57 protein-coding genes (2 of these 57 only partly in view) are annotated in these 55,272 nt (G+C 68.3%); 32 read left to right on the top strand and 25 right to left on the bottom strand.

What is annotated here, in order from left to right; genetic code table 11:
• Positions 1 to 276, bottom strand: partial view of a DMT family transporter gene (locus tag FDA38_RS31640; protein WP_137257750.1) — the 5' portion only. It extends 630 nt beyond the left edge of the window; the window shows 276 of its 906 coding nt (coding positions 1-276); the start codon lies at positions 274 to 276; its stop codon lies off the left edge, out of view.
• 78 nt (positions 277 to 354) lie between these two features.
• Between FDA38_RS31640 and FDA38_RS31635 the strand changes: the two genes are divergently transcribed.
• Positions 355 to 1,269, top strand: a complete 915-nt coding sequence (locus FDA38_RS31635) for a LysR family transcriptional regulator (protein WP_137257749.1) — start codon at positions 355 to 357, stop codon at positions 1,267 to 1,269.
• Here the strand turns inward: FDA38_RS31635 and FDA38_RS31630 are convergent.
• Positions 1,244 to 2,035, bottom strand: coding sequence for a hydroxypyruvate isomerase family protein (locus FDA38_RS31630; protein ID WP_137257748.1), 792 nt, complete (start codon positions 2,033 to 2,035; stop codon positions 1,244 to 1,246). The two genes, FDA38_RS31635 and FDA38_RS31630, sit on opposite strands and share 26 nt — an antisense overlap.
• Positions 2,036 to 2,094: 59 nt before the next feature.
• Here FDA38_RS31630 and FDA38_RS31625 point away from each other — a divergent pair, with 59 nt between their 5' ends.
• The 4 genes from FDA38_RS31625 to FDA38_RS31610 are packed head-to-tail and all read left to right on the top strand — an operon-like array spanning position 2,095 to position 6,557.
• Positions 2,095 to 4,113 (top strand): alpha-amylase family protein, encoded by a 2,019-nt coding sequence (locus FDA38_RS31625; protein ID WP_137257747.1) that lies wholly within the window; start codon positions 2,095 to 2,097, stop codon positions 4,111 to 4,113.
• Entirely contained in the window at positions 4,110 to 4,958 is an 849-nt protein-coding gene (locus FDA38_RS31620) for a 2-hydroxy-3-oxopropionate reductase (RefSeq protein ID WP_137257746.1), read from the top strand. The genes FDA38_RS31625 and FDA38_RS31620 overlap by 4 nt, the downstream gene beginning before the upstream one ends.
• Positions 4,959 to 4,970: 12 nt before the next feature.
• Positions 4,971 to 5,885: a D-2-hydroxyacid dehydrogenase gene (locus tag FDA38_RS31615; protein WP_137257745.1), complete on the top strand. Its 915-nt coding sequence runs from the start codon at positions 4,971 to 4,973 to the stop codon at positions 5,883 to 5,885.
• Positions 5,886 to 5,894: 9 nt separating this feature from the next.
• A complete protein-coding gene (locus tag FDA38_RS31610) occupies positions 5,895 to 6,557 on the top strand; it encodes a GntR family transcriptional regulator (RefSeq protein WP_137257744.1) in 663 nt (220 codons plus the stop codon).
• Here the strand turns inward: FDA38_RS31610 and FDA38_RS31605 are convergent.
• Positions 6,542 to 7,093, bottom strand: a complete 552-nt coding sequence (locus FDA38_RS31605) for a dihydrofolate reductase family protein (RefSeq protein WP_137257743.1) — start codon at positions 7,091 to 7,093, stop codon at positions 6,542 to 6,544. The genes FDA38_RS31610 and FDA38_RS31605 overlap by 16 nt on opposite strands.
• 266 nt (positions 7,094 to 7,359) lie before the next feature.
• Here FDA38_RS31605 and FDA38_RS31600 point away from each other — a divergent pair, with 266 nt between their 5' ends.
• Positions 7,360 to 8,724 carry an FAD-binding oxidoreductase gene (locus FDA38_RS31600; RefSeq protein ID WP_137257742.1) on the top strand — a complete coding sequence of 455 codons (1,365 nt, stop codon included), beginning with the start codon at positions 7,360 to 7,362 and terminating at the stop codon, positions 8,722 to 8,724.
• 48 nt (positions 8,725 to 8,772) lie between these two features.
• Here the strand turns inward: FDA38_RS31600 and FDA38_RS31595 are convergent, their stop codons facing one another.
• From FDA38_RS31595 to FDA38_RS31580, 4 genes are all read right to left on the bottom strand, one after another.
• Positions 8,773 to 9,327 (bottom strand): hypothetical protein, encoded by a 555-nt coding sequence (locus FDA38_RS31595; protein WP_137257741.1) that lies wholly within the window; start codon positions 9,325 to 9,327, stop codon positions 8,773 to 8,775.
• Positions 9,324 to 9,896 carry a hypothetical protein gene (locus FDA38_RS31590; RefSeq protein WP_137257740.1) on the bottom strand — a complete coding sequence of 191 codons (573 nt, stop codon included), beginning with the start codon at positions 9,894 to 9,896 and terminating at the stop codon, positions 9,324 to 9,326. Before FDA38_RS31590 ends, FDA38_RS31595 begins: the two co-directional genes overlap by 4 nt.
• 192 nt (positions 9,897 to 10,088) lie before the next feature.
• Entirely contained in the window at positions 10,089 to 10,628 is a 540-nt protein-coding gene (locus FDA38_RS31585) for a dihydrofolate reductase family protein (protein ID WP_137257739.1), read from the bottom strand.
• Between the two features lie 13 nt (positions 10,629 to 10,641).
• Positions 10,642 to 11,205 (bottom strand): NADPH-dependent FMN reductase, encoded by a 564-nt coding sequence (locus FDA38_RS31580; protein WP_137257738.1) that lies wholly within the window; start codon positions 11,203 to 11,205, stop codon positions 10,642 to 10,644.
• Between the two features lie 92 nt (positions 11,206 to 11,297).
• On the opposite strand from FDA38_RS31580, the gene FDA38_RS31575 reads away from it, so the two are divergent.
• The gene (locus tag FDA38_RS31575; RefSeq protein WP_137257737.1) at positions 11,298 to 14,321 is read left to right on the top strand and encodes a BTAD domain-containing putative transcriptional regulator; all 3,024 of its coding nucleotides are present in this window, start codon (positions 11,298 to 11,300) and stop codon (positions 14,319 to 14,321) included.
• Positions 14,322 to 14,397: 76 nt separating this feature from the next.
• Positions 14,398 to 15,927 (top strand): LLM class flavin-dependent oxidoreductase, encoded by a 1,530-nt coding sequence (locus FDA38_RS31570; protein ID WP_137257736.1) that lies wholly within the window; start codon positions 14,398 to 14,400, stop codon positions 15,925 to 15,927.
• Here the strand turns inward: FDA38_RS31570 and FDA38_RS31565 are convergent, their stop codons facing one another.
• Positions 15,928 to 16,554: a DUF6308 family protein gene (locus FDA38_RS31565; protein WP_137257735.1), complete on the bottom strand. Its 627-nt coding sequence runs from the start codon at positions 16,552 to 16,554 to the stop codon at positions 15,928 to 15,930.
• A 228-nt stretch (positions 16,555 to 16,782) separates the two neighbouring features.
• Between FDA38_RS31565 and FDA38_RS31560 the strand changes: the two genes are divergently transcribed.
• From FDA38_RS31560 to FDA38_RS31550, 3 genes are all read left to right on the top strand, one after another.
• The gene (locus tag FDA38_RS31560) at positions 16,783 to 17,394 is read left to right on the top strand and encodes a DUF4291 domain-containing protein (protein ID WP_137257734.1); all 612 of its coding nucleotides are present in this window, start codon (positions 16,783 to 16,785) and stop codon (positions 17,392 to 17,394) included.
• A 189-nt stretch (positions 17,395 to 17,583) separates the two neighbouring features.
• The gene (locus FDA38_RS31555) at positions 17,584 to 18,153 is read left to right on the top strand and encodes a LysE family transporter (protein WP_137257733.1); all 570 of its coding nucleotides are present in this window, start codon (positions 17,584 to 17,586) and stop codon (positions 18,151 to 18,153) included.
• 5 nt (positions 18,154 to 18,158) lie between these two features.
• A complete protein-coding gene (locus FDA38_RS31550) occupies positions 18,159 to 18,947 on the top strand; it encodes an alpha/beta fold hydrolase (protein ID WP_137257922.1) in 789 nt (262 codons plus the stop codon).
• Here the strand turns inward: FDA38_RS31550 and FDA38_RS31545 are convergent.
• Entirely contained in the window at positions 18,944 to 22,507 is a 3,564-nt protein-coding gene (locus FDA38_RS31545; RefSeq protein ID WP_137257732.1) for a UvrD-helicase domain-containing protein, read from the bottom strand. The genes FDA38_RS31550 and FDA38_RS31545 overlap by 4 nt on opposite strands.
• Positions 22,500 to 25,574 carry a PD-(D/E)XK nuclease family protein gene (locus tag FDA38_RS31540; protein ID WP_170989935.1) on the bottom strand — a complete coding sequence of 1,025 codons (3,075 nt, stop codon included), beginning with the start codon at positions 25,572 to 25,574 and terminating at the stop codon, positions 22,500 to 22,502. The genes FDA38_RS31545 and FDA38_RS31540 overlap by 8 nt, the downstream gene beginning before the upstream one ends.
• A 114-nt stretch (positions 25,575 to 25,688) precedes the next feature.
• Between FDA38_RS31540 and FDA38_RS31535 the strand changes: the two genes are divergently transcribed.
• From FDA38_RS31535 to FDA38_RS31495, 9 genes are all read left to right on the top strand, one after another.
• Entirely contained in the window at positions 25,689 to 25,898 is a 210-nt protein-coding gene (locus FDA38_RS31535; protein WP_137257730.1) for a hypothetical protein, read from the top strand.
• A gap of 7 nt (positions 25,899 to 25,905) precedes the next feature.
• Positions 25,906 to 26,301: a VOC family protein gene (locus tag FDA38_RS31530; RefSeq protein WP_137257729.1), complete on the top strand. Its 396-nt coding sequence runs from the start codon at positions 25,906 to 25,908 to the stop codon at positions 26,299 to 26,301.
• A 144-nt stretch (positions 26,302 to 26,445) separates the two neighbouring features.
• A complete protein-coding gene (locus FDA38_RS31525) occupies positions 26,446 to 29,190 on the top strand; it encodes an FtsK/SpoIIIE domain-containing protein (protein WP_137257728.1) in 2,745 nt (914 codons plus the stop codon).
• Positions 29,187 to 29,864: a hypothetical protein gene (locus FDA38_RS31520; protein ID WP_137257727.1), complete on the top strand. Its 678-nt coding sequence runs from the start codon at positions 29,187 to 29,189 to the stop codon at positions 29,862 to 29,864. Before FDA38_RS31525 ends, FDA38_RS31520 begins: the two co-directional genes overlap by 4 nt.
• Before the next feature lie 18 nt (positions 29,865 to 29,882).
• Complete coding sequence (locus tag FDA38_RS31515; protein WP_130388988.1) at positions 29,883 to 30,143, top strand: hypothetical protein; 261 nt, start codon at positions 29,883 to 29,885, stop codon at positions 30,141 to 30,143.
• A 5-nt stretch (positions 30,144 to 30,148) separates the two neighbouring features.
• Complete coding sequence (locus FDA38_RS31510; RefSeq protein ID WP_137257726.1) at positions 30,149 to 31,396, top strand: hypothetical protein; 1,248 nt, start codon at positions 30,149 to 30,151, stop codon at positions 31,394 to 31,396.
• Positions 31,396 to 31,857 (top strand): hypothetical protein, encoded by a 462-nt coding sequence (locus tag FDA38_RS31505; protein ID WP_137257725.1) that lies wholly within the window; start codon positions 31,396 to 31,398, stop codon positions 31,855 to 31,857. Before FDA38_RS31510 ends, FDA38_RS31505 begins: the two co-directional genes overlap by 1 nt.
• Positions 31,858 to 32,031: 174 nt before the next feature.
• Entirely contained in the window at positions 32,032 to 32,277 is a 246-nt protein-coding gene (locus FDA38_RS31500; RefSeq protein ID WP_137257724.1) for a hypothetical protein, read from the top strand.
• Positions 32,274 to 32,708 (top strand): hypothetical protein, encoded by a 435-nt coding sequence (locus FDA38_RS31495; protein WP_233715034.1) that lies wholly within the window; start codon positions 32,274 to 32,276, stop codon positions 32,706 to 32,708. The genes FDA38_RS31500 and FDA38_RS31495 overlap by 4 nt, the downstream gene beginning before the upstream one ends.
• Positions 32,709 to 32,897: 189 nt before the next feature.
• Here FDA38_RS31495 and FDA38_RS31490 read toward each other — a convergent pair whose 3' ends face one another.
• A complete protein-coding gene (locus FDA38_RS31490) occupies positions 32,898 to 33,209 on the bottom strand; it encodes a hypothetical protein (RefSeq protein WP_137257723.1) in 312 nt (103 codons plus the stop codon).
• A 180-nt stretch (positions 33,210 to 33,389) separates the two neighbouring features.
• On the opposite strand from FDA38_RS31490, the gene FDA38_RS31485 reads away from it, so the two are divergent.
• Positions 33,390 to 34,379, top strand: coding sequence for a Rossmann-fold NAD(P)-binding domain-containing protein (locus FDA38_RS31485; RefSeq protein ID WP_137257722.1), 990 nt, complete (start codon positions 33,390 to 33,392; stop codon positions 34,377 to 34,379).
• Between the two features lie 11 nt (positions 34,380 to 34,390).
• Positions 34,391 to 34,882: a metallophosphoesterase family protein gene (locus FDA38_RS31480; protein ID WP_137257721.1), complete on the top strand. Its 492-nt coding sequence runs from the start codon at positions 34,391 to 34,393 to the stop codon at positions 34,880 to 34,882.
• A gap of 90 nt (positions 34,883 to 34,972) precedes the next feature.
• Here the strand turns inward: FDA38_RS31480 and FDA38_RS42425 are convergent, their stop codons facing one another.
• A complete protein-coding gene (locus FDA38_RS42425; RefSeq protein WP_165546543.1) occupies positions 34,973 to 35,128 on the bottom strand; it encodes a hypothetical protein in 156 nt (51 codons plus the stop codon).
• Positions 35,129 to 35,146: 18 nt separating this feature from the next.
• On the opposite strand from FDA38_RS42425, the gene FDA38_RS31475 reads away from it, so the two are divergent.
• Positions 35,147 to 35,782, top strand: coding sequence for a hypothetical protein (locus FDA38_RS31475; RefSeq protein WP_137257720.1), 636 nt, complete (start codon positions 35,147 to 35,149; stop codon positions 35,780 to 35,782).
• Positions 35,783 to 35,851: 69 nt separating this feature from the next.
• On the top strand, positions 35,852 to 37,105 hold the full coding sequence (locus tag FDA38_RS31470) for an exonuclease domain-containing protein (protein WP_137257719.1): 1,254 nt from the start codon (positions 35,852 to 35,854) through the stop codon (positions 37,103 to 37,105).
• A 3-nt stretch (positions 37,106 to 37,108) separates the two neighbouring features.
• On the opposite strand, the gene FDA38_RS31465 is transcribed toward FDA38_RS31470, so the two are convergent.
• From FDA38_RS31465 to FDA38_RS31450, 4 genes are all read right to left on the bottom strand, one after another.
• Positions 37,109 to 37,633 (bottom strand): orotate phosphoribosyltransferase, encoded by a 525-nt coding sequence (locus FDA38_RS31465; protein ID WP_137257718.1) that lies wholly within the window; start codon positions 37,631 to 37,633, stop codon positions 37,109 to 37,111.
• Positions 37,634 to 37,654: 21 nt separating this feature from the next.
• The gene (locus FDA38_RS31460; RefSeq protein ID WP_137257717.1) at positions 37,655 to 37,918 is read right to left on the bottom strand and encodes a hypothetical protein; all 264 of its coding nucleotides are present in this window, start codon (positions 37,916 to 37,918) and stop codon (positions 37,655 to 37,657) included.
• A 65-nt stretch (positions 37,919 to 37,983) separates the two neighbouring features.
• The gene (locus FDA38_RS31455; protein WP_137257716.1) at positions 37,984 to 38,472 is read right to left on the bottom strand and encodes an FBP domain-containing protein; all 489 of its coding nucleotides are present in this window, start codon (positions 38,470 to 38,472) and stop codon (positions 37,984 to 37,986) included.
• A gap of 87 nt (positions 38,473 to 38,559) precedes the next feature.
• The gene (locus FDA38_RS31450) at positions 38,560 to 38,949 is read right to left on the bottom strand and encodes an SRPBCC family protein (RefSeq protein ID WP_137257715.1); all 390 of its coding nucleotides are present in this window, start codon (positions 38,947 to 38,949) and stop codon (positions 38,560 to 38,562) included.
• 147 nt (positions 38,950 to 39,096) lie between these two features.
• Between FDA38_RS31450 and FDA38_RS31445 the strand changes: the two genes are divergently transcribed.
• Complete coding sequence (locus FDA38_RS31445; protein WP_137257714.1) at positions 39,097 to 39,648, top strand: YceI family protein; 552 nt, start codon at positions 39,097 to 39,099, stop codon at positions 39,646 to 39,648.
• Positions 39,649 to 39,692: 44 nt separating this feature from the next.
• On the opposite strand, the gene FDA38_RS31440 is transcribed toward FDA38_RS31445, so the two are convergent.
• Both FDA38_RS31440 and FDA38_RS31435 read right to left on the bottom strand, forming a co-directional pair.
• Positions 39,693 to 40,178, bottom strand: coding sequence for a hypothetical protein (locus FDA38_RS31440; RefSeq protein ID WP_233715033.1), 486 nt, complete (start codon positions 40,176 to 40,178; stop codon positions 39,693 to 39,695).
• 100 nt (positions 40,179 to 40,278) lie between these two features.
• Positions 40,279 to 40,821 carry a hypothetical protein gene (locus tag FDA38_RS31435; RefSeq protein ID WP_137257713.1) on the bottom strand — a complete coding sequence of 181 codons (543 nt, stop codon included), beginning with the start codon at positions 40,819 to 40,821 and terminating at the stop codon, positions 40,279 to 40,281.
• A gap of 239 nt (positions 40,822 to 41,060) precedes the next feature.
• Between FDA38_RS31435 and FDA38_RS31430 the strand changes: the two genes are divergently transcribed.
• From FDA38_RS31430 to FDA38_RS31415, 4 genes are read left to right on the top strand one after another with little or no spacing between them, the layout of a single operon-like run.
• Positions 41,061 to 41,663: a class I SAM-dependent rRNA methyltransferase gene (locus FDA38_RS31430; protein WP_137257712.1), complete on the top strand. Its 603-nt coding sequence runs from the start codon at positions 41,061 to 41,063 to the stop codon at positions 41,661 to 41,663.
• Positions 41,664 to 41,676: 13 nt separating this feature from the next.
• A complete protein-coding gene (locus FDA38_RS31425; RefSeq protein ID WP_137257711.1) occupies positions 41,677 to 42,873 on the top strand; it encodes a sensor histidine kinase in 1,197 nt (398 codons plus the stop codon).
• A complete protein-coding gene (locus tag FDA38_RS31420) occupies positions 42,848 to 43,513 on the top strand; it encodes a response regulator (protein ID WP_137257710.1) in 666 nt (221 codons plus the stop codon). The genes FDA38_RS31425 and FDA38_RS31420 overlap by 26 nt, the downstream gene beginning before the upstream one ends.
• Before the next feature lie 4 nt (positions 43,514 to 43,517).
• The gene (locus tag FDA38_RS31415; protein WP_137257709.1) at positions 43,518 to 43,874 is read left to right on the top strand and encodes an MmcQ/YjbR family DNA-binding protein; all 357 of its coding nucleotides are present in this window, start codon (positions 43,518 to 43,520) and stop codon (positions 43,872 to 43,874) included.
• Here the strand turns inward: FDA38_RS31415 and FDA38_RS31410 are convergent.
• Positions 43,871 to 44,536: a maleylpyruvate isomerase N-terminal domain-containing protein gene (locus FDA38_RS31410; RefSeq protein WP_137257708.1), complete on the bottom strand. Its 666-nt coding sequence runs from the start codon at positions 44,534 to 44,536 to the stop codon at positions 43,871 to 43,873. The genes FDA38_RS31415 and FDA38_RS31410 overlap by 4 nt on opposite strands.
• Before the next feature lie 31 nt (positions 44,537 to 44,567).
• Here FDA38_RS31410 and FDA38_RS31405 point away from each other — a divergent pair, with 31 nt between their 5' ends.
• Positions 44,568 to 46,013 carry a fused MFS/spermidine synthase gene (locus FDA38_RS31405; RefSeq protein WP_137257707.1) on the top strand — a complete coding sequence of 482 codons (1,446 nt, stop codon included), beginning with the start codon at positions 44,568 to 44,570 and terminating at the stop codon, positions 46,011 to 46,013.
• A gap of 23 nt (positions 46,014 to 46,036) precedes the next feature.
• Entirely contained in the window at positions 46,037 to 47,659 is a 1,623-nt protein-coding gene (pgm, locus tag FDA38_RS31400) for a phosphoglucomutase (alpha-D-glucose-1,6-bisphosphate-dependent) (protein WP_137257706.1), read from the top strand.
• On the opposite strand, the gene FDA38_RS31395 is transcribed toward pgm, so the two are convergent.
• Positions 47,656 to 48,030, bottom strand: coding sequence for a DUF3037 domain-containing protein (locus FDA38_RS31395; RefSeq protein ID WP_137257705.1), 375 nt, complete (start codon positions 48,028 to 48,030; stop codon positions 47,656 to 47,658). The two genes, pgm and FDA38_RS31395, sit on opposite strands and share 4 nt — an antisense overlap.
• On the bottom strand, positions 48,030 to 48,767 hold the full coding sequence (locus tag FDA38_RS31390) for a HipA family kinase (protein WP_137257704.1): 738 nt from the start codon (positions 48,765 to 48,767) through the stop codon (positions 48,030 to 48,032). The genes FDA38_RS31395 and FDA38_RS31390 overlap by 1 nt, the downstream gene beginning before the upstream one ends.
• 34 nt (positions 48,768 to 48,801) lie before the next feature.
• On the opposite strand from FDA38_RS31390, the gene FDA38_RS31385 reads away from it, so the two are divergent.
• Positions 48,802 to 49,884, top strand: a complete 1,083-nt coding sequence (locus FDA38_RS31385; RefSeq protein ID WP_137257703.1) for a carboxylate-amine ligase — start codon at positions 48,802 to 48,804, stop codon at positions 49,882 to 49,884.
• On the opposite strand, the gene FDA38_RS31380 is transcribed toward FDA38_RS31385, so the two are convergent.
• From FDA38_RS31380 to FDA38_RS31365, 4 genes are all read right to left on the bottom strand, one after another.
• Positions 49,841 to 51,616: a glycerophosphodiester phosphodiesterase family protein gene (locus tag FDA38_RS31380; RefSeq protein WP_137257702.1), complete on the bottom strand. Its 1,776-nt coding sequence runs from the start codon at positions 51,614 to 51,616 to the stop codon at positions 49,841 to 49,843. The genes FDA38_RS31385 and FDA38_RS31380 overlap by 44 nt on opposite strands.
• 124 nt (positions 51,617 to 51,740) lie before the next feature.
• Complete coding sequence (locus FDA38_RS31375) at positions 51,741 to 54,398, bottom strand: ABC transporter permease (protein WP_137257701.1); 2,658 nt, start codon at positions 54,396 to 54,398, stop codon at positions 51,741 to 51,743.
• The gene (locus FDA38_RS31370; protein WP_137257700.1) at positions 54,395 to 55,144 is read right to left on the bottom strand and encodes an ABC transporter ATP-binding protein; all 750 of its coding nucleotides are present in this window, start codon (positions 55,142 to 55,144) and stop codon (positions 54,395 to 54,397) included. The genes FDA38_RS31375 and FDA38_RS31370 overlap by 4 nt, the downstream gene beginning before the upstream one ends.
• Before the next feature lie 124 nt (positions 55,145 to 55,268).
• Positions 55,269 to 55,272: the final stretch of a helix-turn-helix transcriptional regulator gene (locus FDA38_RS31365; protein WP_202877913.1), read on the bottom strand. 971 nt of this gene lie beyond the right edge of the window; the window shows 4 of its 975 coding nt (coding positions 972-975); its start codon lies off the right edge, out of view; it ends in the stop codon at positions 55,269 to 55,271.

Raw genomic sequence — 55,272 nt, 5'->3', positions numbered from 1 at the left:
CAGCGACGCGTCCATCCGGGCGAGCGCAGAGAAGTAGAGCCCGGACTGGGCGGCGTAGCCGAACACACCCATGCCCAACCCGGTCAGCACAGCCCGTCGCGGCAGATTGCGCAGTGAACCGCGAGCGAGCGCAACGATCAGCAACAGCCCGCCGGCGAGGCCGAAACGGACGAGCAACAGCGCATCGACCGAAACGCCCGCGTCGTACGCGAGCTTGCCGAACACGGCCATGACTCCGAAGGCGGCGGCGGAAAGAAGGCAGAAAAGGCGTCCCACGACATCGATGGTCGGACGAGTGGACCGTTCACGTCCATCGCGGCTTCACGGACAGCATTGTGAAGCTAAGCTGAACGAATGATGGATCTGCATCGGCTGCGCCTGTTGCGCGAGGTCCACGGCCGCGGCACGGTCCACGGCGCGGCCCGCGCGCTCGGGTACTCGCCCAGCGCGATCTCCCAGCAATTGGCCGTCCTGGAGCGCGAGGCCGGTACGCCGTTACTCGAACGCGTCGGCCGCAACGTCAGGCTCACCGCCGCGGGCCAGGTCCTGGTCCGGCACGCGACCACGCTCCTCGACGGCGTCGAGGCGGCCGAGGCGGAGCTGGCCGCAGTCGCCGCGGGTCGAGTCGCCGGCGTGGTCCGGATCGGGGCGTTCCAGTCCGCGTTCATCCGCGTCGTCGCGCCGGCCATTCGCAGCCTCGCGGAGGCACACCCCGACATCCGCGTCGAGGCCGCCGAGCTCGAGGTCGAGCAGGCCGCGCCCGCGCTTCGTCTGCAGCAGTTGGACGTGATGGTCGGCGACGAGTACGACGGCCAGCCGCGCGCCGTACACACGGATCTCCTGCGCGAACATCTGCTTCGCGAACACATCCGCGTCGTACTGCCGGAGGACCATCCGTCGGCCGCGGCCGATCGGGTCCCGATCGCTGACCTCGCCGACCTGCCTTGGGCGGCGTGCCAACTAGGGACCGGGCATCGCGAGATGCACGTCCGCGTGTGCCGCGAGCTCGGTGGGTTCGAGCCCGATCTCCGCTACAGCTCCGACGACTTCCTGATCCTGCTCGAACTCGTCCGTACGACGGGCGCCGGCGCGTTGCTGCCGGATCTGGTGATCGGCCAGGGTGCGCCCGGTGTCGCCGTACGACTGCCGGCCGAAGGAGCTGTCGGACGAGCCGTCTTCCTGCTGACCCGTCGTACCAGAACCCCTGCGGTAGCAGCGGTTGCGGATGCGCTGACCGAGGCGGCTAGTCGAGCCACGCCAGACTGGTGAGGGTGTCCGTCGTCGGCTTGTACTCGCAGGCCGCGACGCCCTGATAGCCGGCCGCCTTCAACGCGTCGAGCGTCGCCGCGATCGGCAGCGACCCGGAGCCGGGCTCGCCGCGGCCAGGGCTGTCGGCGAGTTGGACGTGCGCGACCGGGACCGAAGCCGCGGTCGCAAGGAGGTCGACGCCGTTGCTGCCGAGGTGGAACGTGTCGAACAGCAGCGACAGATTGTCGGCGTCCACGCCACGAATGACCGCCAGCACGTCGTCGGCGGTGAGCAGCGGATAGCGACCGTTCAATCCCTCGGTCAGCGGCTCGATCAACACCGTCCCGCCCAGCGCGCCGACACCCGCGGCCGCGGAGCGGATCGCGTCCAATGCCGTCTTGGCCTGCTCGTCCGGCAACCAGCGATCATCGAGCTGCCCGTAGAGCAGGTTGAACAACCGGCATCCGGTCCTTTCGGCGATCCCGACCATCGCCGAAACGTTGGCCGCGAGCTCCTCCTGCCGATCCGGGTGCGACGCGACCCCACGCTCGCCGCCCGCGATGTCCCCGCCGTAGAAGTTCAACGCACCCAACGTCACCCCGGCGCCTCGCACCGTCCGCACGAAGTCGTCGATCTCGGCCGCCGACGGATCCGGTACGGCGAACGGCCACCACGACTCCACGACCCGGAATCCGGCCTGTGCGGCCGCCGCGAATCGCTCCGGATACGGCAGCTCGGTGAACAGCATCGACACGTTCGCGCTCAGCTCGTGGCCGCGATACTCCATCGTGCGAGGCTAACACCAGCTCTTGCCAGGCGTGCATTCTTGTCTAACAATCTTCTCTCATGGACAACTGGGCTCGGACCGCCACCCGCTGGGCTCAGATCACCCTGGCCGAGGACGATCCCGCACACTTCGACGCGGCCTTCTGGCTGCAGCTGATGCGCGACAGCAAGTCGAACGCGACCTGCATCAGCGCCGGCGGGTACGTCGCCTACTACCCGACGCAGCTCGAGTACCACTACCGCAGCAAGTTCCTCGCCGACACCGACCCCTTCGGCACGCTCGTCGAGGGCGCCCGCAGTCTCGGTATGACCGTCATGGCCCGGGTCGACCCGCACGCGATCCACGCCGACGCGGCCGAGGCGCACCCCGAATGGCTGGCCCGCGACCGCGGCGGCAACCCGATCGAGCACTGGGCGTACCCGGGCGTCTGGCTGACGTGCGCGTTCACGCCGCACCACCGAGAGTTCCTCACCGAGGTGATCCGCGAGATCGTCCGCGAGTACGACGTGGATGCGGTCTTCGCGAACCGGTGGGAGGGGTACGGCGGGATCTCGTACAGCGAGGGCGCCCGCAAGTCGTTCCGCGACGAGTGCGGTCTGGAGTTGCCGCTCGAGGAGCACGGCGACGGCTGGCCGGAGTACGTCAGTTGGCGGCATCGGCGACTGGGTGAACTGGTCGGGATCTGGGATCAAGCGGTCCGGGATCTCCGGCCGCACGCGCGGTTCGTGCCGAACCTGGGCGCACTCGCGGCGCGCGATCTCGCCGGTGACCTGGCCGAGCCAGTGTCGCCGTTGTTCATCGTCGACAAACAAGGCCGGCACGGGATCGAGGCGCCATGGGGTGCGGGCCGGGCCGGCAAGCGGAATCGTGGGGTGTATCCGGATCGGCCGGTGCAGCTGATCACCTCGGTCGGGCCGGAGCACCAGTACCGCTGGAAGGACTCGGTCGCGCCGGTCGAGGAGACGAAGACGTGGATCGTCGACGGGTTCGCGCAGGGTGCGCTGCCGTGGTTCACGAAGTTCAACGCGACCATCCAGGACGATCGCTGGGTCGAGCCGGTTGTCGAGGCTTTCAACCTGCACGCGACGGTCGAGCCGGTCCTGCGTGATCTGCGGATCACCGCTGAGATCGCGTTGCTCGACAGCGGCGGCAACGATCACGAGGACGGGTTCTACCAGGCGCTGGTCGAGGCGCGGCTCCCGTTCGAGTTCGTCTCCGACAAGGTCATGTCGCTGGAACGCCTGCGCGCGTTCAAGGTCGTCGTACTCGCGAACGCCGAGCGGTTGAGCGACGAGCAGTGCGCGGTACTGCGTTCGTACGTCGAGGGCGGCGGGTCGCTGGTCGCGGCGTACCAGAGCTCGCTGTACGACGAGAACGGGTCCAAGCGGACCGACTTCGGGCTGGGGGACGTGCTCGGGATCGGCCTGGCGGAGCCGAGTCGCCGCGTGCAGAACAACTACATCGCGCTGATGGATGCGCATCCGTTGAACGCAGGCTTCGACGGTGCGACGCGAATCATTGGCGGGACCCACATCATCGGGGTGGCAAGCGAGGAGGCGGCGCCGTTCCGGTTCATCCCGGACTTCCCGGATCTGCCGATGGAGGAGGTCTATCAGCGGGAGGCTCCGGACAAGCCCGCGGTGGTTTGCACGGAGAACGCTGCCGGTGGCCGGACGGTGTATTTCCCGTTCAATATCGGCGCGATCTTCTGGGAGGCGCTGCAATCCGATCATGGGCTGCTGATCGCGAATGCCGTCTCCTGGGCACTCGGGAAGACGCCGGACGTGACCGTACAAGGCGCGGGGTTGGTGGATATCGCCGTCTACACAGGTGCTTCCGGTACGGCGGTTGCCTTGGTCAACCTTTCGAACCCGATGGCGATGCGCGGACCGATCCGGGAGACGTTGCCGTTACCGCCGCAGTCCGTGTCGATCGCCGTACCCACGGATCGGGTGAAGGTACGGCTGCTCGTCGCCGGGGTCGACGTCGTACCGAACGTGGTCGACGGACGGGTGGAGATCGTGATCCCGACGGCGGGACTGCTCGAAGTCGTGCACGTTGATTGGAGTGAGGCATGAGGATCGGGTTCGTCGGCCTTGGCGTGATGGGTCGTCCGATGGTCGACAATTTGATTGCTGCGGGCCACGAGCTGTCGGTCTACCGCGGCCGGACCGAGGTCGACGCGTACGTGTGCAGTTCGGCGAAGGAGGTGGCCGAGCGGTCCGAGGTCGTGATCCTGATGGTGCCGGACACGCCCGACGTCGAGTCGGTTCTGTTCGCGCCGGCCGGGGTGGCCGAGGGACTGCAGGCGGGTTCGCTGGTGATCGACATGAGCTCGATCTCGCCGACCGCGACGATCGGGTTCGCCGAGCTGATCGAGAAGCTCGGCTGCGAGTACCTCGACGCGCCGGTGTCCGGTGGCGAGCTCGGCGCGCGGAGCGGGACGCTGACGATCATGGTCGGCGGACGGCCCGAGGTGTTCGAACGGGCGCAGCCGCTCTTCGACGTGCTCGGGCAGAACATCACGCTGATCGGCGGCCCTGGTGCGGGGCAGACCGCGAAGGTCGCGAACCAGATCATCGTCGGGCTGACCATCGAAGCGGTGGCCGAGGGGTTGCTGTTCGCGGAGCGGGCGGGGGCGGATCCGGCGGTGGTCCGGCAGGCGCTGATGGGTGGGTTCGCTAGTTCGCGGATCCTCGAGGTGCACGGCGAGCGGATGATCGCGGAGACCTTCGAGCCCGGCTTCCGGATCCGCCTGCACCGTAAGGATCTCGGGCTCGCGATCCAGGCCGCGGCGGAGCTCGATCTTGCCCTGCCCAACACCGCGGCCACGCAGCAGTTGATGAGCGCGGCGATCGCGGACGGGGACGGGGAACTGGACCACTCGGCGCTCTATCGGACATTGCGCCGGGACAAGATCTGAGGATATGAGCTGATGATTGTTGTCGTTGGCAAAGAATCACCGGCGTACGTCGAAGCGGCCGGGGGCACGCGGATCCGGTTCGTCGACTCGCTCGACGACGCCGCGGACGTCTTCGGCGAGATGGAGGCGGTGGTCGCGCATGTGTCGCCGGACGTGCTGGCGAAGGCGCCGAAGCTGCGCTGGGTGCACAGCCCGTCGGCCGGCGTGGACTCCGACCTGACGCCGCAGATGCGTGCGTCGTCGGTCGTCCTGACGTCGAGCGCCGGGAACGGCGGGATCCCGCTGGCCGAGCACTCGATGTTGCTGATGCTCATGCTGAGCCGCGACGTACCGCGGTGGATGCGGGCGCAGGCCGAGCACCGCTGGGACCACTACCGGCACGCCGAGCTCGTCGGGCGCACGGTCGGCATCTACGGTCTCGGCAACTCGGGCCTCGACCTTGCGCAGAAGGCGAAGGCGTTCCACATGCGGACGCTCGGCGTACGGCGTCGCCCGGACCAGCCGTCGCCGTACGTCGATGAGCTGTGCGACCTCGATCAGTTGCTGGCCGAATCCGACTTCGTGGTCGTGACCGTACCGCGGACGCCGACGACCGCCGGGGTGTTCGACCGGGACGCGTTCGCGCGGATGAAGTCGTCGGCGTACTTCATCTGCATCTCGCGCGGCGGGATCGCGGACGACGACGCGTTGCTGGAGGCGTTGCGGACGGGGCAGATCGCCGGTGCCGGTCTGGATGCGCACGGCGTGGAGCCGTTGCCGCCGGAGAGCCCGTTCTGGTCGCTGCCGAACGTCATCGTCACGCCGCACAACGGCGCCACCAGCGACGGCAATCTTCGCCGCTCGCGGGAGATCGTTGCCGAGAACATCCGCCGGTTCGTCGCGGGCGAGCCGTTGCACAACATCGTTGACAAGGTTGCGGGTTACTAAGGTGGTCTGATGGTTCATCTCGAGCTCGGGCCGTCCTCGCTGACCGACGCACTCTACGAGTCGATCCGCAAGCGCATCGTGAACGGCGAGATCCCGCAGGGGGAGAAGCTCACCGAGGTCCGGCTGGCCACGGAGTACAACGTGGCCAGGCCGACCGCCAAGGCTGCGCTCGAGCGGCTCACGGCGCTCGGGCTGCTGCGGCGGACGGCGCACAAGACCGCGGTCGTCCCGGTGCTCGACGAGGCCGAGATCCGGGATCTGTTCTTCAGCCGGATCACGATCGAGAAGGCGGCAGTGTCCGCGCTCGCCGCGACCGGTGAGGTGCCGGCCGACGCGGCGCGGGCCCAGGTCGCGATCGAGTACGCCGCGCGCGACCGCCTGTTCGAGAACCAGGTCGACGCGGACATCATGTTCCATACGGCCCTGGTTGCCGCGGTCGGAAGTCGACGGCTCATGCGCATGCACGAGCTGATCATCGGCGAGGTGCAGCTTTCGATGGGCCAGTACAAGGCCCACCGGAAGGTCGAGCCGTCGACGGTCGCCTCCGAGCATGCCGCCGTACTGGAAGCCATCGCGGCCGGCGACGCGGCCGCGGCCGCCGGCCACCTGGCACACCACCTCGAGCAAGCTGAAGCTCGTCTTCTCAGCACGCTGCCTCAGACGAGGTCGTGACGAAGCAACACAGTCCGGTTGTCGAACGATCGAGTGTCCGCCAGGCGGCGACTGCGGCGCTCGGTCGGCTGGTAGACGGGCTTGCCGCCGCCGAGGATCACCGGGTGCACGATCACGTGGTACTCGTCGAGCAACCCGAGCTCGGTCAGCGCGGCGGCGACGCTCGCGCTGCCGGTGAGCAGGATGTCCTTGCCCGGCTCCTCCTTGATCGCGCGGATCTCCTCGGCCTTCCGGACGATCCGGGTGTCCCAGTCGGCGCTCTCCAGGGTCGTCGAGAGCACGACCTTCGGAGTACTGCGCCAGACCGGTGCGAACTGGATCGCGTGCTCGTCCGGGTTCATCGACTCGGCGTTCGGCCAGTACGACGACATCATGGTCCAGACCGTCCGCCCGTACAGGAACAGGTCGGCGCGCTCGGTCAGGCTCATCGAGTAGTCGCCCAGCTCCGGCCCGAGCTCGGCCCAGTCGAACTCGCCGTTCGGGCCTTCGATGAAGCCGTCGAGCGACTGGTGCACGTAGTACATGATCTTCCGCATGATGTCCTCCGGGTGTTGGTTTACCTCCTGGTCGGAACCGGCTGCTCGGCTTTGACAATGGGATTGACGAAACCGATCCGGCTTGGGAAGGTCGTGGGTGAACGGGCGGGGTCTGGGGGAGGGCCGGGTGCCCGTCGGGGGTTCAGTCGCTCTCTGGGGAGAGAATTTTCGCGCTGCTCCCGGCGGTGATGACCGGTCTGCGCGGTGGCGTATGTGTGGTGCATACGCGCGCCGATCTGCGACAGGCGACAGTTCGGGGAGCGGACATGAGTGCGATAGAGGACCTGCGGGAAAACACCAGAGGACAGGTCTTCACAGCAGGTGACGACGGGTACGACGCGGCGCGCCGCGTCAACAACTGGATGCATGACAAGCGGCCGCAGGTGATCGTCCGGTGTGAGAACGCCGGCGACGTGATGACGGCCATCGACTACGCCCGTACCGAGAATCTGGAACTTTCGGTGCGCGGCGGCGGACACAGCGTGCCGGGGTTCGGCACGGTCGATGACGGTGTCGTCATCGACCTGAGCGGGATGCGCAACGTACGCGTCGATCCGGTGAACCGGACCGCGCGAGCCGGCGGGGGTGCGACGTGGGGCGACTTCAACGCGGCGACGCACGCGTTCGGGCTGGCGACGACAGGCGGCATCATCTCGACCACCGGCGTCGGCGGACTGACGCTCGGCGGCGGGATCGGGTACCTGGCCCGCGGGCTCGGGTTGTCCTGCGACAACCTGATCTCGGCCGACGTGGTGACCGCGGACGGGAAGTTCCTGATCGCGAGCGAGAAGGAGAACGACGACCTGTTCTGGGCGCTGCGGGGTGGTGGCGGCAACTTCGGTGTCGTGACCGCGCTCGAGTTCCGGTTGGCGCCGGTGTCGATGATCTATGGCGGCCCGATGTTCTTCGAGATGTCCGATGCGGCCGCCGTACTCACGGGGTTCCGGGAGCTGATCAAGGACGCGCCGGAGCAGTTGGGCGGGTTCCCGGCGTTCCAGATCGCGCCGCCGCTGCCGTTCATCCCGGAGAACCGGCACGGTGAGCCGTTCGCCGCGATCGTCGGCTGCTGGGCCGGCGACCTCGAGGAGGGCGAATCGCAGATCTCGAAGTTCCGCGAGTTCGCGCCGGTGATGGCCGAGCATGTCGGACCGATGCCGTACCCGGCACTGAACGGTGCGTTCGACGCGCTGGTGCCGCCCGGCCTGCAGCACTACTGGAAGGCGAACTTCGTCACCGAGCTGACCGACGAGGCGATCCAGGCGCACCTGCGGCACGCGCCCGGTCTCCCCGCGGTGAACTCGACCGTGCACATCTACCCGATCAACGGCGCCTGCCACCGGGTCACACCGGACGGGACCGCGTTCGCCTATCGCGACGCGAACTTCGCCACGGTGATCGCCGGCATGTGGCCGGACCCGGCGCAGAACGAGGCCGGGATCGAATGGGTGCGCTCGTACTACGACGACGTGGCGCCGCACTCCGAGGCCGGCGGGTACATCAACTTCATGGCCGAGGACGACCAGGGGCGGATCCGGGAGAACTACCGGCAGAACTACGACCGGCTGGTCGAGGTCAAGCGCAAGTACGACCCGGCCAACGTGTTCCATCTCAACCAGAACATCGCGCCCTAGGCAACTGAACGGGGTGCGGCCGTCGTCGGCCGCACCCCGATAGTTGTCTCAGAGGGTCAGGAGGCGCTGGAAGAAGGCGCGGTAGCGCTGGAGCGCCGAGCGCAGGTCCTCGGTCGACGGCTCGCCGCCGGACCACTGCTGCTCGAGGCCCTGGTGCTGGCGCTCGAAGCTGTCCGACAGGTTCTTCAGTACGTCGTCGACCAGCGTGTCGGCTTCGGTGACGGCCTTCCGCGGGTCGTCGACGAACCCTTGCTGGATGACCTCCCAGCGGGCGCGGTAGTCGACCACCGATTCCTCGGCCACCAACGGCTCGTCGGCCGCCGGCGTCGCCGTCATACCGCTGTCCGCACGATCCGCCACGCGGTCATCAGCGACGCGGTCATCAGCCACACGCTCATCAGCCACGCGGTCATCAGCCACGCGCTCATCAGCCACGCGGTCGTCGGCCACCCGGTCGTCCATCACGCGGTCGTCGGCCAGGCGGTCATCAGCCACCCGGTCGTCGGCGAGGCGGTCGTCTTCGGGCACGCGGTCGTTCAGGGCGGAGTTGTTGGCGGCGGAGTCGAGGTCGGTGTCGTAGCGGCGGTCGTCTGACGTGGTCATGCTTGCTCCTCAGCGCTGGTCGGTCGGGTGTGGCGGTCCGTGCTGTCGTGCAGCAAAGCGTCGACCAGTTGGCCGTAGGCGGTGACCGCCTGGCGCAGGTCTTCGGTGCCCGCCTCACCCCGGGAATCGGCGACGGCGACCCGGTGTGCGTCGCGGTAGTGCGCCGCCACCTCCGGGTGCTCGACCGAGATGTCGTTGACCCGCTGGTCGAACTCGTCCACCGGGTAGCCGGACTCGCGCATCATCCGCAGGACAAGGCGATCGGCGTCCGCGACCGCACCGGCCGGACGATCGACGAAGCTCTGCCGTACCTCGGCCCACTCCGCCTCATAAGCGCTCGCGGATCCAGGGCTCAGCGGCGTGATGTCGAGCTTCGACACGCGCCGTTCCCGGCTGCGCAGTTCACGTTCCGCGCCGCGCCGGTCACCCGACTCCTCGACAGTGCGCTCGTACTCCGGGCCGAACCGCTGTTGCAGTTCACCCGAACGTCTGCGCTGATACATGAACAACAGCGCCACCGCCGCGAGTACCACGACGACGATGATCACGATGGTCAGGACGGTACCCATCAGAACTCCAGTGCGATTGGCTGAACGGGCCCGCGACCGCGCATGGCGCAGCGATCGCAGAGACCCCCGGGCAGACGGTCCCCAGCGCCGCCTCACATCCCCCCGTGCACCGTCCGGTACCCAGGCCATGCGCAAACAAGCGTCCGGCCCGCACACCTTTGTCGAGGTGTGCGGGCCGGAAGGAACGCCGGGTCAGGCCTTCGGCCCGAGCTTGTGGACGACGATGCCGGACTTGAATGTCGTCGTACCGAGCAGTTCGAGGTGGGTGAGGTCGATGTTGTCGCCGCGGAACATGTTCGCGCCGTCGGCCACCACCGGGAAGATCCAGAAGTGGTACTCGTCGACGAGCTTGTTCTCCAGCAGCGTCTTCGAGAACGACCCGGTCCCGTACTTGATCAGGTCGCCGCCGTCCTCCTCCTTGAGCCGGCGGACTGCCTCGGCCACGTCACCCTCGAGCGGCTGGGCGTTCCACTTCCACTCGGTCAGCGTGCGAGTCGCGACGTACTTCGGCATCGCGTTGAAGTGGTCGGTGAACGGGTCCCCGCCGCGCTGCATCCACGCGTCGGCGAAGCCTTCGTACGTGACGCGGCCGAGCACCTGGGCGTCGACGCCCTCCATCAGGCCTTGCGAGTACGCCGCGTGCTCGTCGTCCCAGTACGGCGGGCTCCAGCGCTGCGGCTTCTCGATGACGCCGTTGAGCGTGATGAACGTGGATTCGATCAGCTTCCTCATGGGTCTGTCCCTTTCAGTGTTTGTACGGACGCCGCGTGCGGGCGTCCTGGAGTGCTTCGGCCCACCAGACGAGCTGGTCGAGCATGAGTTTGGCTTGTGCCTCGTAACCGGCGGCAGGCTTGGGCCAGCCGCCGTCGGCGGTGAACTGCTCCCAGTAGCAGGGCAGTGAGACGGTGTTGCGAATCGTGACGGCCTGGAGTTCGGTAAAGACCTGCCGCAGCTGAGCAGTGGCGTAGCAGCCGCCGCTCTCCCGGCCGTAGCTGATGATCGCGACGGGCTTGGCGTGCCACTCCTCGTAGTACCAGTCCAGTGCGGTCTTCAGTGACGCCGGGAAGCTGCAGTTGATCTCCGGAGTGACGACGGCGAACGCATCCGCCGCAGCCAGCCTCGGAGCCAGTACGGCGACCTGTGCCGGCGTCTCGTCGTCGGTGTCCGGCAGGGTCGTCGGGAGGTCCGCGGCCTTGAGGTCGAGGAGGTCGACCTCGAACTGCTTGGCTGCTTGCTGCGCCAGCCAGTGCGCCACGGTCGGTCCGAACCGGCCACTCCGGGTGCTGCCGATGATCACTGCCAGTCGCATTTCCTGCCTCCTTCCGTCTGGTGAAGACTCTGCCGGAAGGCGTTTACGGTTTCTTTCCGGTTCTTTCAGCCGGGCCGGAATAGGGTGCCCTCATGCGTTTCGGGGTGCTCGGACCGGTGACGGCGTGGACGGACGCGGGGGAGCCCGTGGTCGTCCAGGGCCTCAAGGTGCGTGCACTGCTGGCTGACCTGCTTGTCCATGAGGGTCGCCCGGTGCCGGCGGACCGCCTCATCGACGACCTGTGGGGCTCCAACGTGCCCGGCAACCCGGCCGGGACGCTGTCCGCGAAGGTGTCCCAGCTGCGACGGGCTTTCGAGGACGCGGAGCCCGGCAGCCGCTCGCTGGTGCAGTCCGGCCCGGCCGGCTACTCGTTGTCGGTGTCCGACGCCAACTGCGACGCACTGCGTTTCGGCGAGCTCGTGGCCGCAAATTCGCTCGATGAAGCGCTGGCGTTGTGGCGTGGTCCGGCGTACGCCGATTTTGCGGACAACGCGTTCGTCGAGACCGCCGTGGCTCGGCTGACGGATCTCCGACTGACTGTGCTCGAACAGGCAGATCTGCCGGTCGTGGATCTCGCAGCCCTCGTCAAGGAGCACCCGCTGCGCGAAGGCTTGCGGGCCGCGCACATGAAGGCTCTCTATCGTGCCGGCCGTCAGAGTGAGGCACTGGACAGCTATGCAGAGCTGCGCGACCTGCTGCTCGATGAGCTCGGTCTGGATCCCAGCCCTGAGCTGGTCGCCCTCCACCAGTCGATCCTCACGCAAGACCTGCCGCATGCGCGCAACAACCTGCCGGCCGCGCTCAGCGAGCTGATCGGTCGCGATGACGCTCTCGCCGACGTTGACGCCGGTCTGGCGAAATCTCGCCTCGTCACGCTGACGGGGCCCGGGGGAGTGGGGAAGACCCGGCTGGCCCTCGCTGCAGCGGCTGCCACGGCAGACCGGTTCGCTGACGGCGTCGTGCTGGTCGAGCTGGCTGCGATCACACCTGATGCGTTGTCGGTCGCGAACTCGCTCACTGACGCCGTACAGGCCGCGCTGGATCTCCGTGACACCGGTGGCTCGTCTGCGGTCGACAGACTGGCCGCAGTGATGGGTTCGCGGTTGCTGGTCCTGGACAACTGCGAGCAGGTGATCGAGGACGTTGCCGCGTTGACGGATCGGTTGCTGGCGGCTGCCCCTGGGCTCCGCGTGCTGGCAACGAGCCGCGAGCCGCTCGGGCTGGCTGGTGAGGTCGTGTGGAGCGTTCCCCCGTTGGAGGTGCCGCTGCCTTCGCTCCGCCCACAGGAGGCTAGCGCGTGTAGTGCGGTGCAGCTCTTCGTGACTCGTGCTGCTGCAGCGTCACGTGGCTTTGCGCTGACCGACGAGACCGTGGCTGATGTTGCAGTGCTGTGCCGGCGGCTGGACGGGATCCCGTTGGCGTTGGAGCTCGCCGCAACGCGGGTGCGTGCGTTGGGCGTACGTGGTCTCGTTGCGCGGCTGGATGACCGGTTCAGGTTGCTGGCGACGGGTCATCGGGGCGCTGCGCCGCGACAGCAGACTCTGCACGCGATGATCGACTGGAGCTGGGAGCTGCTCGCTCCGGAAGAGCAGTCCGTCCTGCGGCGCCTCGCAGTACACGCAGATGGCTGTACTGCGGAGGCGGCGGCTGCTGTGTGTGGTGAGGACGACGTACTGGATGTGCTGGTGCGGTTGGTCGACAGGTCGCTCGTCGTACCAGTGGAGGGGACTCGCTTCCGGTTGCTCGAGTCGGTCGCGGCGTACTGCGTCGACAAGCTGCGAGCTGCTGGTGAGCTGGAGTCTGCACATCAGCGGCATTTGTCGTACTACGTGTCGTTGGCCGAGGCTGCGCGGCCGGGACTGTTCGGTGGTGAGCAGAGTCGGTGGCTGCAGCTGCTGGACGAGGACTCCGCCAACTTCCGGACCGCACTGGATCGAGCTGTGGCCACAGGTCAGCTGGACCTGGCTGAGCGGCTGGTCGATGCGCTGGCCTGGTACTGGTTCCTGCGTGGGCGTCACCTTGAGGCCATGCGGTCTCTGGAGGCTGTGCCGGGCTCTGCTCGGGCTGGGGCGTGGCGGGCCGGGTACATGTACTTGCTCGGCCACCCTGACGCCCCTGCGGAGCGGGACCGCTGGGTGGATGGTGCAGACGCGATGGGGCTGTGGTGGATCGCCAATGCTGCCAGTGACGCCGGAGACCTTCCGACGTGCGAGGCGATGCTGGACCGGGCGCTGAAGCGATTCGACTCCGACGAGGACCAGTGGGGTGTCGCGGCCGTGCTGGCTGCGCGGGCGAAGCATGCGCATGTGCGGGCGGACCTGCCGGCCCTCTACGACAGCGCGTGCGAGAGCATCACGATCTTCCGAGCGCTGGGGGATCGGTGGGGTGTGCTGCAGGCGACAGGCTGGTTCGGAGCGCACGCTGAGCTTGTCGGTGAGTTCGACGAGGCGGAGCGGCTCCATCTCGAAGGCGTGCAGGCCGCGGAGGAGCTCGGACTATGGCCGGAGGTCGCCAGCGCGTTGGGCATGCTCGGCTGGACGTCGATCCGGCAGGCGCGCTACGAGTCGGCGCGGACGTACGGCGAGCGCGCGCTGCGGCTGGCGACCGAACAGGGGCAGCGCTCGACGCAGGCGTTGGCAGAGCTCGTGCTCGGCTTCGCGGCCCGTCGTACGGGCGCATTGGACGAGGCCTCGGAGCGGTTGCAGGCGTTGATCGATGCCGCGCGTCTGCAGAAGGAGTCGGTCCTGTATCTGTCGATCGTGTTGGAGGAGTTGGGGTTCGTCCGGGAGCTCCAGGGCCGGCTCGAGGACGCGCTGGCGCTGCACATGGAAGCGTTCCAGGTGTCGGTGGACTTCGACTCGCTGCGCGGGATGTGCTGGGCGCTGGAGGGGATTGCCGCGTGCCACCCGGACAAGACCCTGGCAGCTGTGTTGCTGGGCTCTGCGGCCGCAACGCGGGCGTCGGAGAACTACCTGATGGCCGCGACCGAGACCGAGGACCTCGATCGGGCGGTCGCCGCCGCTGGTGTGCTGGGCGAGGCGGCGTACGAGGCGGCGTACGCGCGGGGTGCTGCGCTGAGTCCTGTGCAAGCCTTCGAGCTGCTCGTCCGCCAGTAGATGTTCTGTAGTTGAGATTATTTGCCTGCCGAAGTAGTTTTGCTCCCGAGCCAACTTCGACAGGTGAAGGTGAACCATGGACTACGGCCACGAGCTGGTCTTCGGCACGTTCCTGACCCCGGCGGTCGACACCCCGGACCGCGTGATCGCGCTGGCCCAGCTGACCGAACAGGTCGGACTCGATCTGGTCAGCTTCCAGGACCACCCGTACCAGCCGCGCCTGATGGACGCCTGGACCTTGCTGTCGGTCGTGGCGGCTCAGACGCAGCGCATCAAGGTGACCACCAACGTCGCCAATCTCCCGCTGCGGCACCCGGTCGTCCTTGCGCGCAGTGTCGCGACGCTCGACCTGATCACCGGTGGGCGGGTGGAGCTCGGGCTGGGCGCCGGCGGATTCCTGGATGCGGTCGCGGCGAACGGTGGGCCGCGGCTGACGACCGGGCAGAGCATCACTGCGCTGGAGGAGGCCATCGCGATCATCCGCGAGGTCTGGACACCCGCTGGCGGTGGCATCCGGTTGGCCGGCAAGCACTACACAGTTGCCGGTGCCAAGCGAGGTCCGGAGCCGGCGCATGACGTGTCGATCTGGCTGGGTGCGTACAAGCCGCGGATGCTTGCGGTGACCGGGCGGCTCGCGGACGGGTGGCTGCCGAGCAGCGGGTACGCCGGTCCGGAGCAGCTGGCGGCCATGAACAAGCTGATCGACGAGGCGGCGCTGGAGGCCGGACGGGATCCGTCTGAGGTACGGCGGTTGTACAACATCTCCGGCCGCTTCAACGGCAACGGCGGGTTCCTGCAAGGCCCGGAGCACCTGTGGATCGACCAGCTCACGGGGCTGACGCTGGAGGAGGGTATGAGCACATACATCCTCGCGTCAGACAACCCTGACGACATCCGCCGCTTCGCCGAAGTCGCGGCAGGTGTTCGCGAGGCGGTTGAGGCTGCTCGTCGTACGCCGGTCGACACGGCCGTGGAGACTGCTGCTCCTGTGGCTGTCTCTGGCCAGCCTGGTTTCGGGGTTGTTCCGACACCACCTCCAGCGGTGAAGCGGAGCTCGGTGCAGCTGTTGGACGAGTCGGTGCGGCCGACCGGGCCGGCGCTGGATCCGGCGCGGACCTACACGCCGTACCAGCTGCAGTCGGGGCAGCATCTGATCGACGTACACGACCATCTGCGGGCCGAGCTCGAGCAGGTACGCGATCTGGTCGAGCAGGTCGCCGCGGGCACGATGGGCGTCGGTGCGGCGCGTTCGGCGATCAACACGATGACGATGCGGCAGAACAACTGGACCCTCGGCACGTACTGCGAGTCCTACTGCCGGCTCGTTACCACGCACCACTCGATCGAGGACGCCTCACTCTTCCCGCATCTGCGCCGGGCCGACCCGGAGCTCGTGCCGGTCGTCGACCGGTTGCAGGAGGAGCACAAGATCATCCACGACGTCCTCGAAGGAGTCGACAAGGCTCTCGTCGCTCTGGTTGACGGATCAGGCAGCATCGACGGGTTGCGTGCCGCCGTCGACCTGCTCGACGACACGCTCCTGTCGCACCTCTCGTACGAGGAGCGCGAGCTGGTCGAGCCGCTCGCGCGACTCGGGGTGTTCTAACTACTTCGCTTCACCCAGCAGCGAGGCGAGGATGTCGAGCAGTCGCAGCGTCGGCACCTCGCCGAGCAGGCGGGCTGCGCTCGTGGACGGCTCAGCGATCAGGCGGACCTGGAGCAGCTTGAAGTCGCGGACGTTGGCCGGGTTGACCAGGTCGTCGCGGACGGCGGACAGGAACTCGGAGCCGGCCGACGCCGTGCCGTACGTCATCCGGATGAAGCTGTCGGTCACGGGGAAGAGGTACGGCCGCTTGAGGTGCAGCAGCTTCGACTTCTTGGCGTGCCCGAACCCGCGGTGGCCGGTGAACTTGTCGTCCAGCGCCATCGCCGCCTCGAACAGGTCGCTACCCCGCTCCGCGTCCTCCAGCCGCGCGTCGACCGGGATCGCGGCGAACTCCTTCTCCGCCTCGACCTCGAGCAGCCACGGGATGTCGAGCGCGCGCAGATCGCTGCCGATCACCATCGTCCGGCCCAGGTCCTCGAACGTGACCTGGTTCGGGTCGGAGCCACCGACGGTGGTCATCCCCGGCAGCCCGTCGTAGTACTGCAGCACGGCGCCGTTCGTCTCGGCGTACAGCCGCAGCTGCGCGATCGCCTCGTCGACGACGATCTTCCGGGTACCGATGTTCATGAGCCACACCCTCACACTTGTGGTGGCAGACCCGCCAGCGGGCGGACCATCATTCGAACGTTCCTCACACACTGTTTCCGCAGATCGTAGCGACTCCACGGCCCCCCGCACGCCACTCCCACTTCCCGTTCTCCACAACCCGTAACCATCCGGCCCCGCAGTCGTCGCTCTCTATAGACTCTCAGTAACAGTTCACCCACTGAGCGCAGGCATGCGACGATCGGCGCCATGGTCTTTCGGCAGATCCGGGCGTTGTACGACGACGAGACGATCGCGGTGTACCAGGCGTACCCGCCGGAGATCGCCGAGCCGGCGCTGGCTGCGGGGACGTTCGTGGAGCCGTTCGGCATGAGCCGGATGACGTGGATCAAACCGTCGTTCCTGTGGATGGCGTACCGGTCGGGCTGGGGGACGAAGCCCGGGCAGACCCGGGTGCTGCGGGTTCACCTGACGCGTGCGGGCTTCGAGTGGGCGTTGGCGCACGCGGCGCTGTCGCATTACGAGGCCGGGTTCCATGAGTCCGAGGACGCTTGGCGGAAGGCGATGGAGTCGGCGCCTGTGCGGATTCAATGGGATCCGGAGCAGACGGTGAAGCTGACACCGACGCCCGAGGTCCGGTCGATCCAGGTCGGCTTGTCCGGTGATGCAGTACGCCGATATGTCGGCGAGTGGATCACGGGCCTGGAAGACGTGACCGCCGAGATGCAACGAATACGTGACCTGGCCCAGGAGTCGCCAGAGGCGGCCGAGGCAGAACTGCCGCGCGAGCGGCCGTATCCGATCACCGACGAGCTCGCGGCGCGGATCGCCGCGACCGCGGAGGCACCCACACAGCCGTAATTCTGTTGAGGGCGGACACGCCGGTCTTCATGATGTGGGCATGACTACGACCTATCTCCTGTTGCTCAATGAACCTGCGGCCGTTGTGGCTTGGGTTCAGCAGCAGGGTGGGTGGGGATTGGGGTCGGCGTTCGGGCAGTTGTGATTGGGGTGGTGGTCGCGGGGGTGCTGGCTGGGTATGGGGTTGCTATGCCGGTCGGGCCTGTCGGGACCTACTTGGTTGCGTTGACTGCGCGGAGTTCGTTGCGGATCGGGGCGTTTGCTGCGCTCGGGGTTGCCTCGGCGGATGGCGTGTATGCCGCGGTGGCGGCAGTTGCTGGTACGGCGTTGGCGCCGTTGCTGGTGCCGGTTGTCGGGCCGTTGCGGTGGGCGTCTGTTGTCGTGCTGGTCGGGCTTGCGGTGATGGGCGCGGTCAAAGCGGTACGGCGGTATCGCGCGCAGCGGCTCGCGGTGATCGAGCAGGAGACGCCGGTCGGGGTACGGACGGCGTACTTCGGGATGCTCGGGATGACGCTGCTCAACCCGTGGACGGTGATCTACTTCGCCGCTCTCGTGCTGGGTGGATCGGGTGTCGCGGGGTTCGGAGAGCGGATCGTGTTCGTGGTCGCGGCGTTCGCGGCCTCGGCGAGTTGGCAGCTGTTGCTGGCAGGCGGCGGCGCGCTGCTCGGGCGCCTGCTGACCGGTCATCTCGGGAAGCTGATGACTGCGCTGGCGTCGACCGTGCTGATCGTCGTACTCGCGGTGAAGGTGGTGGCTTGAGGGTGATGATCCAGCGCGGGGACACGGAGATCGCCGTCACCGATCGCGGTGGCGACGGGCCGCCGGTGGTGCTGCTGCACGGACTCGCGGGCAGTTCACGTGAGCTCCTGCCGACCGCGGACGCGCTCACCGACCGGTTCCGGGTGCTGCTGATCGACCAGCGCGGCCACGGCCGCAGCACCCGCCGGCCGGCAGACGTCTCGCGCAGCGCGTACGTCGGCGATGTCATCGCGGTCATCGAACAACTCCTGCCCGGTCAACGAGTCAGACTGATCGGCCAGTCGATGGGCGCGCACACTGCATTCCTCACCGCCGCGGCGCGCCCCGATCTGATCGATCGGCTCGTGATGCTCGAAGGCCACGTCGCCGGCGACGACGAGCCCGAGGGGCCGGCCAACATCGGTCGGTACTTCGCCTCGTGGCCGGTGCCGTTCGCCGACGAGGCGGCGGCGCGGTCGTTCCTCGGCGACAGGCCGCTGACGGATGCCTGGGTCAACGATCTCGAAGTGGCACCCGACGGCTTGCGGCCGCGATTCGACCCCGACATCATGCAGGCCGCGATCGCCGCCGTTCAGGAAGATCGCTGGACCGAATGGGAGAACCTCACCGTCCCGACGCTGGCCGTGTTCGCCGAGCACGGCATGTTCACCGCCGAGCAGAAGGACGAACTGATCCGGCGCCGACCGGACACCCGGCGCGCCGACCTTCCGGCGGCGAGCCACGATGCCCACCTCGACGCGTTCGACGGCTGGATCGGGATCCTCCGGCGATACCTGAGCGAAAAATTTGCCTAGGGCACCTGTCGCTCGATTGCCCCGCTGGGGTTGAGGAACAGGAGAATCGGCGGCCCGGTGTTGGGCAGGATCTCCGAGTACGCCAGCAGCTGTGGAGCGTAGTAGGCGACCCGGCTGTCCAGCGCCGCCGCGGGGATGGCGTCGGTCTTGTAGTCGACGATCGTGAGACGGCCGTCGTCCTCGCGGTAGATGAGGTCGACGAAGCCTTCGAGCACGGTGCCGTCGGGTTGGACGGTGCCGACGTACGACTCACGCCAGTGTTCGCGGGCTGCGGCCCGTTTCACCACATCAGATGCCAGCGCCGAACGGACGAGCGCGGTCACGACGTCGGCGTACTCGAGTACGCCCTCAGCCAGGCATTGCGTGGAGACGGCGGATTCGAGGCCGGCGCCGGTGGACAGGTCGACGACTTGCAGTACGGCGTGAACCGCGCGGCCGATCGCCGTACCGTAGCGGCCCTTGGTCCACGGTGGGGTTTCGAGGCTGCGGGCGGCCTTGGCGGTGCCGGGGTCGATATCGCCGAGAACAACCTCCGGGCCGGTGCCTTCGAGGCCGGACGCGCTCTGGGCCGAACGGGCGCGGCTGGCGGCCTGGGCCACGGAGGCTCGCGTCTCCCACTCCGTCCGGGAGATCGGCGGGGTGACGTCGGGGCTGCCGGACGGTTCGCGGTCGGGGACGGGCGGGCTGCTGAACAAGGTGGAGTGCGGTGCCTCGACGCCGCCGGCGGATGCGAGCAGCTCGGCGTTGCTGGAATGGCGGCGGTTGCCGGAGCGGTGCAGCGAGATGATCAGGTGGTCGCGGGCGCGGGTCGCGGCGACGTACAGGAGGCGGCGGCGTTCGTAGTCGTCCATCTGTTCGTCGACCGGTTGCACGAGGTCGAAGTCCTCGGTCTGCACGGACGACTTGAGCTTCACGGCGTAGCCGCCGTCGGGTGGCCAGAGGACCTGGACGCCGCGTTGACGGTTCGGGGCCGCGGTCATGCCGGAGAGGATGACGATCGGGAACTCGAGGCCCTTCGCGGCGTGGATCGTCATCACGCGTACGGCGTCCGCGTCGGTCTCGGGGAGCACGGCCTCGGCGACGCGGGAGGTTTCTTCGCCCTGGTGGGCGGCCCAGGCGAGGTACGAACGCAGGCCGCCGTGCTCGACCTCGGACCACGCGCGGGCCTGGTCGACGACGAAGCGGATCCGGCGCCAGGCGTCGCGGGCTCGCGGGCCGATCGCGGCGACTTCGAGCATGCGGCGGTCGGCGACGATCTTCGCGAGGACCTCGCTGGGGGTGAGCCAGCGAGCGGCGTAGTGCGTACGGCGGAGCCACTCCATCGCGTCGCCGACCGGGTGGGTCAGGAGCTGGTCGGGGACGGGGGCGGTCAGGGTGAACGAGCCGCCGGAGCGTTTCCAGGTGTAGAGGTCGTCGTCGCCGCAGCCGAACAGCGGTGAGCGGAGTGTGGTGACCAGCGCGAGTTGGTCGCTCGGGTCGCCGAGCGCGCGGGCGCAGGCGAGCAGGTTGCGGACCTCGGCTGTTTGGTAGACGAGGGAGCTGGCCTCGGCGCGGTACGGGATGTCGGCGCGGTCGAGGGCGTCTTCCAGGAACGGGAGGGAGGTGCGGGCGGGGACGAGTACGGCTATGTCGCCGGCCTCCGCGGGGCGCCAGGATTCGGCGCGGTCGTCGTACACGAGCCAGCCTTCGCGGAGGGCCTGCTCGACGACGGATGCCACGTCGGTGGCTTCACGCTCGCGGAGGACGGAGGCTTGGGCGCGGGGGAGGTCGTCATGCGGCTCGGCACCGAGGATGGTGACGGCGGGGCCGGCGGACGGGTCCTCCTCTTCGGGCGGGAGGTCCGGTGGTACGTCGGCCGACACGGAGTCGCCCCGCCGACGGAACTGCAGGACAGTCGCCACGTCAGCAAGCTGCTCGTCCGTGGGCGCCGGGTCCTCGTCGAGGATGGGGTCGTCGAACATCGAGAGTTGGTCGCCCTTGACCGGGGTGGGCTCGGCGGGCTGATCCGCCGCTCGAGAACGAGCACGCGGACCCGGGCGGACCGCCGATGAGGTACCAGGGCCGGTGGACGAAGCGGTGCCCGGGCGGGTGGACGAAGCGGTGCCCGCGGGGGACGTGGTGCCAGGGCGGGACGGCGCCGCGATGGTGGTGGCTGCGGTGGGGCTGGTGCGGTGGGGCGCCAGGGATTGGTAAGAAGGCTGGGCGGCTTCCTGGGGTTGGATCAAGGTGGCGAAGACGGTGTTGATCCAGGTCAGGATCGGGGGGACCGTGCGGAAGTTGGTGGTGAGGGCGACGGTTTCGCCGAGGAGGTCCTGGGCGGTGAGGTACGTCGCGATGTTCGCGCGGCGGAAGCGGTAGATCGACTGCTTCGGGTCGCCCACCACGAACAACCGGCCGTCAGGCACCTCGACCTCGCGCCAGTCCTCGGCATCGGCGTCGACACCGCCGGCGATGCGGACCGCGAGCTCGATCTGGATCGGGTCGGTGTCCTGGAACTCGTCCAGCAGCAACCGCTCGAACCGCTCCTGAAGCTCCCCGCGAACAGTCGCATCCCGCCGCAGCAGATCACGAGCCAGCACCAGAAGGTCGTGGAACTCCAGCCGCCCCTCCCCGCGACGAAGCTCGGCCGACTCCAGCACCCGCTCCGCGATCCAATGCGAAAGGTGCCGAAGGCAAGCATCGAGCAGCAGCTCGACCAGCGAACCGGCGACCTCGACCACCTCGGTGCAATCACCGCGCACCTTGGTGATGTCCGGCCAGTTCTCCTTGCGCCCGATCCGCCCGACCTTCAACCCGCGCAGCGTCTGCAGAATCGCGAGCTGCGTCTCCTGATCGGTAGCGGCATCAAGCATCAGACCGAGCTCGCGGATCTGAACCAGCTTCGGCAACAACCGGTCCTCAGGATCAAGACACGAGTCAACCACCCCACCGATCTGCGCGGCCGCGGCGATCAGCCCGGTCAGGTCCGGCATCGCGACCAGCTCAGGCGGATCGACCAGCACGCGCTCGGCGATCAAGTCCCAGTCGTTCCCGAACAGCCGCGCGAGCGACCGAAGATGTTTCAACTCGACCCCGACCGCCATCGCCAGCAACAGCGGCTCGGCGATCGAGTCGTCGTCGAGCAACTGCTGCTGCAACTCGGCCCAGCGTTCCTCGAAGGCAACCGACGACCCGACCTCGTCGAGTACGTCGATCAGCGGCGGCAGCCCGGCCTCGATCGGATGCGCGAGCAGGATCTGCTGAGCAAACGCATGCAGCGTTCCGATCGAGGCGGAGTCCAGATCGTCCAGCGCCGCGTCGGCCAGCTCCCGAGCGTCGCCCTTCCGCGCCCGTTCGAACTCGACCCGCAGCCGATCCCGCAACTCCGCGCCGGCCTTCTCGGTAAAGGTGACCGCGGCAATCGTCCGCAGCGGTACGCCGTCCCGCAGCACCAGCGTGATCACGCGATCGACCAACGCATGCGTCTTCCCGGACCCAGCCCCCGCCTCGACGAACAGCGTGGTCTCGGTGTCCGAACGGATCCGATCGCGTGCGGCCCCGTCGAGCAGCTGTTCACTCATCGCCGGCCTCCAACGCAGTCGGATCGATGAGTCGCACCAGCCGCTCCAGGACGGGATCGTGACGCTTCCGGTCCCAGCGCGCACGGACCTCGCTGTGCCCGATGCCGTCGGGGTTGCAGTACGGGCATTGCACCCACAGGAAGTCCGGCACTTCGGGCGCCTTCGGCGGGAAGTACCCGGCCGCGATCGACGACACGATCACGTCGAGCGTGTCGACGTACCGCTCCTCGACCTCTGGAGTCAATGGGACCGGGATCCGTTTGCCGCCGCGGCGGACGAACCAGTACGACGCCTCGACCGGCGTGGCCGGCTCACCCAGCCGGGCCCGGGCCGCGTACGCATACACCGGCAACTGCAGCTTGGTCCCGCCCGCGACCGGATCCGACTCGATGCCCTCGTACCGCGAGAAGCCGCCGGTCTTCACGTCCGTCACATAGATCGTGCCGTCCGCGCCGAGGTCCACCTTGTCGGCCGACCCGCGCAACAGCACCCGGCCCGAAGGCACCGGGATCTCCACCGGAGGCTCGCCGTCGAACCCGAACCGGAGCTCACTCGCGACCACCGACGCGGACCGCTCCGCGCGCCAGCGATCGTCATCCGTGAGCAGGACCATCAGGTCGCCGAGGATCCGCAACCGCTCGCGCTGCCACAAGCGTGGATGCCCGGTCAGCCCTTCCGCCTCGAACTGCTCGGCCAGATCAGCCCCGATCGCCAACAACAGCGAGCGTTGCTCCGCAGTCCACGGCTCGCCGTACGCCGGAAGCGAGCCGGACAAGCGCGTCACGAACGCATCGAGGCTGTTGTGGATCAGGTTCCCGATCTGCACCGGCGAGATCACCAGCAGATCCTCGGGCGCTTCGAGTGGCTCCACCTGAAGCAACCGCTCGACGAAGTACGCATGCGGGCAGGTCGCATAGGACTCGAGCGAGGTCGGCGACGCGATCCGGTCCTCGACCGCGTACTCGGGCAGCCCGGACACACCGGACAAGTCGCCGTCGAAACGGGTGAAGGCCTGAGAACCCCGGCCACGCAACAGCTCCCGAGCCCGCACCAGTACGCCGTCCTGCACCCACAGCCCGGCCGCAGCGGCCCGCGTCTGCCACTCCTGCTCCGTCGCCGGCATCGTTGCCAGAGTCAACGATCCCGCGTACGACGCCGACGTCTGCAGCACCTCGTCGTACCTGTCCCACTGCGTCGCCGGCAGCGCGTGATCACCCGTCAGCTCCCGCAACGACCCGAGCAACCAACGCGTCGGCAACCGCCGTGACGATCGCCGCAGATCCCCGCGCGGGAACGCCGCCACGACCCGCGCACCCGCCGAGAACGCCACCAGCAGATGCCGTTGCTTCTGGTCCAGTCGATCCCGGAACGACGCCAACTCGGGCGCAGCCGCCTCCCGCACCCGATGGGGGAGGAGCGCATCCTCGTGCACCCGCCCCGGATACAGATCCTCCGAAAGCCCGACGACGTACACGATGTCCGCCGACAACCCGATGCTCGCGGACAGCGGCGCAACCAGAACGCCAGTCCCGAACGTCCCGACCCGAGGCAACGACTGCTGCAGCTCCAGATCGAGGACGTCGCGCAGCACCGCCAGACTCGCCGGCGTACCGAGCTCGTCCAACGTCGACAACCCCGTCAACGATCCCTCGACCGCAGCAGCGGCGTACTGCTCCTCGATCGGCAGGGACGAATAGTCACCGAGCAGATCATGGAAGAGCTGCAGAACCCCTTCCGACAGCTCGGCCCAGGTCTCCAACTCCGCCAGCGCGTTCAACCGTCGCCGCAGTGTCGAAGCAAACGCATGCAAGCGCTCGGCCGTCGTCGCGTTGTACTGCGCGCGCCGCACCGCCGCCGGTCGCGGATCCTCGGCGGCCTCTTCCTGATCGGCCGTCCGTCGCTCGGACTGGGCGTACCGCGCGAGCCGGGTGTCCCAGTCGTCCCCGCGCACCACCCCGGCTGCCCGCGACATCCGCTCCCACTGTGGCACCGGGATCCGCTCGCCGCCGAAGTCGCGCGTCGGAGCATTCGCCAGCGCCCGGAACACATCCGCACGCGGCAGGTCCTGATCCACCAGCGCCAGCACTTCGAGCAGCGTCCGCGCGATCGCCCGCTCGTGCACCGGCCGCGTCCCCGGACCGTTGACCTCGATCTTCGCCGCGCCGAGGTGCTCGTGCAGCAGACGCGCGTACGGCGAGGCGGCCGAGTACAGCACCGCGATCCGATGCACGGGCGTTTGCTCCAACGCCGACACGACATCGCGGACGACGCAACGCACCTCATCGTCGGCATCGGACGCGTTGAGGATCTCGGTCGCGACCGGGTAGTTCTTCGAGATCGACCGCGGCAGGTCGATCCCGATTCGTTCGAGCGAACGCCGGACGGCGCGGTCGGCTCGGCGTACGTCGGTCAGACCAACGATCACCGTGAGATCGGCCGCTGCGTCGCCGAGCGCTGCCACGAAGGCAGCCTCGGACTGCGTCAGCTCCTGCGGAAGGTAGAGGACGAGCGCGCCGAGCTCGCGGACGACCTCGGGCGACGCTTCGATTCGGGATGCGGCGGCGCGGAGCAGATCGGTCTCGTCGTACCAGTCCGAGGCCAGCTCGGTGGTGACGTGACGATGCAGGCGGACCAGATCCGGACCCAGCGCGGAAGCTCCGGCGACCTTGTTGAGCGCGGGATCGGTGAGGTCGCGGAGCTCGCGATGGGCAGATGCAAGCGCTTGGATTGTCGACGGGTGTTCGGCGACGTCCTGGAAGATGCCGGGCGCCTTCGCGAGCGCCGTCCGCCAGGTGGCGGCGACGATCGGACGGGTCGCCGGACGACGGGGCGACAGCGTGCCGGCGGCGATCTGCTCGGCCAGCCGCTCGAGGGTCGCGAGATAGAGCCCGCCGATGGATGAGCGAGCGAGATGGCGCCGGGCGATCACGCCGGCGAGGTTGTTGGGCAGCAGCAGAGTCACAGGAGTCATCGGATCGTCGGCCTTCAGCCCAGCGACAACGGCTTGCAGGCGCTCGAGCGCGGCCGCGCCGTACGCCGTGCTCTCGATCCGGGTGGTGCTCACCATGACCTCCCCTCGACTGTCAACGGAGACGGTAGACCCTGCCACAGACAGAAAGGTGAAGGGGCGCGAAACGCCAAGGTTTCTGCAGGGTCGGCGGCCGCCTCTCACAATGAAGAAATGACCAGGGAGACGAGGATTGCGCGGGTGTTGCTCGTGTTCGTCTTCGCGCCCGGCGGCGGCCTGTTCGGCAAGGCGGTCGCGGAGGCCGCGCAGGCCCGGCCGTGGTGGCCCTGGCTGCTCGCCGCCCTGGTCTGGCTGGTCATCTCCGGGGCGATCTCGATGGCAGTATCGACGGCGGTGTCGAACCATTCTGTCGAGCACAGATAATGCTGCGATGGTCGCCGCGGTGCATCACGTCGAGATCTGGGTCCCGGACCTGTCCCGGGCCGTCGCAAGCTGGGGCTGGGTCCTCAACCGGCTGGGCTGGAAGGACGGTGACGGCTGGCCCGGCGGCATGACCTGGATCGCCTCCGACGGCTCGTACGTCGTGGTCGAGCAGAGCCCTGCCATGTCGGCCACCGAGCACGACCGGATGCGCCCCGGGATGAACCACCTGGCGCTGAACGCGGCCAGCCGGGCCGACGTCGACACCGTTGTCGACGAGGCCGCCGAACACGGCTGGACACTGATGTTCGCCGACCGCCATCCGTACGCCGGCGGCCCGCAGCATTACGCCGCCTTCCTCCACAACACCGACGGCTACGAGCTCGAGATCGTCGCGCCGGACTAGCACCGGATTACTGGGTGAGACCGCTGATGCCTGGAGTGACGGATGGGACTACAGGTGTGACATGGTTACACCAGGCAATCAGTACGGTCGCGGGGCAAGTTTGGAAGGGCGGTGCTCGTGACGGAGGAGCCTGACGGGGGAGGTATGCCCGGATCGGCTTCGCGCGGAGCGCGCAATACAGACGCAGCACCGGAGCTCCTGGAAGCGCGGATCCGCGGTTTGCAGCACGCGCTGGCACAGCTGCTGGAGAACGCGCGGCGGCTGACCCAGGGCGAGCACCAGCGCGCCGTCCGGCTGCATCGTCAGTTACAGGAGCAGACCGCTATCGCGCGCCGCGAGTCGCGCGGATTGGTGGACGCGAAGACCGCGGAGGCCTTGGCCGAGGCCGAGCCCAAGGCGCGGTTGCTCGCGGACCGGCTCGCGCCCGGCCTGGGCTCGATCCCGCCGAACGATGCGCGCTGGCGTTCGCGCCAGCTCGTCGGCGCGGGCGTCCCGTCGTACGTGCGCGTGGGGGAGTTGGACGCCGGTACGCCGGTGGTCGCGCCGCTGCTCCAGACGAACGGCTGGAAGGTCACCGCTGACCGCAACGAGAATGCTCGTCGCCTTCTGCAGAGCACCGCGTTGCGGTTGATCGCAGCGGCCGAGCCGTTCCGGCTCCGCGTCGACGCATTCGATCCGCGCCTGACCGGGGTGATGGGGCTGCTCGGTCACCTGACCACGAAGTACCCGCAATTGGTGCCGAGGGCAACGCACACGGCGGAGCAGCTGCACACGGTGCTGTCCGGTCTGGTCGATGTCTCCTCGCTGCGAGCGAGCCGGCAGGCGCAGCTCGGGCACGACAGGTTCGAGGACCTGCTCAAGGAGACCGGTCAGGTCACCGATCCGTACCGGCTGGTGATCCTGTTCGACTACCCGTCCGGGATCGACACGCTCGCCCAGCGCGATCTGCTCCGGCTGGCCGCGACCGCCGGCAAGCGCGGGATCTGCTTCCTCGTCCACTACGACGCCTCGACCGCGGCCGAGCTGGATGTCGACTCGAAACAGTTGCTCGAGCTCCTCAATCCCGTTGTCATCAGCAATGACCGGGTCGAGGTCGCGCAGTTGCCGCTGGCAAGGCTCGACCCGCCGTTCGACGCGACCATTGCCGCGGGCATCTGTGACGTGATCGCCGAGCAGGCCGAGATCGCCGTCCTGCCGACCATCGACTTCGAACGGACCCTGCCGGACCGTTTGACCTGGTGGCAGCCGGTCAAGGACGAGATCGGCGCCGTGATCGGGTACGACGACCGCACGCCGGCGCTGGTCCGGTTGCGCAGCGGCAACCCGGCCCTCCCGCACGTCCTCGTCGGCGGCGCGGTCGGCCAGGGCAAGTCGAACCTGTTGCTCGTGCTGATCCACGGTCTCGCCGCGCGCTACGCACCGGCGGACCTCGAGATGTACCTGCTCGACTTCAAGCACGGCGTCGAGTTCTCGGCGCTCGGTCCGGGTCCGGATCGGCCGCACTGGCTGCCCCAGGTGCGAGTGCTCGGTGTGCACAGCGATCGCGCGTTCGGTCTCGCCGTACTGCGTCATCTGTCGGACGAGCTCGCGCGCCGCAGCGAGATCTTCAAGTCGCACGGGAACGTCGCCGATATCGCGGAGCTCGCGCCGGGCCCGGATCGGCCGCCGCGCATCCTCGTCGTACTCGATGAGTTCCAGGTGCTGCTCGAGGACGACGACGAGCTGGCCGACGAGGCTGCCAAGTTGCTGGAGCGGCTTGTTCGGCTGGGGCGTGCGTACGGCGTTCACGTCGTACTGGCGACGCAGACGATCGAGGGCGTGAAGCGGCTGTCGACGCGGCGGGACTCGATCTTCGGGCAGGTGCCGTATCGGATCGCGCTGAAGACCACGCCGGCCGACTCGCAGGCGATCCTGCGGAGTGGGAACACGGCGGCGGCCGAGCTGCAGTTCCGTGGCGAGGCAGTGCTGAACGCGAACTTCGGGTCGCCGGACGACAACCAGCACGTGCTGGTGAGCTTCGCGGACAAGCCGGTACTGGACGCGCTGCGGCATGAGCTGTGGGCGCGCGCGGGGTCGGAGGCGCACCCGCCGCGGGTCTTCCATCTGGCTGAGCCTGCGCACCTGGCCGAGACTGCCGCGGCGGTGAAGCCCGAGTTGGGTCGGCCGTGGACGGGGTTGCCGATCGCGGTGACCGAGGAGCCGGTCTCGGTCGAGGTACGGCCCGAGCCCGGTGCCGGCGTACTGGTGCTGGGCGACGGGCCGGCGGATGCGCTCGGCGTGCTGACCGGGCTCGCGGTGTCGACGGCGGCCGCGGCTGTGGATCCACCGAGATTTGTATTTGTCGACGGCACGAACTCGGCGCCTGCTGTTGCCGAGGGCAAGGATGCGCTGGTGCACGTGCTGCGGGAGCTCGGCTGTGAGGTCGAGACCGTGGACAAGCACGACGACATCGCGCCGCGGCTGTTCGCGTTACGCGAGGCGATGCGGACCGGCCAGGCCGGCGGGACGTACCTGCTCGGGTTCGGGTTCCACGGGGTGCCGCGGATGCAACTGCATGCCGAGGGGTACTTCGAGAGTCCGGCGAACGCGCTGCAGGACATCGTGCGGGACGGGCCGGCGCAGGGGCTGATCACGTACGGGTGGTGGAACCGGATGCATGTGTGCACCGAGCACCTCGGGTACGGGCGGGCGAACGTGGCGACACATCTGTTCCTACGGCACCCGCAGGACGGCGTACGTGCCGTGGCCGGTCCGCTGGTGCGGTGGGCTTCGGAGCCGCATCGGGGGCTGTTGTGGGACGGGCTGCATCCTGAGGCACAGGTCGTCGTACCGTTCGCCGCGCTGCGGGCGGACGAGGTGGAGCGCACGGTGGAGCTGGTGCGGCGATGAAGACCGTGGAGCAGGAGTGGTCCGAGTACGTCCGGGCGTTGCGCACGGTCGCGATGGCGCGGGCGGACGCGCAGCAGGCGCAGGACCGGTTGACCGCGCACAAGTCCAAGGCCGAGGCGACCGCAGCGGCAGAGGCCGACGCGATGGCCGAGCGTGGGCTGAAGCTGCAGACCCGGCTGAACGCGCTCGCCGAGAAGGCGGCCGCGAGTCTGCAGCGGGCCGGGCTTCCGGCCGAGGGGAAGCGGGCGAACCACTCGCTGCCCGAGATCCGCGCGCTGAACGACATCGAGACCGTTGCCGAGCGCATCACCAAACAGCTCGCCGAATCGGTCGACGAGTTGGAGGAGCTGCGGACCACGGCCCGGGCGCTCCAGGAGCAGCGCAAGCGGCGTACCATCAGCGCGGTCCTGGCGCTGGTCGGGTTCGTGCTGGTGTGGGTGTTCAGCGGGTCGTTCCTGGCCGGGGTCGAGGCCGCGGCGATCGCGGCTGTCACGATGCTGGCCGCCTCGCGGATGCTCGGACTGCCGCGGCTGCCCGGCGCGCGCTGGTGGGGCTGGGGCGGTGCGGTCGCGGTCTTCGTCCTGATGGCGGCCGGTCTGCCGTGGTGGATCGGGATCGGGGTACCGGTCGTGGTGGCGGGTACGGCGATCGTGCTGCCGAAGAAGCGCAACTAGGTTTGGGAGTGGGTTGAGGTGTCCGACGTACTGCGGCTCAAGGAACAGCTGCACCAGGTCTCGATGGAGGCCAAGCAGGCGGCCGGCGGTCTGGCCGGGTTCAAACTCCGTTTCACCCAGCACAGCCAGCTGGTGGAGAGCCTGATCGCGGGCACCGCGACCGGTATCGATCGCGACATCACCGAGATCCTCGAGGCCGCGAGCAAGGCCGTCGAACAGGCCGCCGAGGCCCTCGAGATCGCCTCGGCCGGCTGCAAGAACTACGCCGACCAGATCTGACTCCCTTGCCGTCCGAGCTGCAGCGGGTCGCGCGCGGTCTGGTCGACTGTTTCGACGAGATCCCACGCGTGGTCGAGCAGCTCCAGCGCACCGCCGTACGGTGCCGTGAGAACGCCCAGCTCGCACTGATCGCGTCCCGCGGCCAGGCAACCGTCGCGGCCCAGCAACTCGACGCCGCCGCTCGAGCGTGCGAGGCCGCCGCCCACTACCTCTCGATGGCGCCCCCGAAGGCGCGAGGCTGGGCCGAAGGCCTCGTCGGCGCCGCAGGCCCGTCAACGAACCGCCCCTCGTCAGACTCCGCCGACCGCAACAAACTCACCAGCGGCTCCGGCGACCTGGACTCCCTCGGCCGGACCAAGCGCCTCACCTTCGCCTACGAAAACCTAGAAGTTGCCGAAGACAACGAACCCCCGCTCGTCACGGTCTCTCGCAAGGCCTTCGAGAAATACCGCAAGGCCCACGAGAAAGACGACGACCGCGACGACCAGCAGGACCCCCTCGAGGTAGAAATCACCATCCTCGAGTCCGGCGAGATCGAGTTCGAAGAACGCAACGAAAAAGAAGACGAGAAACGCAACGAGCACCTCCTCGAGGACCGCGAAATCGAGGTAGACCTCACCGAGGCCGTCAAGAACCTCCTCGAGTCCATGGCCGAGAACGAGAACAAGAAGTGGCAACACGCCACCCTCACCATCACCACGGACGAGGTCTCGGCCACCTTCGACTACCCGGAAGAACCCCGCCGCCAACCGCTAGTCGTCGACATCGACCTCCCCGACCTCCCCACCGTCGACTTCGACCCGGCTTTCGACGCCCGACCGCTCGACGTCGACTTCGAGCCCGGCCTCTACGGCCCGGACGAGACCTTCGAGCCACACGAGCTGGTCATCGCCGAACGTCTCGCCGAGGAGGGCTGGCGCGTCGATGTCAGACCTGCCGACCACACCCGGCAGCACCACAAGAATCCCGACGTCATGGTGCGCAGGTCCGCGTCGAGCCGCGGAGTCGTCGTCGAGTTCAAGACGCCGACGAGCCTGAAGAACAGCGCGGTCAAGCGGAACATGAACCGCGGCAGCGGGCAGTCGGGAACCGATGGCGAGGTGGTCATCGACGGACGCCGGATCGGGCTGTCGGAGGACGATGCGGAACGAGCGTTTCGGCGGGCCTCCAGTCAGCCGGGCTCGAGGGTGGCCAGCATGGTGCACGTGATTCTTGGTGACGGTCGGTTGGTGAGTTATGCGAGGGAGAACTGATGGCTGACAGCGACGAGATCTTTCTGTCGATGGAGGGGTCGTTGGAGGACGCCGCCGGACGGGTGGCGGAGGTGCTCGGCCTCGAGTTCAACGGCGACCTGCGGGTCGAGACCGGTGAGTTGCAGTACAAAGGCCGGGCGCGGACGTTCGACGAGATCATCGGCTTCTACATCGGGCCGAACACCTTCCAGCCGGAGCCCGACGAAGTGCAGGCGATGGATCACTATCCGCTGGTTGTCGACGTCCAGGCTCGCAACCGGAAGCCCGCACAGGCCGAGGAGGCCCGGCTCGCCTTCGAATTGCTGGTGGGGGCCTTCGGAGATGTGCCGGCCATCCTGTCGCACAACGTGGAGCTTCTCGTCGCGGCCTACCTGCCCGGCCGCGGAACCCACACCTTCGAACCGGGTACGACCCTCGACGACCCCGATCTCGACACCTGGCGCCCGTGGGTCGTCGGCTGAGCGGGGTCCTTACGGGGTGTGAGATTTTTCTTGGGAGTTGCGTCATGAACGGCTGAGGTGGCCGTCACTACCTGTGAACCCATCCCCACAGGGAAGTGGAAGTGATTGACGTGAAGGGTTTTGTTGCGAGGTCGCTGATGGGAAACGGCTCGACTCGGTGTCGGGTGCATTGAGATGGCTGACGGTGGTGATCCTCACCCGGCTGCGGTCCGGGTGGAGCGGCGGCGGGTGCGGGTCTGGTTCGGGGACCATGTGGTTGCCGACTACCGGGCCGAGGCCGAGCTGGCCGAGCGGTACGCCGCGGCCATGTCGCGCAGGTTCGCCGGGTTGCGGGTGACGAGCGAGCCGGTGCCGGACCAGGATCCCGGTCCGGAGCGGAAGTTGCCGGGGGAGCGGCTCTGGGAGGTAGCGCCGAAATGAGTTCCCGTCGTTTCCGGTTGATCCGTCATCAGGACGTCTCCGGTGTCAGTGGCACCGGGCCCGTCGCCGAGGGAGTGCAGTTCACCGACGGAGCCGTCGCGCTGCGCTGGTACGGCGACTATCCGACCACGACCGTGTGGGACGGCATCGAGTCCGTCATCGCCATCCACGGTCACAACGGGGCCACCGAGGTCGAATGGCTCGACCCGGAACGGGGTCCCGATCCCGACCTCAGGCTGCCGCCCCGCGAGTCCCTACCACCCCGGCCCTGGCCGGACCTGCACTCGGCGCCCGAGCCGCAGGACCCCGACCCGCTCCACTCGGACGGCGACCTCGGCACCGACCGGGGCTTCGGGCCCGAGGGCGCGTTCAGCCGCAAGCACGGCGCCGCGCCGCCGTCCGCCTGGACGTCGTACCGAGTCTTTCGCTGACCAGTCAGTGACCCGCAGAACGGATCCGGCGCCGCGGACCCGAGCTGCCCACAGCGCGCCTCGGTGCCGTTTCCCCTCCCGGCACCGGGCGTGGCCCAGGTACGGCGTACGCCTCGGCGAGGCGGCGTACACCGTACCCGGCGCGGTACCGGCCCAGGCGGACTCGCGATACGCCTGGGCCGGGACCGGTCAGCGGTAGTTCATCTCCTCGGTCAGGTCGAGGTTGTAGAACTTCCCGGGTCCGTCGCAGAGCGCCATCATCTGCGCCGAGAACTCGGTGGTGTCGGCCCGCCGGGAGTTCGCCATCGCGTCCTCGTACGAGGCGAACTCGACGATCGCGAAGTACCGTCCGGACTCGTCCCGGTCGGCGCAGGTGATGCCGCGGACCGGCGCGGGCCCTTCGCCCTCGGCTTCGCGCTTGGCGCTGTAGTCGTCCATCAGCGCCTTGATCTCGTCCGGCTTCGACGTCCGGTACTCGATGATCTGAACGAAACCAGCCATTTCTCCCCCTGTGTTGTGACACTCACCCCTGGATGTCTCCTTCGACAGTGCGCCTGGATCGCCTGGCTGGCAAGGCCCGACCGGTTACGGTGACCTGACGCGGGCAGCGGATCACGCGCCGTTTCTGCCCTCGGCAGAGGTGTCTGGGTTTTGTCGGTCGGGCCTGATTGGCTTGCCCGCATGGAGATTCTCATCCTCGGTGGTACGGCGTGGCTCGGTCGCGAGATCGCTGCGCAGGCAGTCGCGCGCGGACATTCGGTGACCTGCGTGGCACGCGGCGAGAGCGGCGCCATCGCAGACGGTGCCAGCCTGATAGCGGTCGACCGCAGCAGCCCGGATGCGTACGACGCTGTCCCGCCGCGCGACTGGGATGCCGTGTTCGAGGTGTCCTGGCAGCCAGGGTTCGTGAGGGGTGCACTGGCCGCCTTCGGTGCCCAGGCGAAGCACTGGACGTACGTGTCCTCGGTGAACGCCTACGCGACATACGACACGCCCGGCGCGGACGAGACCGCAGTACTGCGGGAGCCGACCGAGCTGGATGTGGTGGAGCAGGAGCTGTACGGCGAGGCCAAGGTCGCCAGCGAGCTCGCGTCGCGGGAGGTGGTGGGGGATCGGCTCGTGATCGCCCGCGCCGGCCTGATCGGCGGGCCGGGGGACCGGAGCGACCGATCGGGGACGTGGGTCGCGCGGGCGGCGCGTGCGCCGGAGGAGCCGATGCTGGTGCCGGACACGCCCGAGCTGGCGACGTCCGTGATCGACGTCCGGGATCTGGCCGGCTGGCTGCTGGACAACGCGACCGAGGGCCGGACGGGGACGTTCGACACTCGCGGTCCGCTGGTGCCGTTCGGCGAGTGGATCGAGCTGGCGCGCGAGGTGGGCGGTCACACCGGGCCGGTCGTGCTCGCGCCGCGGGAGTGGTTGGAGAAGCAGGAGGTCGGGCAGTACATGGGGCCGGAGTCGCTGGCGATGTGGTTGACCGAGCCTGGGTACGAGGGCTGGTCGTCGCGGAGCGGTGCGGCGGCGGCCGCAGCCGGGCTGACGCATCGGCCGCGCCGGGAGTTCCTGGAGGATGCGCTCGCCTGGGAGCGGGAGCTCGGTCTGGAGCGGGAGCGACGCGCCGGGCTGAGCCCGGCGAAGGAGAAGGAGTTGATCGAGGCACTGGGGGCATAGAGAGTAGGCGCATGCGCCTCGTGCTGATCTCGGACACTCACCTGCCGGTTCGGGCGAAGAAGCTGCCGGAGCCGGTGTGGGAGGCGATCGAGCGTGCCGACGTGGTCATCCATGCGGGCGATTGGGTGAGCGTCGGATTGTTGGACGAGTTCGAGGCTCGTGCGACCCGGTTGATCGGGTGCTGGGGCAACAACGACGGGCCGCAGTTGCGGGCGCGGCTGCCTGAGGTGGCGCGCGTGACCCTGGACGGGCTGTCGATTGCCGTCGTGCATGAGACCGGTTCGGCCAAGGGACGCGAGGCGCGGTGCGAGGCGGCGTACCCGGGGGTCGATCTACTGGTGTTCGGACACAGTCATATCCCGTGGGACACGACGAGCCCGGGCGGGTTGCGGCTGTTGAACCCGGGGTCGCCGACGGACCGGCGGAGCCAGCCGTACTGCACGTACCAGACCGCGACGATCACCGCCGGCCGGCTGGAAGACGTTGCCCTGCACAACCTTTAGTGGTTGCGTGCTGCAACGAGTTCGGCCGGGCAGGCGGGATCAGCGCCGTACCACCGAGTTACGGCGTGTCCCGGCTGCCCGGCCGGGAAGTCAGGCGTTCGCCGCTTCCTTGACCCGGGTCTTGAGGCGGTCCCGCACCTCTTCCGGCGTGTAGGCGCGGCGCTTCCGCTCGCCCCGCGCGATGACTACGCCCGTTGCGGCCACGCCGACGAGCCCCGCAAGTCCTACCACCTTCCATACCTTCATGACGACTAACCTAGCGACGTGAACAGCCGGATTTCACTGGATGACGCTACGGAACTGACACGAACAGGTGACATTTGGCTGTTCCGCGGGGACAGCGCGGCGGATCGCGCTATCCAACTGACCACGAACAGCCCGGTCAACCACGTCGGGATGGCGATCGTGGTCGAGGATCTCCCGCCGCTGATGTGGCACGCGGAGCTCGGCCGTTCGCTGGAAGACGTGTGGACCGGGACGCATCACCGCGGGGTACAGCTGCACGACCTGCGCGACGCAGTGCTCGTCTGGGGCCGCAAGTACGGTCAGCAGGCCTGGCTGCGGCAGCTCGATCACCCCGTCACGCGGGAGATGGAGGACGCCGTACTGCGGATCGTGGCGCGGCTGGACGGTACGCCGTTCCCGTCGACGGCACGGCTCGCGTCGAGGTGGGTCCGTGGGCGGGTACCGGCGTTCCGGCGTGGATCTCGGGAGCTCGAGCTGGAGTCGGCGTACTGCGCCGAGGTGGTCGCGGTGACGTACGAGGCGATGGGGTTGCTGGGGAGCGGGCGGCGGCTGAACTGGTACGACCCGGGACGGTTCTGGAGCGGGGACGAGCTCAATCTCGCGCACGGTGCGAAGCTCGGCGCCGAGATTGCCGTCGACCTTCCGGAAACCTGACGGGCCGGAAACTGTCGGCGGCGTGTGATTGGGTTGTTCCAGTCGGTCATCGAGCCGGAGGAGGCCCGGATGTATGCGGTCATCGACACTGAGACGACCGGCCTGCTGCCGAGCCATCGGCATCGGGTCATCGAGATCGCGGTCGTGCTGCTGGACGCCCGCGGGCAGGTCGAGCACGAGTGGGTGACGTTGCTCAATCCCCAACGTGACCTGGGTCCGCAGCACATCCACGGGATTCTGACCGCCGACGTGCTGGCGGCGCCGGAGTTCGGGGATATCGCGCGGCAGTTGGGACAGCTGCTGGCCGGGCGGATGGTTGTCGGGCACAACGTCGAGTTCGATCTCGGATTCCTGCGCGCCGAGTTCGCGCGCCTGGGCGTCGCGGTTCCGCTGATCACCGAGCGGTCGATGTGCACGATGGCGCTGGCCGGTTATCTCTATCCCGGCGCGAAGCGGACGCTCGGTGCGTGCTGCGCGGCGGCAGGCATCTCGATCGAAGGCTGGCATTCGGCGATGGCCGACACGCGAGCGACCGCGGAGCTGTTCTCCCACTATCTGAAGGCTTTTCCGTCCCCACCGCCGTGGCAGTGGGCTTACGAAGAGGTCCGCCGCCTGCCCTGGCCTGCGTTGCCGGGGACGGACGTCGCGCCGACCGTTCGTCCGGTGCACGCCGGTGGTCGTCATGGCTGGATGAGCCGGCTCGTCGACCAGCTGCCCCGCGTTCCGGTGCCTCCGCAGGCCGACTCGTACCTGGTGCTGCTCGACACGATCCTCGCCAACCGAGAGATCACGGCGGCAGATGCGGATCAGCTGGTGCAGGTGGCAACCGAGCTGGGTCTGACCCGTCCGCAGGTCGACAGCCTCCATCGCTGGTACGTCGCTGCGCTCGCGACCGCGTCCTGGGGAGACGGGACGATCACGCCCGATCAGCGGAACGATGTCGACCGGGTCGCGGTCATGCTCGGGCGGCGCGCGACCGATGTCGACAAGGCGCTGCTCCGGGCGAGCGCCGGGCGGTACGTCGTACCCGATCGTCCTGGGGCGCGCGGGTTTCCGCCGGGGAGCACGATGGTCTTCACCGGCGACATGGTCGAGCCGCGTGAGGTGTGGTGGGATCGGGCGGTCGCGGCTGGGTTCGTGCCGCAGGAGGCGGTCCGGCCTGAGACGACGTTCGTGGTGGCCGCCGATGTCGACAGCTTGTCGGTCAAGGCGCGGGCGGCGCGGGAGTTCGGCGTCCCGATCATCTCGGTCGAGGACTTCCGCAGACTCATCCCAGCCGACGCACACCAGAACGAGCGCCAGGGCGAGCGCAGGGCGGGGTGATCGTCAGGCCGTGGGCACCAGGTGCTCGGGGTTCAGTAGGGCGTGGAGGGTCAGCTCGGCCTCGGTGAGTGGTGCCGGCGTGGTGGCATTGCGGTTGATGACACAGAGCGCGTCGGTGATCGTCGCGCCCAGTGCGCGCAGATCGTTGGTGGAGAGAACGATCTGACCACCGGTGGTGACCACGTCCTCGACGATCGTGACCTGCCGTCCCTCGATATCGGCGCCCTCGGCCAGGCGGCAGGTGCCGTACGGCTTCGCCTCCTTGCGGACGAACGCGCACGGTAGCCCCGTGTGACGGCCCAGTGCGGTCACGACCGGTATGCCGCCCATCTCCAGACCGGCCAGGACCTCGGTCCCCGGCGGAATCAGCGGGACCATCGCTGCGGTCACCTCGTCCAGCAGTACCGGATCGGCCTCGAACCGGTACTTGTCGAAGTACTCCGTTGTCGTCTGCCCGGACCGGAGGACGAACTCCCCGGTCAGATGGGCTGTCGCGTAGATCCGTCGGCCAAGTTCCTCGAGGTGCACACCCGGCACCCTATCCGGCGGCTACGCGAGGTCGTCCTCGTCGGGCAGCGGCTCGATCTCGAAGCGGAGTTGCTTACCGGAGCGGATCCGTTCGATCGCGGACAGGCAGGCGGGTTCGCTCATCTGTACGCCGATCTCGGCGAGCTTGTGCCGCAGCACCCGGGCCGCGTCCTCGGCCGACCGGGCGCTGGACTCGTTGATCGCCTCGATCGTGGTGGCGGTGAGCTTCTCGCGGATGTCCGGGTGTGTCTGGTGGATCTCGTGCGTGATGCGGAACTCGGTCATCGCGACTCGCTCTCCCTTGTCCTCATGCGGGCCGATAGTGGGAACCAGCGTAGTGTCCCGAGACCTCAGCTGAGCACGCGTCGGACGAAACTCTCCAGACGGGTTGTCAGTCGTTCGGCCCGGACCTCCGGAGTGGCGGTCTCGCCCTGCGGCAGGTCGGGCTCGCGCAGGCCGCGGATGTACAGCGAGCAGGCGAGATCGGCGCACATGTACATCCCGACCGTGTTCCCATCCCGGCCGGCCGAACCGGCCCGGCGGGCGGCGAACAGAGCGACGTCACTGACGTGGTGCGCGGTGTTGCACAGGTCGCACAGTCCGGCGAACCGGCGGGCGGCTCCCGACGTCTGGGTGCTGACCGCGATCCCGGTCACCCCGCCGTCGCGGCGTACCACCAGGTAGCCGCGGTTCGGTGCCTTCGAGTCTCGCCAGCCGAGGAAGTCCAGCGACTCCCAGGGCAGCTCGGTGAACCGTGCCGGCAGCGCGATCGCCTTCACCTGGCTCTTGGTCGAATTGACGAACGAGCGCCTGATCTCGTCGCCGCTGAGCGGTTCCACGACGGTCCTCCAGTTTCTCCGGCCACCTATCAGACCTGGTGTCGCCCGGCCGCCGCAACCGATTAACTCGGTTGCTTGGGGCAACGGTCAGCTGTCGGCGTACGACGCGGTCCGGGTCTCGTCGTGGTTGCGCAGGTCGACGCCGAAGTCGACCGACGCCTTCAGCCGCAACAGCAGCGAGACGACCTCGGCGCCGTCATCGGGATCATCCGAGCTGAGCGTGAGCTCGGTGCCGCCAGTCTCGCCGGCGGCCAGCGTGAACGTGAGCGTGCGGCCGAAGTACCCCAACCGGTAGAGCTCGTGCGGGACCGCCTCCTCGATCCGGCATTCGCCGGCGCGTCCGTCCGCGAGGACGAACGAGATCACCCCACCCGACTCCGGCGCCGACGTGGCCCAGAACCGCTCCCGGCCGAGCGACGTACTCACCGCGCGGTAGACGTCACTCGGTCCCGACGCGCAGAACACCTTCCGCTCCACCGAACCCCACTCTCTCCTCGACCGGGTCCCATTCTCCGGCCCCGACGGGTCCAGCAGATGAACACGCCGGGTGGGGGTGGACTTCTGAGCGTCAAAGGTGAAATCTGTACTGTGTAAAGTTCAACTAGTCCTCTGGAGGAATCCGCGATGTCCAACGAGTACGCCGCACTGTCCGGCGACTACACGCTCGACGCGGCGCACACCCGCATCGGGTTCAGCGCCCGGCACGCGATGGTGACCAAGGTGCGGGGGGCGTTCGACGAGTTCGAGGGCTCGTTCCACATCGACGGCGAGAACCCGGCGAACTCGTCCGGCACCGTGACGATCCAGGCGAAGAGCATCAACACCCGCAACGGGCAGCGCGACGAGCACCTGCGCAGCAACGACTTCCTCGCGATGGACGAGCACCCGGAGATCACCTTCTCCTCGACCTCGGTCAAGCCGAGCGGTGACGGCGAGTTCGTGGTGTCGGGCGACCTGACCATCCGCGGCGTGACGAAGCCGGTCGACGTGACGTTCGAGTACACCGGCGCGGCGACCGACCCGTTCGGCAACCAGCGCGTCGGCCTGGAGGGCTCGGTCGTGATCAACCGCAAGGACTTCGGCGTCAGCTGGAACGCGGCGCTCGAGGGCGGCGGCGTACTGGTCAGCGAGAAGGTCACGCTGGAGCTCGAGGTCTCGGCGATCAAGAACGCCTGATCCCTAGCTGTGGGTGTCGCCTTTCCCGGCGGCACCCACCTGTGTCAGGCGTGGCGACTCGTCTGGTGCAGCAAGGACTCGACGGCCTCGCGGAGTTCGGTGTCGTGGTGCGGGCCGGACCAGACGACGATGCGGCCCTTGTCGCCGAGCTTGGTGGTGACCAGGTCGCGGGCGGGCGTCGGGTCGCCTTGATTGAGCACTACGACGAGACGCCGGCCGTCGCGCTGGAGGCGATCGAGCAGGGGCGGGAGCGTGGAGCCGTGGAACAGCCCGGGATCGCTCTTCACCTTGGTCTCGATCATCACGCCGCGGCCGCGCACCACCAGCAGGAAGTCCGCGCGGTCCCGGGTGAATTCGCGATCGTGGTAGATCCGCGCCTTCGGCCACAGGCGTTGCAGCGCCGCGTCGACCTCGGCGTCGTACTGGACGGTGAGACGACTGACGCGGGAGCTCGTCCGCCGGAAGGACTCCGGCGTACGACGGCCGCCGCACCATGTCGGCAGCCAACGTCGGAAACTCGTGTCGATCATCAGGTGGACCCCTCGACCTAGCCGGCACTCAGCGGTGAGTGTTCCCGGCGGTGGTAAGCGGAATCCAAGGGGCGCGCGATCGTGATCGCACTGGGACGAATCAGCAGGCGTTCGGGGTGGTGGTGCCGCCGTCGACGATCCAACGGGACTGTTGGGGGAGGACGCGCATCTGGTCCAGCCAGCGGGTCGGCGTGGTGTTCGGGAGGACGGAGTGGCCGCGGGAGTTCACCGTGCGCGCCGCCGAGGTGTCGTAGCAGGCGCTGACGATGACGCCGTTCGACGCGATGGTCCGCTGCGCCCACAGGACCTTCGTGGCGCCGGTGTTGTGCAGCTTCTTCGTCCGGAAGTACTTCGCCTGCACGCTGATCGCCTGGTACATCTTCGGCGTCATCACCTGCTGCAGTTCCGTCGTCTTCCCGCCGCCGCTGCGCATCATCGCGTCGAGTGCGATCCGGTACGCGTAGTACGCGTTGACCACCGGGTCGTCGGAGCCGGCCGCCGCTGCGGCCTGGTCGGTGAGACTCGGCCGGGCCGCCTTCTGGGCGGCGGGTGCCGCGTTGGCGACGCCGGCGTCGGTGCCGCAGCCGGGGACGAGCAAAACCGGGATCAGCGTGGCGGCCACCGCCAGGTTCCGCATGCGCATGGTGTCCAGTACCTCCTGTTGGGCGCGGCCTCGCCGCTCGTGCCGTCGGGCAGCCCAGCAAGCCGTACGCCGTCCGGCACTGACCGTGTAACGGCGCGACACGCATCGTGGTCACTGTGACCTAGATCACAGCCGACCCCCTACCGGGGTACTGATCGCCGGTTGGCTCTTCGGCTGGATGTGCCGGGAGCGTCCGATTCCTAGCCTCGATCTCAGGACCTGAGACTTGAGGAGACACGATGACGGACACACTCACCCGCCGCGAGGCGGACGCGAAGCCGGTGGACGGCAGGGTGCGGCGGCTGGCGAGGTCGCTGGGGAGAACGCTGGTGTACGACGCCTTGCTGGCGCCGGTCAGTGCGCAGACGCTGGCGGACGCGATGGTCGGGGAACCGCAGGCGGCCGGGCGGCGCTGGCGCAGGCTGGCGGCGTACCGACTCGGGCGGCGCGAGGTTGTCGGCACAGATCGAGTTGGTCAGCCCGGTGTCGTGTTCGGGTACGGGTTGATCAGTGCGGTGCTCGGGTTGACGAGCTGGTTCTTGATGATGCTGGCGGTCACGGCCGTGGTGCGCGGACCGTTCTGGGGTTTCGTCGACCACGGCCCGATCGAGCCCGGTACCTGGGGCGGGCCGACGCGGGCCGGTGCGTGGACGGCGCACGGGCTGATCGCCGTACCGTGCATCGTCGCTTTCCTGTTCGCGCTGCGGGGGACCGCTGCACTGCAGGCCCAGTTGGTGCGGCCGCTGTACGGACTGGCGGCGCGGAAGTGGGTGCTTCCGGCAACTATTGTGCTGGCGGCCGGCGGCCTGGCGTTCTTCTGGTCATGGATCGAGCAGTTGTGAGTAGGGTCCATCCGTGAACAAGTGGCCGCGCGGGCGGTGGGCGTGGGCGGCGGCGCTGGGGGTCGCGGCGCTGCTCGTCCTGACGGTCATGGATCTCGGCCAGCACTACGAAGTACAGCTCGGGGCGGTGCTGGCGCTCGCGATGGCGCGGGCGCTGGCCCTGAGCCTGGCGTGGCTGCGGCCGCGGGCGGCGTTGCTGGTCTCACTCATCACCACAGTCGTCACCGCGGCAGTGACGACGCCGGTCAGCTCGAGCGAACCGTGGCCGTGGGGTACGACGGCGGCGTTCGGCCACTCGTTCGTCGTCGCGATCGCCGGCGCACGTGGACTCGGCCGGCGCGAGCAGGTCGCGTGGTGGGTGGCGACCCAAGCGGTAGGTGTGGTGGCCGTCGAACTGGCGCCGGACCGCGGTAGCTGGCGCGGTCTGATCACCATGGCAGTGCTGTCGGCAGTGGCGGTCGTGGTGGGCGACCTGATCCACTCGCGTGGTCAGACGAACAGGCGGCTGGCCGAGCAGGAGACGATCACCAAGGCCGAGCGTGCCGAGCGGGAGCGTCTGCAGGAGCGTGCTCGGATCGCTCGCGAGTTGCACGACGTCGTGGCGCACCACCTGTCCGTTGTGGTCGTCCGCGCGGACAGCGCGCCGCACCGGCTGGCCGACGTACCGGAGAACGTCCGTGAGGAGTTCACCGAGATCGCCAACGCGGCACGTGTCTCGCTGACGGAGATGCGTCGAGTACTGCGGCTACTGCGCGAGCCGGTCGAGCAACCGCCGATGGGGGAGCTGGGCCCGCAGCCTGGGCTGGCGGAGCTGGCTGACCTCGTCGAGAGCACGCGCCGGGCCGGTGCGGACGTGCGGCTGATCGGTGAGGTGCCGGCGGGCTTCGACGCGACGGTTGAGCTGACGGCGTACCGGGTCGTGCAGGAGGCGCTGAGCAATGCGGTCCGGCATGCGCCGCATGCTGCTGTTGAGGTGTCGGTCAGAAAGAGCGGCAGTGAGCTTGAAGTGACAGTGCACAACGCGCCGCCACCCGGCAGTCCTACTCCGGCGCCGGGTAGCGGGCATGGGCTGACGGGGATGCGTGAACGGGTGGCGCTCGTGGAGGGGACCGTAAGCGCTGCGCCGACCCCGGAAGGCGGTTATCTGGTGCAGGCGATCATTCCGGTCGGGCAGGAGGTGGCGAGTGGCGATCACGGTCATGGTGGTTGACGACCAGGAGATGGTGCGGGCCGGGTTCAGCGCCCTGCTCGACGCGCAGCCGGATCTTCAGGTTGTCGGACAAGCTGGCGACGGCGCCCAGGCGGTCGAGTTGGCCGCCGAGCTGAAGCCGGACGTGATCCTGATGGATGTACGCATGCCGGTCCTCGACGGCCTCGCCGCGACCCGGCGAATCCTGGCCGACTCGACGCCCGGCGAGCCACCTCGGGTCGTGATGCTGACGACGTTCGACCTCGACGACTACGTGTACGCCGCTCTCCGCGCCGGTGCGAGTGGGTTCTTGCTGAAGCACTCCACACCGGACGAGCTGGCCGCCGCCGTGCGGGTCGTGGCCGCTGGCGATGCGCTACTCGCCCCGTCCGTCACCCGCCGGCTGGTGGAGGACTTCGCGCGGGCGCAACCTGTCGTACCGATCACTCCTGTGCGTCTGACTCCGCGGGAAACCGACGTACTGCGGCTGGTTGCTCGTGGGCTGTCCAACCGGCAGATCGCGGACGAACTCGTGCTGGCCGAGCAGACCGTGAAGACGCACGTCAGCAACATCCTGACCAAGCTGGACCTGCGCGACCGTGCCCAGGCAGTCGTCTACGCCTACGAGGCAGGCGTAGTGACCCCGGGTCCGCGACACTAGGTCGATGGACGTCCTGGAACGCGTACGCCGCCTGTGCCTGGCGATGCCCGAGGCGACCGAGCGGCCGAGTCATGGCGAGCCGACCTGGTTCGTGCGGGACAAGAAGGTGTTCGTGATGTACGCCGATCACCACCACGACGACCGCCTCGGTGTGTGGATGGCAGCGCCACCCGGGGTGCAGGAGGCACTGGTCACCGAGGACCCGGAGCACTTCTACCGGCCGCCGTACGTCGGGCACCGTGGCTGGCTCGGGGTGTACCTGGACGTGGACGTCGACTGGGAGCACTTCGAGGACCTGGTCGAGAACGCGTTCCGCCAGATCGCCCCGAAGACGCTCATCGCCCGGCTGGACGAGGCCTAGTCGTTCAACGGCACCGACGTCTGCGGGAGGATGGCAAGCTCTCTGCTCCAGCTCGTGGCGTGCTCCGGCGAGTCCCACTCCCACTCCAGGATCTGCGCGGTACTGCGGCGCCCGAAGATGGCCCGGAACAGTTCGTAGGAGCTGGTGTGCGCCACAGCGGGCGGACCGTCGGAGCCGGCCGAGTAGGTGCCGTCCGGGGTGATGACGGTCAACGGGCCGGGCTCGTCGAGCATCCAGTCCAGAGTGGCCAGCCGGAGCTCGGTCGGCGGGCGCCCGCTGCCGATGGCTCCGTGCAGGTCGGCTTCATGGACTGCGGCGTCGACGTACGGGTTGCAGACCAGCGGGTGTGACGTGGTGCCGTCGACGATCAGCTTCTCCAGCTGTGGGCCGACAGTCGCCCACTCGTCCAGCACCTCGGCCATCGGTAGGTTGCGACGCCTCTCGACCTGTACTGCGGTCCACGGCGGACGCGGTGCACCGACGACGTTTCCGACCACGAAGTCGGCCGCCACTCCGGTCAGGTGCGAGACCAGACTGTGCACGCTCCACTGCGGGCAGGCGGGCACCTGGCGATCGAGGTCGTCCACGCTGAGGTCGCGGACCGCGTCCGCCATCCGCTCGCGCCCGGCGTGGTACAGCTCCGCACTTCTCGTTGGGTCCATCACGTCTACATTGCACCGATAGGGTGACGCGATGGGCAAGGGCGAAGCTGGTCCGGTCGGTCAGAAGCTGGCGATTGCACTGGCGTTCGGGAGCTCCGCCGCCGTGATGGTGCTCGAGCTCGTGTCGCTCCGGCTGGTCGCGCCGTACATCGGGCTGACGCTGGAGACGAACACTGCGGTCATCGGGGTCGCACTGGCTGCGATCGCGACCGGTGCGGCCCTGGGTGGCAAGTTCGCCGACGTGGTGCCGCCACAGCGGACGCTAGGCCCGCTGCTGCTGTTCGGTGGCGCACTGGTGATGCTGATCCTTCCGGTGGTGCGCTGGACCGGTCAGGCGCTCGCGAACGACATGGTGTTCCTCGTCCTCGCCGTCACGCTCTTCGCGCCCGCCTCCCTCCTCGCAGCCGTCACACCGATGGTGACCAAGCTGCGGCTGTCCACTCTGGAGCAGACCGGCACTGTCGTCGGCAGACTGTCCGCGTACGCGACGGTCGGCGGCATCGTCGGCACAGTGCTGACCGGATTCGTGTTCGTCGCTACCGTCCCGATCAGCACGATCATCCTGACGCTGGGCGCCGCGTTGGTGGTCGCCGGTGCCGCACTGACGTTCCTGCTCCGTGGTGTGCAGGCAGCGATGAAGCCGGTCGCTCTGGCGGTCATCGGCGCCACGCTGACCGTGGTCGCGCCACGTCCGTGCGAGGTCGAGACGGCGTACCACTGCGCGCGAGTGGTGGCGGATCCCGGTCGCGAGGGTGGACGGACGCTGTACCTCGACCAGCTGCGGCACTCGTACGTCGACCTGGACGACCCGACCTATCTGGAGTTCGAGTACATCAAGAACTTCGCTGCCGCGATCAACGGCAGTTGGCCGGCCGAGAAGCCGCTGGACGTCCTGCACGTGGGCGGTGGCGGGCTGACGATGCCGCGGTACCTGACCGCGACCCGGCCGGGCAGCAAGCACCAGGTGTACGAGATCGACCCGGCAGTGGTCGAGCTCGACAAGAAGGAGCTCGGCGTACGGACCGGACCGGACCTCGCGGTGACGGTCAAGGACGGGCGGCTCGGCGTACGCGATGAAGCGACGGACAGCCGGGACCTGGTCATCATGGACGCGTTCAGCGGGCAGTCCGTGCCGTGGCACCTCACCACCCGCGAGCTGATCACCGACGTACGGCGGGTGCTGCGGCCGGGCGGGATCTACCTGATCAACGTCATCGACCACGGCCCGGCCCGCTTCGCGAAGGCCGAGGTCAAGACTCTGCAGGCCGTCTTCCCGTACGTCGGGGAGATCGTGCGGACCAACGGCAGTGGCGGGAACTTCGTGCTGATCGCATCCGACCGTCCGCTCGACGTACCGGCGATCAGCAGCCGGCTGGAGCCGGGGATGAAGTTCCTGGATCAGCCGACCAGCGACGGGCCCGTGCTCACCGACGACTTCGCGCCTGTGGACCAGCTGCTCACGCCGTACGGTCAGTGATGCTCTTGTGGTTGCATGTGGTCATGCACCCACGCGCAGGCCAGCCCGCTCAGCCCGAGGACCTCGTCGACGTCGACGCCATGCTGGCGGCGTACGACGACATCACGCCGGACGTGGACAATCCGGCCCAGAAGGTCGTCTTCGGTACGTCGGGGCACCGCGGCTCGAGTCTCGACGGCGCCTTCAACGAGGCACACATCCTGGCCATCACCCAGGCCGTCTGCGAGTACCGGGCCGGTCAGGGTACGACGGGGCCGCTGCTGGTCGGGCGGGACAGTCACGGCCTGTCGGAGCCGGCCTGGCGCACTGTGCTCGAGGTGCTGGCCGGCAACGACGTACAGACGCTCGTGGACAGCGCGGACCGGCTCACGCCCACGCCCGCGGTCTCGCATGCGATCCTGCGGCTCAACCGCGGCGCCGGTGCGGACGCGGACGGCATCGTCATCACGCCGTCGCACAACCCGCCGCGCGACGGCGGCATCAAGTACAATCCGCCGCACGGCGGTCCGGCCGACTCCGATGCGACCAAGTGGATCGCCGATCGCGCCAACCAGCTGATCGCGGGCGGCAACCGTGAGGTACGCCGTACGCCGTTCGAGCAGGCCCGTCAGCGGGCGGGGGACTACGACTTCGTCGGGCATTACGTCGACGACCTGCCGTCGGTGCTGAACATCGCCGCGATCCGGGACGCCGGGGTGAAGATCGGCGCCGACCCGCTGGGCGGTGCGAGTGTCGATTATTGGTCCGCCATCGCCGAGCGGCACAGTCTCGACCTGACCGTGGTGAACCCGCGGATCGATCCGGCCTGGTCGTTCATGACACTGGACCACGACGGCAAGATCCGGATGGACTGCTCCTCGCCGTACGCGATGGCGTCGCTGGTCGCACAGCGGGACAAGTACGACGTGGCGACCGGGAACGACGCGGACGCCGACCGGCACGGCATCGTCACGCCGGACGCCGGACTGATGAACCCGAACCACTACCTGGCCGTCGCGATCTCCTACCTGTTCAGCAACCGCCAGTGGGGTGCGGACGTCGCCGTGGGCAAGACGCTGGTGTCGTCGTCACTGATCGACCGCGTGGTCGGGGACCTGGGCCGGCGGCTGTGGGAGGTGCCGGTCGGCTTCAAGTGGTTCGTGCCTGGGCTGATCGACGGCTCGGTCGGCTTCGGTGGTGAGGAGTCGGCCGGTGCGAGCTTCCTGCGCTTCGACGGCTCGGTGTGGACGACCGACAAGGACGGGATCCTGCTGGCGTTGCTGGCGAGCGAGATCACCGCTGTGACGGGCGAGACGCCGTCGAAGGCCCACGCGAAGCTGGTGGAGCGGTTCGGTGCGTCGGCGTACTCACGGGTGGACGCGCCTGCCACCCGCGAGCAGAAGGCCAAGCTGTCGGCCCTGTCCGCGGACGCGGTCACTGCGACCGAGTTGGCCGGTGAGCCGATCGTGGACCGGCTGACGAAGGCACCGGGTAACGGAGCCGCGATCGGTGGGTTGAAGGTCACCACCGAGTCGGCGTGGTTCGCCGCCCGTCCCTCCGGGACCGAGGACCTCTACAAGATCTACGGCGAATCCTTCAAGGGCGCCGAACACCTGGAGCAGGTCTTCGAACAGGCCCGCGAGGTCGTGTCCGAAGCACTGGCCTAACGCACGAAGGCGTCCAGCAACCGCTCCAAGTCCGCGGCGGGATCCTCAGTGATCCCGCTGTGGATCGGTCCGGGGTGCACGACGGTACTGCGAGGCGCCGCCAGCCACCGGAACCGCTCACTGATCGTGGTCCCAGCGGCAGGCCCGCCAGCCGCCTCACCCGCACAGATCGCGCGGATCTGATCCAGCGACGCACACACAACGTCAACGTCCACTGCGGGGTCCAGAGCCCTCAGACGCTCCGGCTTCACGTCCCAGCCGGCGCCCAGGTAGTCCAGCGCCCGGCAGTACAGCACCGCGCCGACGTTGATGAACTCGCCGCGCTGGATGCGCGGTGCGGCCCGCAGGATGACGTAGTCGAACGGTGCCATCACCGAGCACCTCCCGGCACCCAGGCGGCCCGGTTCTCCAGCCGCGCCATCAGATGCCCCAGGTACCGCTCGTGGTCACCGTCACCCAGCCACTCGTCGGGAACCAGCCCGATCACCTCGGTCAACAGCTCCGGGGTGATCGACGCAGCCAGCTCAGCGTCCACCTTCGCCACTCCAGGCACCGCCACCGAGAACACGTGGTCCGAGGCGTCATACGGCAGTGAGGCGAACTTCTCCTCGGACATCCACGAGTGGTGGAAGTACAGCGCGGCGCCGTGGTCGATCAGCCACAGGTTCTTGTGCCAGACCAGCAGGTTCGTGTTGCGCCACGAGCGGTCCACGTTCGCGACGAACGCGTCCAGCCACAGGATCCGCGCCATCCCTTCGTCACCGGGGTTGCCCGCCGAGCCGTCGTACCCGAAGGAGCCCGGCAGGAAGTCGACGGCCAGGTTCAGGCCGGCGCTGCGGATCAGCAGCTCCTGGATCTCGAAGTCGGGCTCGGACTTGCCGATCGCCGGGTCGAGCTGGATCAGTTTCAGCTCCGGCACCCGCAGGCCGAGGCGACGGAACAGCTCACCGACGATCACCTCGGCCACCAGCGCCTTCGGGCCCTGGCCGGCGCCGTGGAACTTGATCACGTAGGTGCCGAGATCGTTGCCCTCGACAACACCTGGCAACGATCCGCCCTCACGCAACGGCAGCACGTACCGGGTCGCGGTAACAACAGGCAGACTCACGCCGGAGAGCTTAGGCCATGGGTACCTGGCCGGCGTGAGGGTTCCGTCGTTCGGAGTAGAAGAAGAGCTCATGCTGGTATCCGCCACCGGCGATCCACTGCCACGCAGCAAGGCAGTCGTTGCGGACCTGCCAGACGTAGAGCTGGAGCTGACGCGCGCCATGGTGGAGATCAACTCACCGGTGTGCACAACTGCGGCGGAGTTGCGGGGGCATCTGTCGGATCTGCGTGCCAAACTCGCCGCGGCTGCCGCAGAGGAGGGAGCGCGGTTGCTGGCGATCGCAGTGCCTCCTCAGGGCGATGCGGCGCAGCCGATCACCAGGAAGGCGCGCTACCAGGAGCTGGAGCTGCGCTGGGGGCTGCTGGCGCGTGAACAGGGCGTCTGCGGTTGCCATGTCCATGTTGAGGTGCCGGACAAGCACGCCGCCGTCAGAGCCAGCAATCACGTACGGCCATGGCTCCCGGCGCTCCTGGCCCTCACGGCGAACTCCCCGATCTATCTGGGTCGTGACACCGGCTTCGCGAGCTGGCGGTGGCTGATGACGAGCCGGTGGCCGTGCGCCGGGCCACCGCCGTACCTGGAGTCGCCGGAGCACTTCGACGCTCTGGTGAGCATGCATCTGGCTGCCGGCACGCTCATCGACGAGCGGATGGTCTATTGGGACATCCGCCCGTCGTCGCACCTGCCGACGGTGGAGGTACGGGTCAGCGACGTACCACTGACCATCGACGAGACCGTGCTGCTGGCCACGCTGACCCGTGCGCTGGTGATGACCGCGCTGGAGGACGGCGGCCAGGGCCCGAAGCTGGAGCCCGAGGTACTGCGGGCCGCGTACTGGCTGGCTGCCCGCGACGGACTCACGGGGAACGGTGTGGACGTCCGGACCGCCGAACCCATGCCTGTGGCCGAGCTCCTGCAAAGACTGCGACAACATGTCGAACCAGCTCTGCAGGAGCTCGGCGCGCTGGAGCTCGTCGACGACGGACTCCAGCGTGCACTCACAGACGGCAACGGTGCGATCAGGCAGCGCAAGGTATTCCTCGAGGGCGAAGACTTCACCGCCCTCACGGAAGTCAGCGCAGGAAGTCCTCCAGACCGTGCAGGTCGTCGGTATTGATGTAGTCGACGTTCGCGGCGACCAGTTCGCGCCAGAGTGCCTCGCGGGCGGCGCCCGGCGTGTCCGGGGTCTCCCAGAAGCGGACCTTGTAACCGGCGTGGTGCGCGCTGACCACGATGTCGTGCAGCTTGGTCTTCTCGGCCTCCGGCATCGGACCGATGCCGCGCCAGGTGAACACGTTCGACCAGTTGTCGCTGACCAGCGGCATCAACGACGCCGGCATCCCTGACTGCAGGTCGCCCAGCCGGCCGTCGTACCCGGCGTACCGGATCTTCTGGGCCTTCAGGTCGTCCAGCGGACGGTTGCCGCTGATCACTGAGGTGACAGCACCCTCATGGACGCGACCGTTGACGAAGATCGTGCTGATCCCGCGATACTTCGCCAGCGCCTTGTCGACCGCGGCGTACGTCGATGGTCCGTCGCTCTTGATGTCGATCAGCAGCTGGAAGTCCTGGCCGTGCCTGTACACCTGCCCGTGGTTCTGCCGGACCCGGTCCGCCAACGGCTTCAGGTACAGGCTCTCCAGGTTGCGACCCGGCTTGGCGTCCGCGAGGTCGTGTGCGACGCGCAGCTCACCGTCGACCAGCCATACGTCGGCTTCGACGCTGTTGAACCCGCGGTCGAGCGCATCCTGCAACGGCCGCCGGTGGTCGTAGTCGTTGTGCGCATGGGCCGACGGCAACGCCCGTACGGCGGGAGCGTCGTACGACTGCGGCAGCCGGAACCCTTCGGACCGTACGACGTCGCGCACGCGGTCCGGGTAGTCGCTGATGATGCCGTCGACGCCCTGGTCGATGAACCACTTGATCGTGGCCGGATCGTCGACCGTCCACGGGATCACCTTCAGGCCGGCCTTGTGCGCCGCCTTCACGGTGTCGTTGGTGAAGTACGGACGGAACGCGGGGTCGGTGATCTTGCCGCCCTGCGGGAAGCCGTCGACCGGCGAGATCGCGGACGCGCCGAAGGACTTGACCGCCTTGAGCGGGTCGCCGCCGAAGTCGTCGATATCGATACCGCCCAGCCACGGCGACTTACCCGGTTTGCCGACCTGCAGGAAGTCGAAGTTGTCCAGCGCGACCAGCGGCAGCTGCGGCATCACCTGGTGCATCCGCATCAGCGAACCCCAGTCGAAGCTCTGGATCGTCACCTGACGGGCGATGTTCGCCTTGCGGATCTCACTGGCGACCACCTGGACGAACTGCTCGCGCGGAGCGGTCTCGGTCGGCGCGCCGGCCTCGACCTTGGTCTCCACGTTCAGCTTCACGCCGTACGCGCGGTAGCGGTGCACGAGGGTGAAGATGTCGCGCAGCTCGGGCATGCGGGCGCCCGGGTCGGGCTGCTGCTCGGGGAAGTTCGCCTGCGGCAGCGAACCGCAGTCGAGCTGCTTGACCTGCTTCAGCGACAGCGTGTTGATGAACTTGCCGACATACGGGTACTCCGGGTCGCCCGGCGTGTACGGCGCGGTGTCGCGGCACTTCTTGCCGTCGACCTTCCGGTCGTGGGTGACGACGGCGTACCCGTCCTGGGTGATCTGTACGTCGAGCTCCAGCGTGCTGACGCCGAGCTCCAGACCGTGTGAGAACGAGGCGATCGTGCTCTCCACGGTGAGTCCGAGACCACCACGGTGAGCCTGGATGTCGAAATCGCCACGGTGGGCGTCGGCCGGGGCGGCCGGAAGTAGCAGCCCGGCGATCAGCGCGCACGGCAGCAGTGCGCGGGGAAGGCGGCGCATGAGGGGTTCCTTCCGGAGGGGTTGTTGGGCGGATACTCCTGAGGCTGTCTGCCTCAGGAGTACCCCCACCCTCGCGAACGTAGCCGGTAGGTGTCCAGCCGGCTACGGAGCGGAGCCGATCACGCTACTCGTACTGGAGCGCCTCCAGCGGGTTCAGCTTCGCCGCGCGGCGGGCCGGCCAGATGGCTGCGAAGATGCCGACCACGACCGAGACGATGGCGAAGATCACCAGTTGGGCGACCGGGATCGTGAACGAGATCTCGTCCAGCCGGGCGGCCAGCAACGATGCGAGGACCAGGCCGAGGACGATCCCGATGACCGCGCCGATCAGAGCGGTGATCACGCTCTCCTGCCGGATCATCCGTTTCACCTGGCCGCGGGTCAGGCCGATCGCGCGCAGCATGCCGAGCTCGCGGGTCCGTTCGAAGACCGTCAGCACCAGCGTGTTGACGATGCCAAACAGACTGACCAGCACGGACAGCGCCAGCAGCACGTAGAGCACGTTCAGGATGCTCTTGATGCTGTCGGTCTGCGCCTTCTTGAACTCGTCCCGCGTCAGCGCCTTGGCGTTCGGGAACGTCCGCAGGGCATCGTTGAGGGTCGCGGTGTTCGCGTCGGTCACGCCACCGCTCATGTTGACGAACGTGTAGAGGTTCAGCGGCTGCGAGGTGGTCGCGTCGAACGTGGCTGTCGAGATCGTCACGTTCCCGAACGGCGAGCCACCCGCCGGCGGCCGGAAGACGCCTTTCACCTGCAGTTGCAGGGTTTTCCCGGTGGCAGTCTGCATCGGGAACCGGGACCCGAGGACGAGCGCGTGACTGTCGGCGTACGCCGCATCGACGATCGCGCCGTCGGCCCCGAGCTCGCCGAGCGACGCCTGCGATCCGGACCGCCAGTCGAACGTGAGCAGCTCCGGCGCCTGCGGATCGACGGCGGTGATCGTGATCGTCTTGTCGAACGCCTTCGCCTGGCCGCCCCGCACGCTGGTGAGCTTCTCGACTCCCGGCACCTTCGCGACCTCCGCGGCGACCGGTGGCGGCAGCGGGCTGAAGTTGTTCTGCGCGGTGATCGCATAGTCGGCGCTGAAGATCCCGTCGACCGCCTGCTCGAACGGCCGGATCAGGCCTGCACCCAACGTAGCGACCAGCGTGACCAGCGCCAGTCCGATCATCAGCGCCGCCGCGGTCGACGCCGTACGGTGTGGATCCCGACGGCTGTTCTGCCCGCCGATTGCCACGGCCGGCCTGTCCGGTAGTACGCCGGGGAACTCGGTACGCCGGCCGAAGAGCCGCCGTATCGCCCACAACGGCACCAGAACGAAGGGCCAGATCAGAGCGGTCAGTACGACGACCGACCAGCGCGCGATCGGATCCGCCACCGCCGCCAACGGCTTGACGAGACGCGAGGAGAACAAGGCGATCCCGATGAACAGCAGCAACACCCCGGCGCCGAGCAAGATCAGCAGCGTCTTGGTCGACAGCCCGTCCGCGAACAATCCGACCAGCACAAGCGCGATCCCGCCCGCGGCGAGCAGCGCAGCACCAACCGGCCGATAGCGGTTCAACCGTCCGGGCGCCAAGGTTGCGCCCTCGCGGACAGCGGCGATAGGCGGCACCCGCGTCGCCCGCCACGCCGGACGCAGACTGGCCACGACGGTCACCAGTACGCCGACGATCAGCGCGACCACGATCGTCCGGGTCCGGAACACCAGCCCGTTGTTCGGCAGCGTGAAACCGACCGCGTCGAACAGCTTGAACAACCCGGTCGCGATCGCGAGCCCGAGGAACAGTCCCACCACCGACGCGACCAAGCCGGTCACGAATGCTTCCAGCACCACCGTTCCGAGGAGCTGGCGCCGCGACGCGCCGAGCGTGCGCAGGGTCGCGAACTCACGGGTGCGCTGGGCGATCGTGATCGACAGCGAGTTGGCGATCACGAACGAGCCGACGAACAGGGCGATCCCGCCGAACACCAGCAGGAAGGTCTGCAGGAAGCTCAAGAAGCTCGACGTACCGGCCGCGTCCTCCTTGGCCTGCTCGTCGGCCGTTCGGACCTGTGTTGCCTCCGGCAAGATTTGTCGTACGGCGTCGAGCATCTGCTGCTCGCTGGTACCGGACTTGGTCGCAATCAGGATCTGGTCGAGCTTGCCGGTCTTGTCGAACAACCGCTGCGCCGTACCGAGGTCGAACCCGGCCAGCGTCGCGCCGCCGATCGACGACACCGCGCCGAACTCGACCAGCCCGGAGATCTTCATCTGCTCGGCCGCGCCGCGGGCCTGGACGCCGATCGTGTCGCCGGTCGTGAATCCCTTCTCCTTGGCGGTTTTCGTGTCGATCACGACCTGGTCGCCGGTCGGCCAGGCGCCCGAGACGAGCGTGAGCGAGTTGAACTGCGGCAGCGCCGGATCGACACTGAAACCGAGGTTCGGGGCGCCGCCGAACACGATCGACTTGCCGTCCTTGCCGATCAGCTGCGCCTCACCGCTCACCGAACCGTCGGCCGCACCGACCTCCGGCAGCCCGCGGACCTTCGCGAGCAGGCCGGCGTCGAACGGGGGAGCGGTCACGGTCCCGTCCTCGGACGCGTCGAACGCGTTCTTGCCGGTGATCGCGGCGTCGGTGTTCTTGTAGTTCTGGGTGAAGATCGAGTCGAACGCGGACGTGATCGAGTCGGTCAGCACGTACGTGCCCGAGATCAGCGCGACTCCGAGGACGACGCCGATCGCGGTCAGCGCCGTACGGAGCTTGCGGGCCAGCAGGCCCTGGAGCGCGAACTTGATCACTGCAGGTCCAGCGTGTCGATGATCTGCAGGATCTCGTGCTGGTTGGACCGGCCGGTCTCCTTCACGATCTCGCCGTCGGCCAGGTAGAGGACCCGGTCGGCCATCGCGGCGGCCTTCGCGTCGTGCGTCACCATCACGGTGGTCTGGCCGTATTCCTCGACCGACGACCGCATCAGCGTGAGGATCTCACCGCTGGTCCGGGAATCGAGGTTGCCGGTCGGCTCGTCTGCGAACACGACGGTCGGCCGCGACACCAATGCTCGCGCGATCGCGACGCGCTGCTGCTGACCGCCGGACAGCTCGGCCGGCCGGTGCTCGAGGCGGTCGGCCAGACCGACCCGGCTGACCAACTCGTCGAAGAACTCCGGATCCGGCTTCGCGCCCGCGATCGTCAACGGCAGCAAGATGTTGTCGCGCGCGGTCAGCATCGGCAGCAGGTTGAAGAACTGGAAGATGAAGCCGATGTGCTGACGACGGAGCTTGGTCAACGCGTCGTCACCGAGCGTCGTGATCTCGATACCGTCGATCTTGACCGAGCCCGACGTCGGCCGGTCCAGTCCCGCCAGGATGTGCATCAGCGTCGACTTGCCCGACCCGGACGGCCCCATCACCGCCGTCAGTTGCCCGGGTTCGATCCGTACGCCGACCCCGCGCAGCGCGTGTACCGCCGTATCGCCTTCGCCGTAGACGCGGACCAGATCCTTCGCGTCCACGACCTCGATGACATCGCTGACTGTCCCCTCCATTGCCGATCGCCCTCCCTGGCTGATCAGCGGCCACCCCAGACGACCGGTCGACAAACTGCTCCGAGTCTGCTCGCGTTCGACCGGGACCGACAGGGGGTTATCCCCGGATCCGACCCTGAACGGCTCAG

Source organism: Kribbella jiaozuonensis (assembly GCF_005233875.1).
GTDB classification, from domain to species: domain Bacteria; phylum Actinomycetota; class Actinomycetes; order Propionibacteriales; family Kribbellaceae; genus Kribbella; species Kribbella jiaozuonensis.
This window is presented reverse-complemented; position numbering and strand designations above follow the sequence as displayed.

Excerpts from the sequence above, each read along its gene's own strand:
- FDA38_RS31415 (WP_137257709.1), top strand. The coding sequence starts at position 43,518 with ATGGACGTCCTGGAACGCGTACGCCGCCTGTGCCTGGCGATGCCCGAG.
- FDA38_RS31555 (WP_137257733.1), top strand. The coding sequence starts at position 17,584 with ATGCCGGTCGGGCCTGTCGGGACCTACTTGGTTGCGTTGACTGCGCGG.
- FDA38_RS31440 (WP_233715033.1), bottom strand. The coding sequence starts at position 40,178 with ATGATCGACACGAGTTTCCGACGTTGGCTGCCGACATGGTGCGGCGGC.
- FDA38_RS31445 (WP_137257714.1), top strand. The coding sequence starts at position 39,097 with ATGTCCAACGAGTACGCCGCACTGTCCGGCGACTACACGCTCGACGCG.
- FDA38_RS31540 (WP_170989935.1), bottom strand. The coding sequence starts at position 25,574 with ATGGTGAGCACCACCCGGATCGAGAGCACGGCGTACGGCGCGGCCGCG.
- FDA38_RS31635 (WP_137257749.1), top strand. The coding sequence starts at position 355 with ATGATGGATCTGCATCGGCTGCGCCTGTTGCGCGAGGTCCACGGCCGC.
- FDA38_RS31565 (WP_137257735.1), bottom strand. The coding sequence starts at position 16,554 with ATGAACATCGGTACCCGGAAGATCGTCGTCGACGAGGCGATCGCGCAG.
- FDA38_RS31580 (WP_137257738.1), bottom strand. The coding sequence starts at position 11,205 with ATGCGACTGGCAGTGATCATCGGCAGCACCCGGAGTGGCCGGTTCGGA.
- FDA38_RS31600 (WP_137257742.1), top strand. The coding sequence starts at position 7,360 with ATGAGTGCGATAGAGGACCTGCGGGAAAACACCAGAGGACAGGTCTTC.
- FDA38_RS31545 (WP_137257732.1), bottom strand. The coding sequence starts at position 22,507 with ATGAGTGAACAGCTGCTCGACGGGGCCGCACGCGATCGGATCCGTTCG.
- FDA38_RS31495 (WP_233715034.1), top strand. The coding sequence starts at position 32,274 with ATGAGTTCCCGTCGTTTCCGGTTGATCCGTCATCAGGACGTCTCCGGT.
- FDA38_RS31430 (WP_137257712.1), top strand. The coding sequence starts at position 41,061 with ATGACGGACACACTCACCCGCCGCGAGGCGGACGCGAAGCCGGTGGAC.
- FDA38_RS31405 (WP_137257707.1), top strand. The coding sequence starts at position 44,568 with ATGGGCAAGGGCGAAGCTGGTCCGGTCGGTCAGAAGCTGGCGATTGCA.
- FDA38_RS31470 (WP_137257719.1), top strand. The coding sequence starts at position 35,852 with ATGTATGCGGTCATCGACACTGAGACGACCGGCCTGCTGCCGAGCCAT.
- FDA38_RS31435 (WP_137257713.1), bottom strand. The coding sequence starts at position 40,821 with ATGCGCATGCGGAACCTGGCGGTGGCCGCCACGCTGATCCCGGTTTTG.
- FDA38_RS31380 (WP_137257702.1), bottom strand. The coding sequence starts at position 51,616 with ATGCGCCGCCTTCCCCGCGCACTGCTGCCGTGCGCGCTGATCGCCGGG.
- FDA38_RS31620 (WP_137257746.1), top strand. The coding sequence starts at position 4,110 with ATGAGGATCGGGTTCGTCGGCCTTGGCGTGATGGGTCGTCCGATGGTC.
- FDA38_RS31395 (WP_137257705.1), bottom strand. The coding sequence starts at position 48,030 with ATGGCACCGTTCGACTACGTCATCCTGCGGGCCGCACCGCGCATCCAG.
- FDA38_RS31505 (WP_137257725.1), top strand. The coding sequence starts at position 31,396 with ATGGCTGACAGCGACGAGATCTTTCTGTCGATGGAGGGGTCGTTGGAG.
- FDA38_RS31615 (WP_137257745.1), top strand. The coding sequence starts at position 4,971 with ATGATTGTTGTCGTTGGCAAAGAATCACCGGCGTACGTCGAAGCGGCC.
- FDA38_RS31485 (WP_137257722.1), top strand. The coding sequence starts at position 33,390 with ATGGAGATTCTCATCCTCGGTGGTACGGCGTGGCTCGGTCGCGAGATC.
- FDA38_RS42425 (WP_165546543.1), bottom strand. The coding sequence starts at position 35,128 with ATGAAGGTATGGAAGGTGGTAGGACTTGCGGGGCTCGTCGGCGTGGCC.
- FDA38_RS31595 (WP_137257741.1), bottom strand. The coding sequence starts at position 9,327 with ATGACCACGTCAGACGACCGCCGCTACGACACCGACCTCGACTCCGCC.
- FDA38_RS31530 (WP_137257729.1), top strand. The coding sequence starts at position 25,906 with ATGGTCGCCGCGGTGCATCACGTCGAGATCTGGGTCCCGGACCTGTCC.
- FDA38_RS31480 (WP_137257721.1), top strand. The coding sequence starts at position 34,391 with ATGCGCCTCGTGCTGATCTCGGACACTCACCTGCCGGTTCGGGCGAAG.
- FDA38_RS31550 (WP_137257922.1), top strand. The coding sequence starts at position 18,159 with ATGATCCAGCGCGGGGACACGGAGATCGCCGTCACCGATCGCGGTGGC.
- FDA38_RS31575 (WP_137257737.1), top strand. The coding sequence starts at position 11,298 with ATGCGTTTCGGGGTGCTCGGACCGGTGACGGCGTGGACGGACGCGGGG.
- FDA38_RS31520 (WP_137257727.1), top strand. The coding sequence starts at position 29,187 with ATGAAGACCGTGGAGCAGGAGTGGTCCGAGTACGTCCGGGCGTTGCGC.
- FDA38_RS31490 (WP_137257723.1), bottom strand. The coding sequence starts at position 33,209 with ATGGCTGGTTTCGTTCAGATCATCGAGTACCGGACGTCGAAGCCGGAC.
- FDA38_RS31535 (WP_137257730.1), top strand. The coding sequence starts at position 25,689 with ATGACCAGGGAGACGAGGATTGCGCGGGTGTTGCTCGTGTTCGTCTTC.
- FDA38_RS31605 (WP_137257743.1), bottom strand. The coding sequence starts at position 7,093 with ATGCGGAAGATCATGTACTACGTGCACCAGTCGCTCGACGGCTTCATC.
- FDA38_RS31560 (WP_137257734.1), top strand. The coding sequence starts at position 16,783 with ATGGTCTTTCGGCAGATCCGGGCGTTGTACGACGACGAGACGATCGCG.
- FDA38_RS31625 (WP_137257747.1), top strand. The coding sequence starts at position 2,095 with ATGGACAACTGGGCTCGGACCGCCACCCGCTGGGCTCAGATCACCCTG.
- pgm (WP_137257706.1), top strand. The coding sequence starts at position 46,037 with ATGCACCCACGCGCAGGCCAGCCCGCTCAGCCCGAGGACCTCGTCGAC.
- FDA38_RS31585 (WP_137257739.1), bottom strand. The coding sequence starts at position 10,628 with ATGAGGAAGCTGATCGAATCCACGTTCATCACGCTCAACGGCGTCATC.
- FDA38_RS31590 (WP_137257740.1), bottom strand. The coding sequence starts at position 9,896 with ATGGGTACCGTCCTGACCATCGTGATCATCGTCGTCGTGGTACTCGCG.
- FDA38_RS31370 (WP_137257700.1), bottom strand. The coding sequence starts at position 55,144 with ATGGAGGGGACAGTCAGCGATGTCATCGAGGTCGTGGACGCGAAGGAT.
- FDA38_RS31410 (WP_137257708.1), bottom strand. The coding sequence starts at position 44,536 with ATGGACCCAACGAGAAGTGCGGAGCTGTACCACGCCGGGCGCGAGCGG.
- FDA38_RS31610 (WP_137257744.1), top strand. The coding sequence starts at position 5,895 with ATGGTTCATCTCGAGCTCGGGCCGTCCTCGCTGACCGACGCACTCTAC.
- FDA38_RS31500 (WP_137257724.1), top strand. The coding sequence starts at position 32,032 with ATGGCTGACGGTGGTGATCCTCACCCGGCTGCGGTCCGGGTGGAGCGG.
- FDA38_RS31570 (WP_137257736.1), top strand. The coding sequence starts at position 14,398 with ATGGACTACGGCCACGAGCTGGTCTTCGGCACGTTCCTGACCCCGGCG.
- FDA38_RS31525 (WP_137257728.1), top strand. The coding sequence starts at position 26,446 with ATGCCCGGATCGGCTTCGCGCGGAGCGCGCAATACAGACGCAGCACCG.
- FDA38_RS31460 (WP_137257717.1), bottom strand. The coding sequence starts at position 37,918 with ATGACCGAGTTCCGCATCACGCACGAGATCCACCAGACACACCCGGAC.
- FDA38_RS31630 (WP_137257748.1), bottom strand. The coding sequence starts at position 2,035 with ATGGAGTATCGCGGCCACGAGCTGAGCGCGAACGTGTCGATGCTGTTC.